The sequence below is a fragment of the Bacillus sp. REN16 genome (genome assembly GCF_020731355.1).
Classification (GTDB): Bacteria; Bacillota; Bacilli; order Bacillales; family Bacillaceae_L; genus Ferdinandcohnia.
In genome coordinates, this window is the sequence record NZ_JAJFZK010000005.1 from 288,357 (window position 1) to 346,027 (window position 57,671).

Here is a 57,671-nt window from a genome sequence, read left to right on the forward strand (position 1 = left end):
AGAAATCTCCGCAATCCTGCACATTCCAGTCGGAACGGTCAAATCCAAGCTGCATCGTGCTTTGAAAAAACTAAGACAAGAATTAGAGGTGAATGAGGATTGAATGAAGATCAATTTGAAAAAGAATTAAAAGAAAAGCTCGATCAATTCACCGTAGAAGTCCCAGACTTCCCAATGAAAAAATCAAGGGTAGGTCGCATGGCAAACTGGTTTTTTAATCCGGTGTCCATTCCGTTTCCAGAGATCGGCTATAAAAAGGCCGCGTTTCTATCGATTGCATGGCTGCCGGTATTTGTGGTGCCATTAACATTCGTGCTTTTTTTGTTGTAAAAAAGGGTAGAGGCCGTTCCGAAGTTGGCATATACCCGGCTGGTAATTAGACGGAAAAACTTCGCTTACTTTAGTTGGTTACTCGATTAAGGACAGGGAAGTGAATTTTAACGGGAATCTTTTAAATTGACTGATTCATGCGGGATAAATCAACAAATTGGAGTAAACGCTATAATTTGGATAACAAATTATAGGAGGTTTGTACGATGAAAGTTGTTGGTATTTCAGGTTCACTGATTGGTGCAAAAGTATCAAAAGCTGTTTATGAAGTGTTAGCTGCGATTAAATCACAGGATTTCTCTGTTCAAATCGAATTACTGGATTTAAAGGATTTCGAGCTGGAATTTGTGAATGGAAGCCCATTAAGCTATTACAATGACGATACAATTAAAGTGGTCAATAAAATATTGGAGGCAGACATGCTTGTCTTTGGATCACCGATATACCAGGCGTCCATTTCAGGGGCTCTTAAAAATTTGTTGGACTTTTTTCCGGTCGATTCCTTTAAAAATAAAGTAACCGGGATCATTACAACCGGTGGTACGGAAAAACACTTCCTAGTTTCAGAATTTCATCTAAAGCCGATTCTTTCATATTTAAAAGGGACGGTTCCGGTTCATCAAGTATTTATTCATAATGACAATTTTGATGATGACAATGAAATTACGAACAAAGGACTACTAAAACGAATCCATACCTTGGCTGAGGAAATGATTTCTCTGCAAAAAAGTATGAGGTAGTAAGGTGTGGTACGGTATGGGGAAAAATCAAAACGAAGGCATTACAGCAACAGGGTAATGCCTTTTCATAATTGGCTAATGCAGCAGGTGATTTACTTTGAAATCCTATCTCCATATTTACCATTTGATAAAATCTCCTCCGCAGATAATAGTGTCCAGTCTCTGACCGGGGTGGTGGTCCTTTTATTCTTGTTTGTAAAATAGATTAATATAATCGTAACTGCAAAGGTAAGGTTTAAAAAATCCCTTTCGATTCATGGAGTTATTTGTTATAATTAGTGTAATATTACACCGCGATAATCAATAACCTAGTGGTTGCTATGGGGGAGTCGACATTGAATAAAGGTCATATTTTTTTATGGATTTTAATGATTTTTGCTACGGCATTAGGCATATATGGCCAATCTTTTGCTTATTTTTTAGAAAACATAACAAATACCGGTAATGTTGTGTATTACCTGACTGCCATTACTGTTATTAGTATCCTCTTATACTTAGTGACCCCATTATTAGCATATTTAATGATCAAACTAGAAAAAATGGACTATCAATTTATGCTATTATACATATTTATTTTTGGAATTATTGGGGTATTTGTATCCCTATGGTCAGTATTTGTCTGTGTCATGTGGTGGGGCTAATTTTTTCTAAGTATAATTTCCCGTTCAAACCATTGATCCCAAAGCCGACTAATCGTTTCGTGTGCCCCGTAAAATGAAGTGAGAGAAGTGGATTCTAAAAGAGTCTACTTCTCTTTTTTTAGTCGTAGCGTGGCGGAATCTGGGACCTCAAAACCAGCCGGAAAAATAAACGTCCAAGGCATACTCGTTTCTGGTGGTATATATAAAGTGGGTAGTGTGAACTTTTGGTTAGCTAACAGGTTATCACCACTCCAAACTTCTATTAATGTATTTTCAAAAATGAGATTTTGCGTTGTTTTATTATGGATGATTGCAGTAACCAATTGTTCGTTTTTGTGGTTTGTAGCAATCCAAATAGTTGTGAACGTAACCCCAGCATCTAGATCCGCAACAGTCTCATAAAAAATATGTTCAATTTTTTCTCGGTCCTTCGGGGAAATTGTCCGATCCCACGCATCTTCAAATACTAGTATTTGCATGTGCTCACCTCTTATAGAGTTATTATATAGGATAATAAATTGGTTTGTCCGATATCTTCGGTGATTTGTCCGATATCCCATCACCAATGTCCGATAAAATTCCTGCAATGTCCGATATCTCACCGCGAATGTCCGATAAAATCAAATAATTGTCCGATATCCCCAAAACGATATATGATACTCTGCCTTCCGGGTGGACCGGAAGGCTTTTAATATGCTTTTTCCGTTAAAATCCCATTTCGGGTCGATAAATTCAGATTTCGAACCGATAAATCAAAAACTTATACCCAAATCTATCATCCCCGACCCATAAACACCCGCAAATTTGGTTATGCTAACTGTAATTTAGTTGGAATCAAAGGAGTTCTTGGATATGATAGCATTTTTTGAGCAATTTCATCCGGTGATGCAGGCGTTTCTGGCGACTTTGTTCACGTGGGGGATGACGGCACTGGGGGCAACCCTTGTCTTTGCAACAAAGACCATCAATCAGCGTCTTTTAGATAGTATGTTGGGATTTGCGGGGGGCGTGATGATTGCTGCCAGCTATTGGTCGCTTCTTGGGCCAGCGATTGAGATATCAAGCAACCACCCAATCGGCGCGTGGTTTCCCGCAGCATTCGGATTTTTGTTGGGCGGCGTTTTTTTATGGGGAATTGATAAGATTTTGCCTCATCTCCATCCGAATGCACCAATCAACGATGCGGAAGGACTTCATTCGCAAGGTCAAAAAAGAAGTACACTTCTCGTATTGGCGATAACGCTTCATAATATTCCAGAGGGATTGGCGGTTGGAATCGCATTTGGTGCCCTTGCAAATGGTGGAACTGAAAGCTCTTTAGCGGGTGCGTTGACATTGGCACTTGGAATTGGCATTCAAAACTTTCCCGAAGGAATAGCAGTTTCGATGCCATTACGAGGTGACGGCATGTCACGGAGAAAAAGCTTCTTTTACGGACAATTTTCAGGAATGGTTGAACCCATCGCTGCCGTTGTTGGCGCATTTGCCGTCTCTTTTATTGAGCCATTGCTGCCATATGCGCTGAGTTTTGCGGCTGGTGCGATGATCTTCGTTGTCGCAGAAGAGGTGATTCCAAGTTCGCAGGAAAAAGGAAATAAGGATCTCGCCTCGATGAGTTTGATGATTGGATTTGTTGTGATGATGATACTTGATGTGGCGTTGGGATAGTCATGAATTCCACCTCAAAACTTTGACAGGTCCTATGGACCTCGGATAGCATACTAAAACCGGGAAAAACTGCCCGGTTCTTTTTGGGTTAGGCTCTTTTCTAAAAGATTGTTGTTATTACCACAGGCGTGATTTCCGCTTCTGGCACTCGCTTTCCGCGGGCGATCCGTAAGCCTCCTCGCTTCGCTGTGGGGTCTCGCTTGGCTCGCTTTTCCCGCAGGAGTCTCGTACCATACGCTCCAATCACTAAAAATATCAACATTATTATGCATTTTACAAACAATAGAATTATCTTCTAAAAGCAACAAAGTTTACGAAAACAGCCTTGGTTTAAAATGCATGATTTTCCATAAAATGAAGCAAACTAAATCATCTTATTGTAGGTGGGTTTTGGATGTCATTTTTTAAAAAATATAAAAAGGAAATAATCGAGGAACAATCACAGCCCCAGGAAAATTTTGAACCCGAAGAGGAACTGATTCGTTCAGAATTAGATGAAAATCTCGCCAAGATCCAAAGCATTTTCACGAATACGCCTGATTTAGTTGTGACAAACCTTGTGATAAAACAAACAAACACGAACAGTGCGCTCGTCTATTTAAATGGGCTAACTGATAGTACAAAAATCAATGAGGATATCTTAAAACCTTTGTTATTTCAGTCTAATGCAGATACCCAGGATTCCATGCCAAAAGTAACAATCGGTCAGATTAAGGAAGCAAACACTTGGTCACAAATTACAGACGGAATTTTACAGGGGCAAAGTGTGTTAATTGTAGAAGGGTCCCAAGTGGCATTCCTTTTTGATACCGGAAAATGGCCGGAGCGTTCACTTGAGGATACACCGATTGAGTCTGCCATTTATGCAGAGCATATTGGATTCACTGAATTAGGAAGCACAAACATTGCACTCATACGGAAGCATATAAAAAATCAAAATTTAAAAATAAAAGAATATTCCGTTGGTGAAAGAGGGAAATCAAAGGTCTCTCTTTTATACCTCGACGACGTTGCGAATCCGGATTTACTTAAGGTCCTTGAAACCCGAATTAACAAGATTAAGGTTGATAGGATTTTAAATTGCGGGGTTTTAGAAGACTACATAGAAGATAATCCTTATTCCCCATTGCCGCAAATACTTATAACGGAGCGTAGCGATTTGGCCGCCTCGGAAATATTTGAAGGAAGAATCGTGATCGTGGTTGATGGGTCTCCTAATGTTTTAGTGGCTCCTGCAACGTTTTTTTCCTTTTTTAAAAGCATGGATGATTATACGTCACGATGGTTTGTTGCCTCCTTTTTGCGACTGCTAAGGTATGCAGGTTTTTTTATGGCGATTTTTCTTCCAGCAACCTATATTGCGGTTATTGCCTTTCACTTTGAAGTAATCCCATTAAAATTGCTGATGTCAATTGGGGTTTCAAGAGAGCGAGTTCCATTTCCGCCGTTCATCGAAGCGTTAATTATGGAAATCGCCTTAGAGATGCTGCGTGAGGCCGGAATTCGGCTCCCTGCAAAAATTGGACAAACTGTTGGAATCGTCGGTGGTATTGTCATTGGGCAGGCAGCAGTGCAGGCCGGTATCGTCAGCAATATTATGGTCATTGTTGTCGCCTTAACAGCAGTTGCCTCTTTTATCATCCCAAATTATCAAATGGGGGCCTCTATCCGGCTAATTCGATTTCCGATGATGATCACTGCCTCTTTATTTGGATTTGTGGGGTTGAGTGTTGGTTTCATGACATTAGTCGCACATCTTATCGAATTAAAATCACTTGGTATCTCCTATGCAAGTCCGATCTCGCCATTACGTATCCAAGACTGGAAAGATTTATTTATCCGATTCCCGCATTGGTCCATTTTCAGACGTCCGCTTAGTTCAATGCCCATTCAATTAAAAAGGGCCGGTACAAGCCGTCCAAAGGGTGACAAAAAATGATACAAGCCAAAGGAAAAGAAATTTCATTCGTACAATTCATTTTATTAATTCATGGTGTTCAAATGGGAGTTGGTGTACTTACCTTACCACGGGATTTAGCGGAAAAGGCGGGGACAGATGGGTGGATTTCGCTTATTATTGGGTGGTTCATTTCAGTAACAAGCAGTTTGATTATCATTCAAATTATGAAAAGACATCCAAATGGAACAATCCTAGATTTATTGACATTTTATTTTGGTAAATGGATAGGAAAAATAGGCGGCTTCATATTTGTTTTGTATTTTAGTATTCTGGCTTTTGTCACGTTTACGAGGGAGGCTGTGTTTATTCAAGCCTGGATTTTACCTCGAACGAAATTATACATGCTCATTTTATTGTTAGCAATCCCAACGTATTTACTTGCTCGAAATAATGTTCAAATCTTGGGAAGATATTCAGTCGTTGTCTTTTTTATGACGCTTTGGACGATTATCTTATATTTAATTCCTTTAAAGGATGCACGATGGCTATATCTCCTTCCTATTTTAAAGGAGGGATGGTATCCAGTCATTTCTGCTGTGAAAACAACCATTTTTACCTTTGTTGGCTTTGAAATAGCCTTTTTCTTATATCCGTTTTTACAAAATAAAAAATCGGCATCAATTGGAGTGATCATTGCGAATACGATTTCGATGTTTGCCTTTTTGATTATTACGATTGTGTCCTTTGCCTTTTTTAGTCCAGATGAAATTACACAATATAATGAACCCACCATTACCATCTTGAAGGTGATTGAATTTAGTTTTATTGAACGATTAGAGGTTGTCTTGTTCGCATTTTATTTGTTTGTGATGTCTTCAACAGTCGTCCCGCTTATTTTCATGTCCGTAGTTAGTACAAGCTGGCTATTGGGTAAAGAGGATCATACGAAACCATTATGTTGGTTCCTTGTATTCATGGTTATTTATGTTTTTTGCTTTCCTCCTTCGTTAAATATCGATGTGGAGTGGCAAAAGGGTGTACAGTATTTAGGTTTGATTTTTGCATATGCTATCCCAATTGGTTTATGGGCATTTGTCCTGATTCACGGCCTTTTTAAAAGGAGGGCTACATCATGAAACACGGGTTCCGCCTTTTTTTGATCGTTCCACTTTTAGTGCTGCTCACAAGCTGCGGGTACCAGGTTCCTTTAGAGGATTCGACGATTGTCTTTATCCTGGGGATTGATCTTGATGAAGATAATAATCTCATTTTTTACGAGTCCCATCCTGTTTTTAATAAGGACGCAAAATCGAAAACAGAGACATTTCAGGTAAAAGCGGAAACGATACGCGATTCCAGGAAGTATTTTGATGCGGAAACGGCTGGTGAGGTTTCCGGAGCAAAAATCCAGATCCTGCTACTGGGAAAACGTGTTGTTGAACACGAAGACTGGTTTCCAATCTTAGATACAATGTATCGGAACAGTAACTTTTCGATTAATACAAGAGTTGTCGTTGTGGACGGTGACGTTAAAGAAGTCATCAACTATGAACCCGAAAGCCATGCACAGCTTGTCCAGTACATGAAGAATGTCATTGATAAAAATTATAAAAGAACAAGGACGGAAAAAGGGACCCTCCAACAGCTCCATTCCTCGTTTTATGAGAAAGGAAAGACACCGGCTATATCCCTTGTTAAAAAGGAAGAAAAGCTTAAAGTTACGGGTACGGTGCTGCTTAATGATCGCGGAAAATATGTGGATTCTCTTGATTTACCTGAATCAACATTATTGCTTTTTATAAAGCATCCAAAAAAGCATCCCATCAGTTTCACGTCCATCACAATTCCCGTCGAGGAAAAGGGAGGAATCTTTCACAAGAATGATCTAAGTTTAGTTATAAATGATGTGAAGACCAAAATTAAGACAACCTATGACGTGGATAGGTTTAAATTCGATCTAAATATCAATATGTCAGTCACCATCCTCGAAAATTTATTGACTGCAGAAATGAAAACCGACGAAAAGAAACTCCAGAAAAAAATCGAAGAACGGTTGAAATCGCAGTATGAAAATTTATTTAAAGAAATTCAAAGTCATCATGTTGATCCGATTGGATTAGGAGTATACGCCCGGGCTTATCAATACGATCATTATAAAAAAGTAGAAGATAACTGGGGAGAAGCATTTTCAAAAGCAGATATTGATGTATCTGTTGAAGTAAAAATTACTGGCATGGGTGCCATCAACAAATAATGCAGGTAATCGGACTAAATTCACTGACAGGCTTTTATGGGATTTTATGGTATGATTTATACAGAGGGATAACCTGAAATACGAGGAAGCACCCTCCATAAAATAGTGGGACGCGGAACCCGTCCACATGACCCAGAAAGAAATGGTGGTAGTGTGTTTAAGATATTGTTGATTGAAGATGATGTGACATTGTTTGACGAGATTCGGGACCGGTTGTCGCAGTGGTCATATGAAGTGTATGGCATTCAGGATTTTAGCAATGTGATGAAAGAGTTTACGAGTATTCAGCCAGATTTGGTGATTATTGATATTCAATTGCCGAAGTTTGATGGCTTTCATTGGTGCCGGATGATCCGTACGCATTCGAAGGTCCCGATTATTTTTCTATCATCAAGGGACCATCCGACAGATATGGTGATGTCGATGCAGCTTGGAGCTGATGATTTTGTTCAAAAGCCGTTTCATTTTGATGTCCTGATTGCGAAGATTCAGGCTGTCCTTAGACGAGTCTACAACTACGCCCTTGAGCAGCAAATTCATCTAAAAATTTGGAACGGAGCTTCTGTTGACTATGTGAATAATACCGTTCAACATAAGGCAGGAACGATTGAGCTAACGAAAAATGAAATGTTTATTTTAAAAATATTACTTGAGCATTGCAACCAAATCGTGAGTCGTGAGGAATTAATTAAAAGTTTATGGGATGACGAGCGTTTTGTCAGTGACAACACACTGACAGTGAATGTTAACCGCTTAAGAAAAAGACTTGAGGAAATCGGGATTGGCCGGTATATCGAAACGAAAGTGGGACAAGGGTATATGGCACGGGAAGAGGATGGCGCTTAAATGAAGAAATTTCTCGTCGAAAGGCGAAGCTGGATTCTATTTTTCTGTTTCCTTCAGGTGTTAATCCTATTGGTTGGATATCTTGATCCATCCCTGTCATTTCTCTCGATGCTCTATATTGTTTTTGTCTTTTTCGTTATTTTTATCTTATTTCTTATCATTCGCTATAATCGAGAGATTGGTTTTTATAAAAATATCGAGGAATGGGATCCGACTGTCGGGGTTGACGGTCTCCAAGAAGGGAAGACCCCATTTGAAAAATTAGTAGAATCCTCGCTCAAACAGCAGCATCATTTTTATTTAAAAGAAATTAGCCATCGCGCAACCAGTATTGAACAGGAGAAGGATGAGTTATTATCCTGGATTCATGAAGTCAAGACCCCACTTACAACGATGAAATTAATGATTGAAAGAACCGAGGATCAGAAGTTAAAAAAACAACTCATGTCCGAATGGCTTCGGGTTCATCTTCTTCTCGACCAGCAATTGCATCAGCGCCGAATTCCTTTTATGGAAAATGACCTTTTTATTGAAAAGGTTGATTTGGAAAAACTACTTATTCCAGAAATACGCACCTTACAATCATGGTGCTTTCAAAAAGGAATCGGTTTTGATTTCTCGTTAGAGGTTTCAGGGGTGTACTCCGATGGAAAGTGGCTTCAATTTATTTTACGACAGCTTTTAACTAATGCCGTGAAATACAGTGAAAAGGCCGACATCGAGATCCGAAGCTATCGAAAAAATGACGCGGTCGTTCTAGAAATCCAGGATTACGGACGAGGCATCAAGGAGAAGGACCTGCCACGCATTTTTGAAAAAGGCTTCACGTCGACAAGTGATCATCGAGATCATGCTGCGACCGGCATGGGTCTTTACCTCGCGAAAAATGCAGCTAAGCCATTAAAGATCCGAATGGATGTCCATTCTTCATATGGAGAGGGAACGACATTTATTTTAACCTTTCCTAAAAAGAATGAGTTCCTCAAACTAACAAGCATGTGACAAAAGTGTCACATGCTTTCCTGTTTTGTTCGCTGATTCGAAGGATAAGGCACCGAAACCTGTTTATGATAGAGGTAAGGAGTTGATACGAATGAATATTTTAGAGGCTGCTAAAATTGTAAAAACATACGGAAACAAGTGGAATCGCCAAGAGGTTTTAAAAGGAATTGATATAGATGTAAAAAAGGGTGAATTTGTCGGAATCATGGGTCCGTCAGGCTCTGGTAAAACGACTTTGCTGAATGTTCTTTCATCGATTGACCGAGTAAGCTCGGGTTCTATCAAAGTCGAAGGCAAGGAATTCACGAGTATGAAGGATAAGGAACTAGCTGAGTTCCGAAAACGCCACCTCGGGTTTATTTTTCAAGAATACCATCTGCTCGATACTTTAACGGTAAAAGAAAACATTATGTTACCATTGACCGTTAACAAGATTTCCCCAAATGCTGCACAAATCATGTTTGAGGACGTAGCGAAGGAATTAGGAATATTTGAGGTCAAGGATAAATATCCAAATGAAATTTCAGGTGGTCAGAAACAGCGTACTTCAGCTGCGCGTGCTTTCGTTCATGAGCCAAGCATTATTTTTGCGGATGAACCAACGGGTGCACTTGATTCAAAATCCGCTTCAGATTTACTGAATAAATTAAGTGATTTAAATGAAAAACGGGAAGCGACGATTGTAATGGTCACCCATGATCCGCAAGCAGCAAGCTATTGCAGCCGTGTCATTTTTATCAAAGATGGGCAAATCTTCACGAAATTGAACCGTGGCGATGAGAGCAGACAGGCCTTCTTTAACGATATCATTAAGACGCAGGCTGTGTTAGGCGGGGTGAGAGCATGAGCTTTAAAAGCCTCATCTTTCGAAATCTGCTAAAGAACATTAAAAACTATTATTTATATGTGTTTGCACTAATTTTTAGTGTGTCATTGTATTTTGCTTTTGTGACGCTGCAGTTTGACCCAGCGATGGATGCAGCGGAGGGCTCGATTAAAGGAGCAGCCGCGATGAAAGCTGCGTCGGTCATGCTAATCGCAATCGTCATGGTTTTCCTTGTCTATGCCAACACCTTATTTATTAAGCGTCGCGGTAAGGAAATTGGGCTGTTCCAGTTGGTTGGAATCTCAAAAGGAAAAACGTTTTGGATTTTAAGTGTCGAAAACATGATTCTTTATTTCGGCTCGATGATCATAGGGATTTTTCTTGGCTTTGTTTCTTCAAAACTTGTCATGATGATTCTTATGAAAATCATTGGAATTGAAGAGGTTGCGAAGCTCCGATTTTCAATAGAAGCACTTGTCCAAACGGTGATTGTGTTTGCGGCCATTTATATTGTGATCATGGCATTGAATGCATTGTTTATTAAAAGACAGCAAATTTTATCATTGTTCCATACAACTTCAACATCTGAAGAGCGAAGAAGGAAAGTCTCTGCGCTCGAAGTCATCATGGGGATACTTGGCCTTGGGCTGATTATCTTTGGCTATTATTTATCAACCAAATTATTTGATGGCGACTTTACAATGATGGAGCAAATGTTTATGGTCATGCTGGTGATCCTAGCATCCGTGATTATTGGAACGTATTTCTTTTACAAGGGCTCGATCCGGTTTATTTTTAATTTGATTCGTAAAAAGGATAACGGATATCTGTCGGTTAATAAAGTGTTGTCTTTATCCTCAATTATGTTCCGGATGAGATCGAATTCGGTGTTGCTAACCGTAATCACAGCCGTGTCCGCATTGGCACTTGGACTGTTATCGCTCACCTACATTTCGTATTATTCTGCTGAAAAAGGGGCAGGGGAGACGGTGGTGAATGATTTTTCGATTCCGAATGTAGAGCATGCAAAACAATTTACGGATTTGTTAGATGCAAAGAAAATCGGCTATTCCAGAACTGAGATTGAATTGATGAGTGTAAATACAGATTTAGCGAATGTCTTAACGGTTGAGGAGGAGGAGTTAACTAAAACTCCAATGACAGTCGTGTCAGACCGTTTTGTCAAAGATATTGATGTACCTGAAAATGAATCTGTGTTCGTGAATAGCAACTCAGCCATGCAAGCATTTTTTACCTTTAAACCAGGCCCAATTACAATGTCAGGTAAGACCAAAATGTTCGAGTTAAATTTTATTAAATATGAAGATAAACGCTTGCTGCCATTGCGGCTAACCGGCGGAGGGTTTCCAGTTGCCATTGTCGATGATGCAGTGTATCAACAATTAGCGGCAGATATTGACCCGGAAGTGTTTAATGAGTTTTCCGTTTATGTCGGAATTGATATTGATAAAAGGTCAGAGCTAAAAGAAGCCAATCAAATTTTCAATGAACTCGATTTAGGACAATACGCAGGATATGAGTCACAGTTAGATGTATTTACAGCGCAAAAAATGAATATGGGCTTCATGATGTTTATCGTTGGCTTTCTCGGGTTAACCTTCTTAATTACATCCGGTTGCATCCTTTATTTCAAGCAAATGGATGAAGGTGAAGAGGAAAAAGGAAGCTACACCATTTTACGTAAATTAGGGTTCACAAAAACAGATTTATTAAATGGCATCAAGGCGAAGCAATTGTTTAACTTTGGCATCCCGTTAATCGTCGGCTTATGCCACAGCTACTTTGCGGTAAAATCAGGCTGGTTCTTCTTTGGAACCGAGCTATGGACGCCAATGATCATCGTTATGGTGTTCTATACATTGCTCTATTCCATCTTCGGAATTCTATCCGTGATGTACTATAAAAAGTTGATAAAAGAGGCGTTGTAATGTGGGGCCGATTTCCTTGATGTTGAAGGGAATCGGCTTTTTGGTGTTTCTTGGGGGGGTTAGATACTATGGGTACTGCTGTGTAAGCATGAAGACCAATTCGATCGAGAATTCGGTGTGGAAAGACCTTCATAAGCCCGATGAAGACCCTTTCGAGCGAAGATTACGTCCGGAACATCCTTCATAAGCCCGATGAAGACCATTCCGAGCGAAGATTACGTCCGGAACATCCTTCATAAGCCCGATGAAGACCGTTCCGAGTGAGAATCTGGCCCAAAGAGTCCTTCATAAGCCGGATGAAGACCATTCCGAGTGAGAATCCCGACCATAAAGTCCTTCATAAGCCCGATGAAGACCCTTTCGAGCGAGAGTCCGGCCCGAAAGTCGTTCATAAGCCCGATGAAGACCCTTTCGAGAGAGAATCCCGACCATAAAGTCCTTCATAAGCCCGATGAAGACCCTTTCGAGCGAGAGTCCGGCCCGAAAGTCGTTCATAAGCCCGATGAAGGCCCTTTCGAGCGAAGATTACGTCTGGAACGTCCTTCATAAGCCCGATGAAGACCCTTTCGAGCGAGAATCCCGACCATAACATCCTTCATAAGCCCGATGAAGACCCTTTCGAGCGAGAATCCCGACCATAAAGTCCTTCATAAGCCCGATGAAGACCATTCCGAGCGAGAATTCCGACCATAAAGTCCTTCATAAGCCCGATGAAGACCCTTTCGAGCGAGAATCCCGACCATAAAGTCCTTCATAAGCCCGATGAAGACCATTCCGAGCGAGAATTCCGACCATAAAGTCCTTCATAAGCCCGATGAAGACCCTTTCGAGCGAGAGTCCGACCCGAAAGTCCTTCATAAGCCAATGAAGATTATTCCGAGTAACGGCCCCGCACATTCACGCAGAATTATGAAAGCTGAATATCAGACTAGGCCGCCGATATATCGGGAAATCGGTAGCTTTTCGAATGAATTTTCGGAAACTGATGATTGACAAGGTCGTGTTGAAAAACTAGCATAGACAGAGGTCCATCATCCAACTTAGGGACAATGGGCCACTTCTATGAACTCCTACCTTTTTTAACGAAACTATAGGCTGTAATCCACGCAGTAATGGGAATGACAAGAGTAACACTAATTCCCGCGATTAGAATGGTGATCATTTCAGCACTAAAAATCTTCGAGTTTACGATTCCCCCCATTGTATAGGATAAATCCTTGAACCAAATGAATAAGGCAAGATACCCTCCGAAAAAGGCGAAAAATAAAGTGTTTGCGCTTGTTCCAAGGATATCCCTTCCAATACTTAATCCAGAAGAAAATAACTCCTTCCGAGTAAGTGTTGGATTATGGTAATGGATTTCTCGCATAGGCGATGAGATTGCAATTGCTGCATCCGTAATAGCGCCAATCGTACTCATAATGATGACCGAAGCCCCAATTTTTACAAAGTCTATCCCGATATAAAGCGAAAACATACCTAGTTCCTCGACTTCTTCCTCGCCAAACCCTTGTATCATCGCTTTTTGAGTCAGGACAATCATAAATACGAGTAAAATGACCGTGGTAATAATCGTAGAAATGAAGGCTGTCTTTGTTTTACTGTTTAGTTCATTTATATAAAATAAATTAATCGCACTAATTGCAACACATGCAAGCAAGGTCAAATAAATGGGATTCAGATTCGGGTCATTCATAAAAATGATCGTTACAATCAGCACGCCAAAGTTAAAGAATAAGGCTAAAAAGGAGCGTACTCCTTTTTTTCCGCCAATTAAGGTCATTAAGATAAATAAAATCGCGGCAAGTACAACTAATGTATTCATGATCTCGTCCTCTTTCTGTTAACAAAAAATAAGGTCGTGTATAGACCAATTGGAATCGTTAATGCAATCCCAATGCCTCCTGCTAGCGCGCGAGCCAACTCAAGGGAAAGATTCATGTCGAGTGTAAATCCAAGTGGCGATGCATTTTTAAAATATAGAATCAACAATGGAATAGAGCCACTTATGTAAGCAAAAAACAAAATATTGGTCATGGTTCCCATGATATCCCTGCCGACTTCCATCCCTGACTTAACAAGTGCTTTAACCGGGATACTGTTATTTTTTTCATACAATCCAAAGATGGTAGATGACATTGTAATCGCAACATCCATCACAGCCCCCAAGGAACCTATGAATAACCCGGCCATATATACTGTTTTATACGGGCGCGTAATGAATTGCAGTTCTTCATATCGAAGTCCTTTTCCCGCCGTTACCGTGATAACCAGATAAGCAACTGCCAAGGAAGCAAAAGTTCCAATCAGGGTTGCAATAATGGCGGAATATGTTTTTTCATTAAAACCGTTAACAAGTAACAAGGATATAACCGTAAACAGAACAATCCCGATACTGCAAATCAGCAATAAACTGCGGTCTGGTTTGTCCAAATAAAGATCCAATGCATACGATAAAATGACAGCGTTGATGATCAAACTGAATATGGAGAATAACCCTTGCTTTTTCCCAACTAAAAGTAAGATGAAAATAAACACCCAAGCGACAATCATGACGTATTTATCGCGTTTGACCTCGATGATTGTTCCGGTTAAATCGACATCATTATGGCTATTCGCATTAATGGTAACAAAGACTTCATTCCCTACTTTAAATTCAAAATCATATGCTTTCGATGCCGAGTATTCATTGACTAAATGAATCTGATTCCCTTTTTCCTCACCGTTTTTTATTTCCGCAATGATCTGTTGAGTGAACTGAGAATCCTTGTTCTGAAATCCATCTGCTAATTCTATCTTGTCCGTAAGTTTAACCTCAATGACTTTTGCTATCGGGCGATCGTAAAATGAATAATTGTTATAGACAAATGCAATGGATGCCAGAAAAGCAAGCACAACAAGCAAAAAGCCCACCTTATATTTAAGACGTACCTTCAAAAAAAGACCTCCAATTGGGACATTGAACAGATTGTCCTTGATTTGTGCTTCATCATAAGTATATAACAAAAATGATTTCCACAAAATGGTGGGACAAGGAACCTGTACCTGTGACCTGATTTTACTAAATTAAACCGTTTAATAATTCCTTTTTACCACTATAAAACACATTATTTATCTTTTTGCTAATCTCTTGTAAAACTTGTTAATCCTAGCCATTACAATAACTAATCCAAATTTAACGAAAATACATTTTAGTAAAAATAAAATAATAACGTTTACATTTAGTAAAATACAGAATATAATGAAGGTGTCATATAAAAAGGAGGCATACTATGAAGCTAGTAAAATTGAAATCTATATTCTTATTATTTGTTGCGGCCATGTTGCTTTTGGCAGGGTGTAGCTCAACAGCCGGTGATGAAGGCAAGAGTGATACTTCCAAAGATGGGAAAGTAAAACTTCGCTTCGCAACCTGGGATGTTGGAGATGATGTTGATTTACAGCAGGACATGATTGATAAGTTTAATGAATCTCACGAAAATATTGAGGTTGTTTTGGAAGCTTACGGAAGTGAATATGATACAAAAATTACAGCTGGTATGGGCGCAAAGGATGCTCCAGACATTATGTATATGTGGAACTATCCACAATACAAGGATGCATTAGAGCCACTTGATTCCTACCTTGATAAAGAAGGCGCAGAGTACAAAGATAATTTCTATGAAACTCTTTGGAATTATAACTCTGCAGATGGACAAATTCTAGGATTACCAGTTGGGTACACAACTCATGTTGTTTACTACAACAAGGCATTATTTGATGAAGCTGGTGTTGAATATCCGCAATCAGGCTGGACTTGGGAAGACCTTCAAGAAACAGCTAAGAAACTAACAAACAAAGATACGAAAGTATCTGGATTTGCATTTTCAGGAAAGCCTGATCCATATGATTTTGAAATGTTCCTATGGGGTAACAACGCAGCTTATGTGGATGATAAAGGCAGCTTAAAAGGAAACCTAGATTCAAAAGAATCAGTTGAAGTGTTTGATATGTTCCAAAACATGGTGAAGGATGGCTTGGCCATCACAACTGAGGGTTCTGGGGCAACAGAAATGAAATCAGGTAAGGTTGCCATGTTTGTGTACGGGGCATGGGGGTTAACACCTTTGAAAGAAGCTGGAATTGACTACGGTGTAGTCGAATTACCGAAGTTTAAAGATGGAAAAAGTGTAAGTATCTTAAGTTCTTCAGGTGTTTCAATCTCTAAAAACTCAAAACATAAAGAGGAAGCATTTGAATTTATCAAATTCTGGACAAACGAAGAAGCAAATAAAGAAAGAATTGGTTTCGAACTACCAGTCTTAAAATCTGTTGTTGAAAGCGAACAGCTTGAGCAGGATGAAGTTAAGAGTGTGTTCTATTCTATGCTTGAAAAGAGTGATGGTTATACTCCTTCATCCTTCATTGTAGAAGACTGGAGCCAAGTATCTGACAATCTAAACTATGTGTTCGAATCTATTTTTAACCCGAGCACATTAATGGATCCAAAAGAAGCATTAAAGAGTGCTGCTGAGTAAATCTATCATTTATCAATATGGTAAGGCACTTTTTAAATAAAGTGCTTTACCCTATTTTCATATTCTGATTTAAGGGGTCATCTTATGATAATGAAATCGAAGAAAGCGAATAGCTATCAGTTAGTAAGTAGGAAAGTGCCCTATTTATTTATCTCACCATGGATTATCGGATTTTTGGTGTTCACCCTAGGGCCACTGGCTTTCTCGTTGGTGATGAGCTTTTTTAATTGGCCGATTACAAGTGCGCCAACCTTTGTGGGAATTGAAAACTATAAAACAATGTTCACAGACGACCCACAATTCTATAAATCTTTAATCATAACGTTTAAATTTGCCGCGATTTTTGTACCGTTGAACCTAGTTATCGCACTAGTCCTAGCGCTCCTCATTACTCAACCATTAAAAGGGCTTAAAATTTTCCGTACCATTTTCTATTTACCTGCGGTTGTTTCCGGAGTTGCGATTTCAATTATTTGGGGCTGGATTTTCAACTCTGAATATGGAATTTTAAACTACTTATTATCATTAATTGGCATTGAAGGACCAAGATGGCTTATTGATCCAAAGTGGGCAATCCTTACAATTGTAATTGCAAGTGCCTGGGGTGTTGGAACGATGATGCTAATCTTTTATACAGATATAAAAGGAATCCCGCCAGAATTATACGAAGCAGCAGCGATTGATGGAGCTGGACCGTTTCGTCAGTTTTTTAGCATTACCATTCCAAGTATCACACCAACAATTCTATTCAACGTGATAACATCGGTAATCGGAGCCTTACAGCAGCTAGCATTAGTTTTACTTTTAACCGGTGGGGGGCCGCTAAAATCAACCTATTTTTATGGACTCTACGTGTATAACAACGCGTTTAAGCACCATCAATTAGGATATGCAAGTGCAAACGCATGGTTTATGTTCATCGTCATCTTGCTCTTAACGATGGTAATCTTTAAATCATCATCCACATGGGTATTTTACGAAAATGAAGTGAAAAAAGAAGGGAAGAAGAAAAAATGAAGATGCCAAAGAAATATAAAATCATAATGTACAGCCTTCTTGGATTATTTTCACTTTACTTCTTACTTCCTTTTGTGTGGGTAATCCTGTCAGCTTTAAAAACAGAGACTGAAGTGTTTAGCTTCCCACCCAAGATTTTCCCGGATGTACCACAGTGGGGGAACTTTATTGATGCATGGAACAGCCAACCATTTGGAACCTACTTTAAAAACTCAGTCCTTGTAACGGTGATGACAACTCTAGGTCAGCTGATCTCCTGTTCCTTAGTTGCATATGGATTTGCAAGATATGATTTCAAATATAGAAATGGTCTCTTCGTCTTGTTGCTTGCAACGATGATGATTCCCTGGGACGTAACGATGATTCCTTTATATATGGAGTTCAATATGTTCGGATGGATTAACACATTAAAGCCATTGATTGTCCCAGCGTTTTTTGGCTCGGCGTACTATATCTTTTTATTAAGACAGTTCCTAATGAATATACCGAAGGATCTTGAAAATGCAGCGAGAATTGATGGTGCGAATGAATTCCAGATTTTCTTTAAAATATTCCTGCCAATTATGAAGGCACCACTTATCCTAATCGCGGTATTAAATATTTTATCCGTTTGGAACGACTACCTAGGTCCATTAATTTACCTTCAGGACCAATCAAAATATACATTGGCACTGGGACTAGCAGCGTTTAAAGGAGTCCATGATCTTCAAATCTTACCGATTATGTCAATCACTTTAGTGATGATCATTCCACCAGTTCTTGTGTTCCTAGTTGCGCAAAAGTATATTGTCGAAGGAATCAGTGGTTCGATTAAGTAAGAAACTTAATGCTTCTGAATTGAGGAACAACGACTAACTGTCGCCACGTCCTGTGGCGGACGTCGAGCCGATGGCGCCTGAAGCTGGACAAAGTAAGAAAAATATCAACATAGATTTATGCGGAGGAAGATAAAATGAGACGAGAAATGAAAAGATGGGAGAACATTCATCTGACAGGAATTAACAGACTCCCTGCCCATACTGATTTTTACCGATACGAAACGCAAGAGAACGCGATTACATTTAATCGAGAAAAAAGTATTGGCTATACATTGCTTGATGGCGTGTGGAAATTCTTATTCGTAGATGCTCCAGAGCTTTCACCAAGCGGATTTGAAACGGAAGACTTCGAGATTGAAGGATTAGACGATATCGAGGTACCATCGAGCTGGCAAATCAAGGGCTATGGAAACATGCATTATACAGATGTGTTGTATCCATTTGCAATCAATCCACCATTTGTGCCACAGGAAAATCCAACCGGGATTTACTTTCGCGAATTAGAGGTTTCTGACCTGGCAGATGATGAAGCACTTATTTTAAAATTCAATGGTGTCGACTCTGCATTTGATCTATATGTGAACGGACAGCATGTCGGCTACAGCAAGGTTTCTCGGGTCCCTTCAGAATTCGATATCACTGAATATGTGAAACAAGGAAGCAACCGTCTAACCGTACGAGTCTATCAATTCTCCGATGGTACTTACTTAGAAGACCAAGATATGTGGTGGCTATCTGGAATTTTTAGAAGTGTGGAGCTCTTTACAATCAGCAAGAATACACTTGGTGATGTCTATGTAGAAACTCTGCCAGATGAAAACTATGAAAATTTTACGTTGAAAATAGCCGGAGAATTTCTAACTAACCAGCTAAAAGGTTTATTAGCAACTCTTTACTTTAAAGGTGAAAAAGTAGATAAGTTTGATATTGAAGTGGATGACGGCACATTCAAGACAAGTAGATTAGTAGAAAATCCACTTTTATGGAATGCCGAGGAGCCGAATCTTTATCATCTTGTTTTTGAATATGTATTACCAAATAGTGAAAAAGAAATCGTACCATTACGTCTTGGATTCCGTGCGATTGAGGTCATTGATAATGAAATTCGTGTTAACGGAAAACGCATTTTCTTTAACGGGGTGAACCGACACGATTCACATCCGAAAACGGGTAGAACGGTCAGTTATGAAGATATGCTTCAGGATATTAAACTGATGAAGCAGTATAACATCAACGCAGTACGTACAGCCCACTATCCGAATAACGATGTGTTCTATGATTTATGTGATGAATATGGTCTCTATGTGATTGATGAAGCAGACCTTGAGTGCCATGGCTTTGAAAACACCGGCAACTATAACTGGATTTCTGATAATGAACTATGGGAAAAACAATATGTAGACCGAGCTGTAAGAATGGTAAAAAGAGACCGCAACCACCCAAGTGTGATTATGTGGTCATTAGGAAATGAGTCAGGGGCAGGACGTAATTTCGCCGCGATGTACAACGCAATTAAAAAGATTGACTCAACTAGATTAGTACATTACGAGGGTGACAGAGTTGCGGCGTATAGTGATGTTTACACAACCATGTATACTCGCTTAAAGCCACTTGAAGAAATCGGTATAAATGCTGAAGGCAAGAAGCCTCATATTCTATGTGAGTACGGCCATGCAATGGGGAACGGTCCTGGTGGTTTAACCGAGTACCAAGAATTGATGAGAAAGTACCCTCGATTACAGGGTGGCTTCATTTGGGAATGGTGTGACCATGGAATTGAAACGACGAACGAAAATGGTGAGACCTACTATTTATACGGGGGTGATTACGGAGACTTTCCCACAAACGGAAACTTCTGTATTGACGGTCTAGTATTCCCAGATCGTACACCGTCACCAGGTCTTATCGAATTTAAAAAGGTCATCGAGCCAATTGTGACTGAGGAAGCAAACCTAGAAGAAGGGAAAATCCGGGTTAAGAACCTGTACGATTTTAGAAACTTAAGTGGAATCGCTCTTCACATTGAAATAAAATCCTTTGGTACTCTTATCGAGGAAAAAGAAATCAAATTACCAAGCATCCAAGCACATGAAGTGGCAGAGGTTGTTTTACCAGTAGACCTTAAAAAGGCGGCTCAGCATGATGATGTTCGCATTTACTTAAGCTACCGTGAAGCAGAAGATACGCTGTACGCAGAAAAAGGGCATGAGATTACTAAGGAAAGCTTCTTATTGGAAACGACTAAAGTTGAAAAAGAAGTTAATGCCGTCCCTTCAACTGGGTCTGATTTTATGATCGTGGACGAGGCAGCTCAGCTTACAATTAAAAACGATACGTTCAAGGTTGTTTTCTCAAACGTGTATGGAACACTTGAATCCTTCGAATCTGAAGGGGAAGAAATCATTAACAAAGGTCCTGAAGTAACCCTTTGGAGGGCTATAATTGATAATGATATGTATAAAAAGGATGACTGGATTAACAAGTACTTCCTGAAAAATACAAAAGAACAGCTAGGCGAGGTTTCTTATGAAGTAACGGAAGATCATGTAGATGTTGTAATTACAAAGTTTCTATCAACAGTGAACCAAGCATGGGGCTTCTATTTAACTTACAATTACTGCATCACAAGGAATGGCGCGCTAAACGTTGACTTAAAAGGTGAGAAGGTTCTGCGTGGCATCGAAATTCCGGAAATGCTGCCACGAATTGGAGTCACCATGAATCTAAACCAAGAGTACAATCAAGTTACTTGGTATGGCCGCGGTGATTCTGAATCCTATCAGGACACAAAACGGAGCCAGCCGATTGGGCTTTACAGCAAGAATGTTCAAGAAATGCATACAGATTATGTGTACCCGCAGGAAAATGGTTCGAGATGTGACACTTCTTTCCTAGCTGTATCAAAAGGAGAGAACACGTTCCTCATCAATTTTAAAGAGAAGCATGACTTCACGATTCATGATTATGAAACTAGTGCTCTTGAAGAAGCGAAGCACCGCGGTTCTATTCAAAAGTCACCTTTCCATGTGCTGACGATTGATTATAAGCAAAGCGGTGTCGGAAGTAATAGCTGTGGTGAGGAGCAGCTACCTCCATATCGTACAGTAATCGAGGACTTCCGCCTTCAATTTGAAATAAGAAAGATTGAAAAGGATAGCCTAGTAGAAGAAAGCAAATTCTTTACAGCACGTTAGGATCGGCAGGGGAGACCCTGCTTCTTCCATAAAGGAGAGGTATAGATGAAATTAGATATTCGGGAAACCCCTTTTTCACGATTTGGTTCCTATTTTTGTGTATCAAAGGAGAAGGATTCTGAGGAAATTTATATAAGAGACGTTCATGGTGGGGATGACGCACCATCAAAGCTTTTTAAATTTGATCTGTTACAGGATGGTGTGGAGAAAGAGTTTGACATTCTCGCAACATCAAACTCCTTGCGCTTCTACTTAGTTGAGGATTCAGGGAAATATGCGGAAATCATCCTTCCTGAAGAGGATGAGCTTCATATTGAGACAAGTGGAGTCGAGGTCCGCTTACAGGCTAGTAAAGTGAAGTACGACACTCTACATGAATATGAGGATGGGATGTTTGAATACCACATCTATCCGAAGGAATTAAAGCTAATGATTAGTAGGCTTTCTGGTGAGATGTCCGTTGAAGCGCCATGGAATGTGATTGGCAATGATTTTATTGATATTCGCATGAGCAATGGTCACTTTGTCATCGAAAGCTATCGCACAGTGTATACGCAAAAGGAATACGGCAACTTTGCAGCAGGCAAAGAAAAGGTAGAGAAACACTTTCAGGAGTGGGTAGAAAATCTCACTGAGAAAAATGAAGTCTACCAAGCATCCATTGACCGTGCAGCATATATCACCTGGTCAAGTATGGTTCATCCACATGGCCTCCTAAATGAATATGCGATGTATATGTCCAAGCTATGGATGTATAACATCTGGTCTTGGGACAATTGCTTTAATGCATTAAACTTAGGAGCTAAGTATCCTGAGCTTGCCTATTCACAATTAAAAATCTTCATTGATACACAGGATGAATCAGGGGCCTATCCTGACTTTGTGAATGATAAATTTGTATCTTATAACTGTATTAAACCGCCAATCTTCGCATATGTTTATGAAAAACTTATGGATATGAATGACTATTTTATAGAAGAAGGCCGTCTTAGAGAGATTTATGAATCGACGAAAAAAGTCACAAAGTACTTTGACTTATACCGAACATATGAAGGTAGACTTCCACATTATAAGCATGGCAATGACTCTGGCTGGGATAATGCGTCGTTATTCCATCGCGGCATGCCGGTTGAGGCACCAGATCTTGCAAGCTTTTTAATCAGAACGTACGATATTTTAACGAAGTTTGCTGGTATTCTTGGGGAAGAGGCGGAAGCGAAACAGTTCACTGAAAAAGCTGATGCAACATTTGCTCTGTTAATGGAGCGACTTCATGATGAAGATGGATTCTTTGGACGTGTCGGGAAGGATGCTGAAAAAATCGATATTCGCTCAAGCTTGATTTTACGCCTGCCTGTACTAATCGGGTACCGTCTCGATAAAAAAGTGATGGACCGTCTTGTAGATGATCTTGTGGAAAACTTCGAGATGAAATTTGGATTTGCAACCGAAATGCCAACTAGTCCACTTTATAAAGAAAATGGCTACTGGCTAGGACCAATTTGGGCACCTGTCACCTATCTTTTTGTTGATTCATTAGAAAACTTTGGATACAGTGAAATTGGAGAAAGAATCAGAAAGAAATATTTAGATCTTACACTTGTCGGTGGCATGGCAGAAAACTTCGACCCACAAAACGGAAAAGGACTCGTCGACACCTCCTTCACATGGACATCAAGCGTCTTTCTGCAATTCATGAAACAAGGGGACAGGTAAACTGTCCAACAAACATAAAAATTGGGAAGAGGGACCCGTCCCTCTGACCCATTTGGTGGAGGTTTAGATGCGGAAATATATTGGAGAACTAGGTTTAACAATTGTAGCCATTATTTGGGGAAGTGGGTTTGTAGCGAGTGCGATGGCGCTTGACCATTTTACGCCGTATCAAATCCTTGCAATCCGTTTTCTTATTGGAGTCATTTTGTTAAGTCTTGTTTTTTTTAAGAAACTAAAGCATATCAAAAAGAGTACGATCATCAAAGGTTCGATCATTGGAATCTTTTTATACTTGGCATTTGCTCTCCAAACAGTTGGATTGGTGTATACCACACCATCGAAGAATGCCTTTTTAACCGCGGTGAATGTGGTGATAGTGCCGATTATTGCGTTTTTCATCTTTAAGCGAAAAATGGATAAATTTGAGCTATTTGGTGCAGTACTTGCGATAACTGGTGTTGGTGTGTTATCACTGAAGCTTTCAGGTGGTGTCAATTTTGGGGATTTCCTTACATTATTATGTGCAGTTGGATTCGCATTCCATATTTTCTACACAGCACAGTTTGTAAAAGATGAAGATCCAGTTTTGTTAACGGTTGTTCAAATGGCAGCTGCCACGATCCTAGGATTTATCGTCGTTCTATTCAAGGGCGAAACGAATATTGAAGCTGGCTTAGAAGGGGTATCAGCAGTTTTATACTTAGGTGTGTTTTCAACAACGATTGCCTTTTTATTGCAGACCGTCGCACAAAAATTCACAACCGAAACGAATGCGGCTATCATTTTATCAACAGAAGCATTCTGGGGAATGGTATTCTCTGTCATCATTTTAAGTGAAGTGTTAACATTCAAAATGATCATCGGAGCAATCTTGATCCTGATAGCCATCATCATTTCCGAAACAAAGCTAAAATTTTTAAAGAAAAAAACATACAAAGAAGCAGTATAGCAAACTTTTTCCAGTAGTGACTTTTAGTGTAGTACAATAAGAGTATATCGAACAAAGTGGGTATGTAAAATGGCGACGATTAAAGATATAGCAGATTTAGCACAGGTTTCCATGGCAACGGTCTCTCGGGTATTAAACTACGACGAAACCTTAAATGTAGCACCAGAGACAAGAAAGCGGATTTTTGAAGCAGCAGAGGAATTAAATTATGTTATCACCCCGAAAAAGAAAAAGACGAAAAAGAAAGGGCTAGTGGGACTCTACTATTCGTATTCACTTGAAGAGGAATTGGTCGATACCTACTATCTTTCGATTCGAGTCGCGCTTGAAAAGAAGCTTGAAGGCATGGGGATGGAAATTGTAAAAATCACCAAAGACGATACAAAAAGAAGTCTCTCAAAAATGGACGGAATCATCTGCCTTGGAACTTTTAAAAAAGTAGATATTGAATTTATTAAGAGCCTGGAAAAGCCATCAGTCTTTGTGGATGCAAACCCCGATGAGGATCATTTCGATGCCGTGGTAATTGATTTTAACTCAGCAACGAAAAAAGCACTCAACTATTTGGCTGACTTAGGTCATCAAAACATAGGGTTTATTGGCGGTGTCGAAACCGATATGTACGGCAATCGCTTCAAGGACTTACGACAGGATGTTTTTGAATCCTATCTAAAGGACAAAGGTATTTTTAAAGAGGAGTTCGTTAAAATTGGCGGCTACAATCCAAAGGACGGCTACCAGATTCTTAAGGAAATGTTAAGCCAAAAAGAAAAGCCAACAGCCCTATTTGTAGCCAATGACTCAATTGCAGTCGGCTGTTACAAAGCGGCCTATGAACTAGGTGTCAACATTCCAAAGGACCTTAGTATCGTTGGCTTTAACGATGTATCCTCCGCGCAATACATGGTGCCACCGCTCACCACAGTTAAGCTATATACAGAGATTATGGGAGAATCCGCGGTCGACTTGCTGCTCGAGCGGATCGCAACCAAACGCGAAATCTGTAAAAAAATAACCATTCACACAAAGCTCATCGTCAGAGGCAGTGCTGCGAAGGTGAAGGAATAAAATCAAAAAAACCACGGGACTAATGTTTCGTGGTTTTTTTATCGTAAGTAGAATGTATTTTTTTAATTAATCCATCCTAATGATAAGGCGGTGACAGCGCCGAAATAAATCTGTAAAAAAGGTGTTTTATATATGTTGTTTTCTACTGAAGGAAGCTATACGACTGAGTACCATCTATGGATGGTGATTCTGTCAATATTGATTGGTATCTTTACCTCATATGTTGCACTTCATTTAATCAATCGGAATAAAAAAAGTACAAAAAGCGATAAGTTTTGGTTGATTTCAGCATCGCTCGTGATGGGCGGCGGTGTATGGGCCGTTCACTTCATCGGAATGCTAGCAGTACATATTAATGTGACGGTAACCTACAATATTTGGCTCGTTTTTGCTTCCTTATGTCTGATTGTAATATTCTCAATACTTGCTTTTTCACTTATCACAAATTCGCAAAAGAACAAAACGGTGGCCATAAGTAGCCTATTAATGGGTCTTGGTATTTTTAGCATGCATTATTTAAGCATGCGATCAATGCAGATGGAGGCGAATCTTACCTATGCTGCCTTATTGTTGTTGCTTTCACTCTTAGCGGCAATAGTAGGGGCTTGGGTGACATTTTGGTTATTTTCTAAATATCGTGAAGCAACATGGTTTGGATTTGTCGGCTCCATTATTTTTGGCAGTGGCATTGCTAGTATGCACTACATTGGAATGAGTGCAACAATCTTTGAAAAGGTAGATCTTCATCAACACGGTGAAAATCTTGGGGGATATGTTTTATCAGGGTATACAATTGCAACTGCAATAACAATTTTTATTATTACATTACTTGGACTTCTCCTTTTTCAAGCAAGCCGTGACGAGAAATTGCAAATTCGCTTAATTGTGAGTCAAGAGCATTACAAACGTTTGGTGGAACTTGCACCGGTCGGGATCATCATTCATAAATTTGGAATTGTCCAATATATTAATCCAACCGGTATTGAAATCTTAGGTGGCAAAAATACAGGGCAATTCGTTGGCATGCATTTTCTCAACCTCATCCATCCGGATTACCATCAAATTATTAAAAATAGATGGAAGACAATGCGCAATGATAAGCCTGTTGAAGCCATTGAGGAAGTCATGATTAGGGTGAATAAGCAGCCCATTCATGCAGAAGTTTCAGCTTTCCCTTATGAAATGGATGAGGAGACATATGTCCAAGTATTTTTTACTAACATTACTGAACGTAAGGAAGCTGAAAAAATGATGTACCAGCTTGCCTTCTACGATGGATTATCAGGACTTCCAAATCGGAGATACTTTACTCAGGAACTGGACAAAGCAATTGACATGGGGCAACCACTTTCGGTATTATTTCTTGATTTAGACGGGTTTAAGGTGGTTAATGATACATATGGTCATGATGTGGGTGACACTTTAATTCAACATATATCCTCGCGATTAAAGGAGCTAGTATCTGAAAAAGGTGTGCTGTCAAGGATGGCAGGGGATGAGTTTAATATCTTCCTTCCGGACACAACCCTCGAGGAGACAACGCGATTAGCCGAAACGATCATTCAATCTGTTCAGCAGGAGGTTATCATCGGTGACGTTACTGTTTTTGTGACTTCAAGTATAGGGATTGCCTTTTTCCCAGAACATGGAGAAAAAGGAGGGACCCTTATGAAACATGCGGACATGGCCATGTTTGAAGCAAAGCGAGATGGGAAAAACAAGTATCATTTTTATTAAGAAAAGAGTTTCCTGAATGTATGATTTATTACGATATAAGCCGAAGTACTTAAAGTGCTCTTAGGTGAAGAAGAAATTGCAATACCTATAAGATAAGGAATAAACGCTGAGCAAAGCTATTTGCTTAGCGTTTTTTATTACTTTAAAGGAGTGTTATACCTTTCCAAGTCCTTTTATTTTTGGTAACATATGGGCAATACCTAAATCGGAGGAGCTGCTTGTGAACAAAAAAATGGCGGGGATTTCAATTGCTGCAGGTGCATCATTATGGGGGATTATTGGCTTGTTTGTAAGCAATCTATACGCAATTGGTTTTACGCCATTACAGGTTGTGGCAGTAAGAGCAATCGCAGCTTCCATTTTTCTGATTACCTATACCTTATTAAAAAATCCAAAAGCATTCAAAATCAAAGGTTCGGACAGCAAATACTTTATTGGGACAGGTATTATTAGTATTGTCCTTTTTAATTGGTGTATGTTTGTTGCGATAGAGGAAACCTCGATTTCAGTTGCCGCGATTCTACTCTATACGGCACCCGCCTTTGTCACTATTTTTGCAAGACTGCTATTTAAAGAGAAGCTCACCATTCGAAAAATGCTGGCCCTTGCTGTAACGATTGTGGGCTGTGCCTTTGTTGTTGGGGTTTTTCCAAAGTTTTCAGGGACAATCTCACTCTTTGGGTTAGTGGTGGGAATCGGATCCGGCTTCTTTTACGCGCTTTATAGTATCTTTGGCAAGTTTGCTCTTGAAAAATATGATTCACTTACGGTCACAGTGTATACGTTCATTTTTGCTGCAGTTGCCGTAACCCCATTCAGCGGAATCTGGTCAGCGTTGAATCTGTTTACAGATATCAAATCCTGGCTATACATCATTGGACTGGGATTTCTATCAACGATGCTCGCATTTATCCTATATACCAAAGGATTACAGTATGTTGAATCAAGCAGAGCTTCTATTATTGCAACCATAGAACCAGTCGTTGCAGCCATCATTGGCTTTTTTGTATTCCAGGAAACATTGCAGATGTGGCAATACGTCGGGATTATGATGGTGATTGCCGCTGTAATTATCGTTCAGGAAACAAGCGAAAGACTTCCCAAAAAATCAATCTTAGAAAATGAGACAACTTTATAATCGAGGTGATCAAAAATGCAAGTTGCCATCATATTAGTTATCATACTAGGAGTTATGGCATTGATCGGCACAATGCTGATAGCGGGAAAAGGCGATGAAAACTACCGTGAAAAAACAAAGAGAAACAGCATCAACCTAACCGTAATCTATGTAGTGGTCATTCTGCTCTCATTGATTGCGGTAGCCATTTATATTTGGCGTTTTGCGTAAAGTGTCCAAAATGGGCGCTTTTTTTGATTTAAATTTATAGTTCGCAATAAAAAGGGAACAATAATCAATAATATTTTATTGTAAAACGATAAAAAATATGTTAAATTAAATTGACATTAAATAAATGAGGTGTTTTTTTTTATGAAACAAAGTTCAACACTTTTTTTAAAGTTTGCTGTAATTGTAATGGGAATTCCCATTTTAGCCCTATGCATATTCGGGTTACCTAAGATAGCGACTGTCGCAATTGGAGAAGTCGCAGATGGTTCAACATTGGGGTATATGGTACTTGGCATTCTAACACTTATGTATATTTCAGCCGTCCCGTATTATATTGCGTTGTTTCAAGCGTTTAAGCTTTTAAATTATATTGATAAGGGCATTGCGTTCTCAGACCAATCTGTCAGTGCATTAAAGAAAATTAGAAACTGTGCCATCACCATCAGTGTCTTGTATTTGGCTGGCCTGCCTTTCGTCTTTATCGTTGCGCAGTGGGATGATGCACCAGGCCTCGTCTTAATCGGAATGGTTGTTGTTGGTGCTTCAATGGTGATCGCCGTCTTTGCAGCAGTCCTCAAAAAACTTTTACAGGAAGCTATACGTATAAAAACAGAAAATGATTTAACGGTCTGAGGTGAAAAAAATGGCAATTATAATCAATGTTGATGTAATGTTAGCTAAACGGAAAATGAGCGTAACTGAACTCTCTGAAAGAGTCGGGATCACCATGGCGAACCTTTCTATTTTGAAAAACGGAAAGGCCAAAGCCATTCGACTATCTACATTAGAAGCAATCTGTAAAGCCCTAGACTGTCAACCAGGTGACCTATTAGAATACCGAAGTGATGAATAATGGGACATGGGGACAGGTACAATGTCCCATTGCATAACAAAATTTCGAGGGGATAAACAATGGCAATGAAAATTCCTTTTATCAATCATAAACAAACAAAAGAATCCTTCCATTGTCCGGAACACGAAACACCGGAGCATATAGCAATCGTGATGGATGGAAACGGACGCTGGGCCAGAAAGCGGGGCTTGCCCAGGGTTGCAGGTCATAAAGAAGGAGTATCTGCTGTCGTAAAAATGGTCAGGTCGGCGGTCAAATGTAAGGTGAAGATTCTAACTCTTTATACGTTTTCTACTGAAAATTGGAAACGCCCAAAACCTGAGGTAGACTCTATTTTGAGACTTCCTAAGGAATTTCTTCATATTTATCTTCCGGAGCTTATCTCCAACAATGTCCGTATTGAGGCAATCGGGGATATGAGAAATCTTCCGGAACATACACGTGAAGCCATACAATATGGGATCGACCGTACTCGTGATAATGATGGTCTTCAGTTGAATTTTGCGCTAAATTATGGGGGCAGAAGCGAGATATTAAATGCGATGAAAGACATGTTTACGGATATGAAAGAGTCAAAATTTTCGTTAGACGAACTGGATGAAGAGCATTTTTCCAAGTATTTGTATACAGCCGATCTACCAGACCCTGATTTGCTCATTCGCACAGGAGGGGAAAAACGATTAAGCAATTTTTTGCTCTGGCAATTAGCCTATACGGAGTTCTGGTTTACTGATGTACTATGGCCAGACTTCTCCGAAAAGGAATTCCTGCAAGCGCTGGAAGAATACCGCCAACGTAAGAGAAGGTATGGCGGGATATAAAAACATAGTAAAATGGAGTACGAATTGGTAAAATCATTTCGTACTCCATTTTTGATTTATTATAGATCAAAATTCAATAATGACAAAAGTTTCGTTGTGTCACCTGTAAATGTTAAGAAATAAGAATTGTTTTCATCATCAAATACCATTAAATAGGGATTTTCTTGCTTTGGAAAAATAATGGTTACTTCATCAACAAGGTCATCAAACCATTGGCTCCTCACCATAATATTTGGTTCTAAAGGAATTCTAATCATAAATCCTTGATTCGGGATCGGATTGTATTTAGCATATACACCTGATATACCCTCAAGAAATTTCTCAACTTCTTGTTGTAAATCAGTGGTTACTTCTACATATTTTATCACTTTACCTTGGCTTATATCGAATATTTGCACCTGCTGATTCGTTTCAGCGACAGCATGTGTTGAAATTAATTGTAAAACAAAGATACCTACCAAAACCTTTTTAATCATTTACATCACCTCAAAGGTATTGTTCCCAATAAATGAACTGGAAACGCACATAATACAGATAACAGTGAGTATAGGAGTGTTGAATATGGAAAATAACGTGTTTGAAGAACTGGCAAAAAGATATGATACAGAAGAAAGAATGGAATTAGCTAAAATAATACTGAAAGAAGTAAGACCGGAATTACAAAATAGTCAATCTAAATCATTAATTGACTATGGGAGTGGTACTGGTCTCATCAGTTTAGAATTATCGGATTTGGTTGATTCTATTTTGTTGGTAGATTCATCACAACAAATGCTAGAGGTTGCGAAAGCTAAAATTACTAACAAAGGAATGACCAACGCCAGAGTACTGTATTCAGATTTTACCCAAGATACACCTGAACTGAAGGCCGACATTGTTTTACTGTCACTCGTCCTTCTACATATTCCAGACACTAAAAAAATTTTACAAGAATTGTACACCATTTTAAATGATGGCGGCAAGCTTCTTATTGTAGATTTTGATATAAACGAAAACATATATCACCCGAAAGTTCATAACGGTTTTACACATGAAGAAATGAAAAAAGCATTATCAGACGTTGGTTTTACCTCAATTGAAATGAAGACATTCCATCATGGTAATCGAATTTTTATGAAACAAGATGCTTCAATGTTTATATCTAGTAGTATAAAGTGAGCGGCCATCATATTGATGGTCTTTTTATTATTTACAAGCGCTATTTTATAAAGTATTATTATGTTATCCGATATATCGCAACGCATAATATCGAGAGACATAATATCTCGAAAAACGAAAGTAGGGATGTAGGAAATGGCATATAATGGGGGACCGATGACCGAAGCGATGTATTATGTGCTACTGGCATTAATGCATCCGAACCATGGATATCAGCTTATGCAAGCAATTACAGATGTTTCGAAAGGCAGAGTCAAAATGGGTCCTGGGACACTATACGGTGTGCTCGCACGAATGCAAAAGGACGGTCTTATCTCATTAGCAGAGGATGATGGCAGGAGAAAGACCTATGAAATTACACAAGATGGTGAACAGGCATTAAGGGCTGAGTATGATCGACTCAAATCTATGATTCAAGACGGGAACATTTTAGAGGGGGGCGTTGAAAATGAGTAAGATCGTTCGAAAAATTCGTCCCAGTGATTATTGGCGAATTGGTGAGCATGAAAGCTGGTTTCAAGATATGGCTGCTGAAGGATTACATTTCAAAAAGATGGGTAAATTTTTTGCTCACTTTGTAAAAGCTGAACCAAAAAAAATGAGGTACAGAATCGAAATTTCAATGAAAAGAAAAATGAAACCTGAACAAATCGAGATGTATGAGGAAAGCGGCTGGGATTATGTGACGAAATATCAATATTTCCAAGTTTTTTCATCACCTGAAGAGCGTGATGCACCAGAGATACATACAGATCCTGCCGAGCAGTCTTATACGTTAAAGGAATTGGATAAAAAGTTAGTCTCAAATGCAGTTTTTGTTGTTTTCGCGATGCTTTTAATAATAGGCTTGATGTCTTCCGTTTGGTTTCTTGATGGGACACCAACCTATATTTTGATAGAAGGGTTAGTTATTACACAAACGATTTTGTCGCTTATCATCGGGTATCAGGCTTATAATTCACTGCTGGCGGCGATCTCCATTCGCGCTTTACGAAAAAATTTAATTGAAGGTAAACCGATAGACCATCATGCCCCATGGAAGAGGCACCACCGACTAAATTCAGTCATCGCTTTAATTTTTATGATTGTTTCTGGATTGACCACCATCGTTCCAATCACACAACTTGTAAAAATGGATACGAAAACATTGCCAGAAGGAAGTCTAAACTTACCGATTGTCAGATTAGCGGATGTAGAACAGAATCCTGCATTGGTTCGGGGCGAGTCTGAGTTTATAGATAATGTAGATTGGGGAAATAGCTATTCAACCAATTGGAGTCCGTTTGCACCTGTTCAATATGAATCAAGTGAAAATGGGTTGGTTCCAGGGGAGCTTTGGGCAGACGGGAGCGGTGAATATTCACCAAGTATTGAAACAAAATTTTATCAATTGAGTTTTCCTTATATGACAGATAACCTGATTTCAGATTTAATAAAAAGGTATAACTTTGATAATGAGAGTATGGAAGCTTATGTTGAAACAAAGAATCCACATTTCGATTCTTTAATCGTTCATGTGGATGAGGAGTTTAAAGAAGTTTTCGCTTCCAAAGGAAAAGATGTCATTTATGTTCGCTATTATGGCTATAAAGATATGAATTCGGTCGTAAAAGCGATCGAAGAGAAGTTGAACTGAATTCGGGACGATTCTATTAAACTATCGCGCTTTTGTTCCAAAAAATAGGTATATTTAGCCAGCAACACGCAAATCCTAAATGGGAATATTCTCCTTGAGGTGATTTGTCAGTGTTACAGAGTTTAGTAAGTGGTTTTGATTTAGAAATTCCTGTGCTTTTATCATGGGATGGGGCCATGGCTGTTGTCTTTTTCTTTACCATCTATTCTTTTTTAGGCTGGCTCTTAGAAAACAGTTATAACTTTGCCCGGAAACGAGTGTTTTTTAAGGATAATTTTTTCTTTGGACCTTTTAAACCAATGTACGGGTTCGCACCTCTATTACTCATCCTTTTGATTGGAAAGGATATGCATTGGCCCGTGGTGTTATTGCTTTGTTTTCTCATTCCAACAGTAGTGGAGTATTTTAGCGGATTTCTTCTAGAATGGTTTTTTGGCCGGAAATGGTGGGATTACTCAGGGCATAAGTGGCAGTTGCAAGGACATATTTGTTTTTCATATTCGGTTTGTTGGATTGCCTTATCACTAGTGTGTTTGCTCTTTGTTCATCCCGGTATAAACACATTATACAGTGCGGTCGGAGGCTATTGGGCGTGGATCTGGCCAACTGTCGCACTCTATTTTCTTGGAGAACTTCTATTTGCGATTAGAAGGCATATCCCGGAAAAAGTACGTGCAGGAAATCCAATACAATAATTCACTTTTTAAGATCAAATCATCGACGATTTGGTCTTTATTATTTTGAAAATTAAATCCTTAAAGTAAGTCTTTTGGTTGACAAGAATCTCCTTTTAAGATATTATTATCTCGAAGCTAAGATAAATACTTCTAAGATAAGTGAATTAAAGGTATTTTACAAAAATATCCTTTAATATAAGGAGAGAGGTCATGGGTTTATTAGATAAACTTTTTGGTAATCAACAAAAGGAGGAAGATACAATGTCAAACGAAAAATTAAACATTGGTATTATTTTAGGTAGTACTCGCCAAGGACGCGTAAGTCCTCAAGTTGGAGCATGGGTAAAGGAAATCGCTGATAAGCGTGGAGATGCAAACTACGAAATTGTAGATATCGCAGACTTCAAATTACCATTCCTAGGTGAAGCAGATGCACCTGGAATCGCTGCTTGGAATGAAAAATTAGCTAATCTTGATGGATTCGTATTCATCGTTCAAGAATATAACCACTCTATCACTGGTGCATTGAAAAATGCGTTAGACCTAGCTCGTGAAGCTTGGAACAACAAAGCTGCTGGTATCGTAAGCTACGGTTCAACTGGCGGTGCACGTGCTGCTGAACACCTACGTGGAATCATGGGTGAATTAATGATTGCTGACGTTCGTACACATCCAACACTTTCATTATTCACTGATTTCGAAAACGGTGCAGACTTCAAACCACAAGCTTTACACCTAGACAACGTAAACCTAATGTTAGACCAAGTAGTATCTTGGAGCGGAGCTTTAAAAACAGTTCGCTAATAAAAGAAAAAACAGGATGAGCCCTTTGTTGGGCCATCCTGTTTTTGTTTTATTGCGTCACGGTGACGAAATATGCGTCATTTTTAGGATATATGCATCGTCTCGACAAGATATGCGTCATTCCTGGGATATATGCATCGTCGCAGCGGTATATGCATCTTCGCATCGAGATATGCTTCTTCGCCGCTAGATATGCATCGTCGCAGCTGGATATGCATCGTCAGAACAAGATATGCATCTTCGCCGCGTGATATGCATCGTCACGACAAGATATGCGTCTTCGTAGATCCACTACACATGTGTCCTTCGCGCAAAATCCACAAACCTGAATTTGTCGGGTCTATGGCGGGACTCGGTGTATTGAAATAAACTGGCATTATCCAAATACACATAGTTTTTGATGACCACAACATTATGAAACCCGTCTAAATCAAGAAGCTCGCGGTCTTCATCAGTTGGCTCGACAACCGTGATTTCTTTCTTTGCAAAACTAATCGTTAACTCCAGCTCATTTTCCAAATACGCATAAATCGATTCCTCGGCTATTTCCTTAGTAAGCTCCGGGACATACTTACGCGAAATAAAGTCCTTGTCCAAAATAATTTTTTCTCCGCCCATTTCCCTGGAACGGACAATCTTCCATACTTGATCTTTACTTGAAAGCTGAAGTTGCTGCTTAATAAAAGTATCCGGTTTTCCAACCGTCAACTCGTGCACATTTGTTTTCGGCTTGTCTCCCATTTTCTCGGCGAGCTCTTTAAAACTGACAAGCCCCGAAACCGGGAAATCAAACTTATTGACATCAATGACAATGGATCCTTTGCCCTTCATCTTTTGAATGAACCCATTTTGCGAAAGCAGGTTCAGCGCTTTACGAATCGTTTCGCGAGAGGTCTTGTATGTGTCCTTTAACTCATTTTCAGAAGGTAAAAGGCTATTTGCCTTGATGTTTCCATTTTTAATTTCTTCTACTAAATCACTATAGATTGTTAGATACTTGTTATTCATAAAGAATCCCCAATCGATTAATAAATATTTATATATCATTTTACTGCATTAAAGCGAAAAAGGGGAGGGGAAATTTTATTCCCCTCCCGCCAAGTTTACTTTTTACCAAATGAAATTTTACCGACATTTGCTTTTGCGAAGATGACAGTTAAAATAAACGGAATGACAATCGCCACTACCATCGCAATTGCAAACATTAAATAATGTCCTGCTTGGATAGAAAGAATTCCAGGAATACCTCCAACCCCGATGGAGTTAGCCATTACGCCACTGCCGACTGAGATGATCGCTGCAACCATTGAGCCAAGCATCGCAGCTAGGAATGGGAAGCCGTATTTTAAGTTAATACCGAACATCGCAGGCTCTGTTACACCTAGGTAACAAGAAATACATGCTGGGATGGAAACTTGTTTTTCTTCTTCATTTTTACGATTAATATAAATCATAGCAAGAACTGCTGAACCTTGGGCAATATTGGATAATGCAATCATTGGCCAAAGGTTTGTTCCGTTAAACTCACTCATCAATTGGAGGTCAATCGCATTTGTCATATGGTGAAGACCAGTGATTACAAGTGGTGCATAAGCAAATCCAAAGACTGCTGCAAATAACCAGCCAAATGCTGAGGTTAAGCTTGAATATACTACACTAGAAATGCCAGAACCAATAGTCCAACCGATTGGTCCAAGAATGGTATGTGCAATTAATACAGTAGGAACTAGTGCAAAAAACGGAACAATAATCATCGAAATCGAGTTTGGTGAAATTTTACGGAAGAAACGCTCTAAATAAACAAGTACAAAACCTGCTAAAATAGCTGGAATAACCTGTGCTTGATAACCAATCATTTCGATCTGTGCAAAGCCGAAATCCCATACCGGAATTTCATCTGCATTTGCAACCCCATATGCGTTCAGCAATTGTGGAGATACAAGCGTAATCCCCAAAATAATACCAAGGATTTGTGAGGTTCCCATTTTACGTGTAATGGACCATGTAATGGCCACCGGCAGGAAGTGGAAAACCGCTTCACCAATTAACCAAAGGAACGCATGAACACCTGCCCAAAACTGTGAGACCTCAACAATTGTTTTGGTACCGTCTTCCATTAATTTAATGTCACCAATTACATTTCGGAAACCTAAAATCAGACCTCCGACAACAAGTGCTGGAATAATCGGTGTAAAAATATCAGCCAGATGCCCCATCATACGTTGCAGCCAGTTCATATTTTGCTTTGCAGCTACCTTTGCTTCTTCCTTGCTTGTACCTTCAACACCAGCGTGCTTTACGAACTCGTTATAAAAAGTAGAAACTTCATTTCCGATAATAACCTGGAATTGACCAGCCTGGGTGAACGTCCCTTTTACAAGCCCAATTCCTTCAATTTTTTCTATATCTGCATCTTTCGGATCATTTAAAACGAAGCGCATTCTAGTCGCACAATGTGTCACAGCTGCGATGTTTTCCTTACCACCAATGTGGGCAAGTAATTCCTTCGCAGGATCAGTGTACTTACTCATTGATTTTTCCCCCTTACTGTACAGGACGACCCTGTATATACAAGTTATGTTTACGTTTTCAGTTTAACCTGTATATACATGTCTGTCAATTATTTTTTATCGCCTTTATTTAACCTCTGCAAATAAAGGATTATTATGCCAAAACAGTTGAAGAATAACTTTCCATCCATCGCAAAAAATAACCAGAAACCAATACATGAATGGGGTGTAAATAATGAAGGCTGTCACGTACCAAAATCCATATAAGGTTGAAGTCAAAGAGGTAGAGGATCCAAAAATCATTAAAAGGGATGATGTGATCGTTCGCATCACCTCGACGGCGATTTGTGGCTCTGACCTCCATTTATATCAAGGAAATATCCCACTGCCAGATGGGTATGTGATTGGACATGAGCCGATGGGAATTGTCGAGGAGGCAGGTCCTGAAGTCACTCATGTGAAAAAAGGGGATCGGGTAGTTATCCCATTTAATGTAGCTTGCGGGAAATGCTATTATTGTAAACACGAACTGGAAAGCCAATGTGACAACTCAAATCCGCATTATGATTCAGGTGGCTATTTTGGCTATTCCGAAAAATATGGTGACCACCCAGGTGGCCAAGCAGAATACTTAAGGGTCCCTTTCGGAAACTTTACTCCTTTTAAGATTCCAGAGTCATGCGAGTTAGAAGATGAGGCATTGCTTTTTCTTAGTGATGTTCTTCCAACTGCCTATTGGAGTGTTGTAAATGCCGGAGTGAAGGAAGGAGACACCGTCATTATTCTTGGCTGTGGGCCGATCGGGTTAATGGCGCAAAAATTTGCGTGGATGAAAGGAGCAAAACGCGTCATCGCAGTCGACTACCTTGGTTACCGAATGGACCATGCCAAGGCAACCAATAAAGTAGAAGTGTTTGATTTTACAAAAAATGATGACATGGGTGAGCATTTAAAGGAAATTACAAGTGGCGGAGCCGATGTTGTCATTGATTGTGTCGGAATGGATGGTAAAAAATCACCACTTGAATTCATTGAGCAAAAGCTAAAGCTTCAAGGTGGAACACTTGGACCGATTCAAATTTCAACAAAGGCTGTTCGAAAAGGCGGCACGGTGCAGCTAACTGGGGTATACGGTGCAAACTATAATATGTTTCCACTAGGTGCGTTTTTCGCACGTAACATCACCTTAAAAATGGGCCAGGCTCCTGTAGTTCATTTTATGCCAGAGTTGTATAAAAAAATCATCAATAAAGAATTCGACCCAACTGATATCATCACCCACAAGCTGTCCCTTGACGAAGCAAGCCACGGCTACAAAATCTTCAACGGCCGTGATGATGATTGTATCAAGGTAGTCTTAAAACCATAAAATCATTTCTCGACAAGTCCTGTGCTTGTCGATTTTTTTATGATACCCCTTGTGACATAATTTAGTAAAATGGAATAAATAGGAGTGCTTGTAGTGGATAGACAGGAGGGTGATACAGATGTGGTCTTATTGGTTCACTCTTATTTTTTGCTTGGCAATTGTTTTAATGGCCATCATTATCATACCATGGATCGTCATTGCGTTAACAATTGAGGCCATTCGTGAACGAAAAACAAAGCCTAGGAAGAAGAGCAAAAAGGATGGGCTGTTTGAGAATTTTAAAAGTGTTATGAAATTAACAGGGGCTCTGCTTGCCTTTGTGCTTGTTACCGTATTTTTAGGATATGTGAGCGTACCGTATCTAAAAGATTTCCCAAACGTTATACAAAGAGACTATTCGTATGAAGAAGGATTCATTGACTATGTAGATGATCTAGGGAAAAGTTGGGACAATGAAGTTGAAGTAAACGGGGAATGGTTCAATTCAACAAAAATCAAACGTAAACATATGGGGCGTTATATGACCTTTGAATATTTACCAAATACGAAATTGATCGTTTCATATCAATTTAGGGAGTGAAGGAGATGTATCGTTGGAAGCGGGCAAGGTTTGCTGTGATTTTATTGTGTGTCATCACACTAACAGCATGTGCTCCAAAAAGCGGGAAGAAGAATATAGAAATAACATTAGGAGATTTAGAGCATGAATTTATGGAAGAATTTGAGTTCATTGAGGTAGTGGGAGTGAATAAGGAAGGCTATGATGTGTTGTTGGTAGCACCGAAATCCAATCCTGATATTCAATTTCATGCTTACCTTTTTCAAGGGGATGCCGGGGGACTGCCGGTGATTGGAATGAATAATAATTATATGGATGTTGCGTTTCTTCATTATGCACCTGAGCTTTATAAAAAACATTTTGGAATTTTAATAGATAAAGAAAAGGCAATAAATGATTATTATGCTTTTACCGAGGAATCCAATTTTTCGAACATCTGGGATTTCAACAAGTATTTAGAAACGACCAATTTTGTGATTAAAGATATCAATCAAGAAAATATGGAAGAAATGTCCGGAAAAATGGCTGGCGCATTAGTGGACTTCTTGAATATCCATCCGTTTAGTATGAGGAAAGTTGATGGGGGCAGCGCTTATGATGTATTTCGGGCGATGATTCCTTATGAGTTTACAGGGGAGAATTTTAATGAAGGAAATTTGTATAACTCCATATATACCTCAGCGGTTATTAATGAGACAAACCCTCAACAAGCCGTTTACGAGGTGCTTCTTTTACATAAGGAACGAAGAGAGGAACTTCGGAATAACGAAAGTGAGTAGTGAACAAAATCTTTTAAGGAACCGACAGGGGTGATTTCAGTGGATAAAAAAAATCTAGCATTGGCGATTCAGCTTCGTCATGAATTACATATGCATCCTGAATTGTCTTATCAGGAAGTGTGGACGAAACAGCATTTAATCAATTTCCTAAAAAAACATACTACTAACTTAGTAATCATCGACAAAGGAAAATATTTTTATGCGAAATATACAGCTGGTAAGGATAAACCCACTCTTGCATTTCGCGCGGATTTTGATGCTCTCCCAATCCCAGAAACAATTGAACTTCCGTGGAAATCGACGGTTCCGGGAGTTTCCCATAAATGTGGCCATGACGGTCATTCTGCCACACTTGCTGGGTTTGCGCTTGAAGTGGATCAAAAGGGCGCTGATCAAAATATCGTTTTCCTCTTCCAGCATGCAGAGGAGACTGGCCAAGGTGGTATCGAGTGTGCTGAAGTCATTCTGGAAGAAAAAATCGATGAAATTTTTGGCTATCATAACATGTCGGGAATTGAGTTCAATACGGTTCATGTAATTGATGGTACAGCCCATTGTGCCTCAAAAGGAATGTCCATTGAAATGATCGGTTCACCTGCCCATGCCAGTCAACCGGAAAATGGAATCAATCCTTCTTTTGCAATTGCTAGAATCATAGATAATCTTGTTGCGTTAACATCACCTGATAAATACGAGGGTCTCGTTCTATGTACTATTATTCAGGTCGATATTGGTTCGGAGAATTACGGGATTGCCGCCTATAATGGTACCCTACGATTAACAATCCGTGCTGAAAAAGAAGCGGAATTAAACATGCTTCAACAAAGCATTGAAGAACTTGCATTAAAGCTAGGAAAAGAACAGGGCATCACCGTTCATTTTCATTATCAGGATGAATTCCCAGAAACCGTCAATCATAAGGATTCAGTTGATAAAGTGCGCCAAGTAGCAGCCGGAATAGGATTTCCATTACGTGAGCTAACCACCCCATATCGTGCATCAGAAGACTATGGTCACTATTTAAAGCTTGTAAAAGGTGCCTATTTTTATATTGGAAACGGCGAAACCCATCCTCCCATCCACACCTACGAATATGATTTTCGCGATGAAATCATTGAAATCGGGGTAGAAATGTTTAAAGGGCTTGCTGGAATTAGAACATAAATTTATGAAAGTTGTTCTGATGGCATCTTTTTACATAGTAGAATCCAAGAAGGGAAATATTTCAGACTTGTAGAATTGCTAAAGAAAAGGGGTGCTTTTTTTTGAGAAAAATATTACTCGCCATTTATGATACTTTTTCTGAGTTCGAGATAACCGTGGCGACTGCAATGCTAAGAGGAACCCACCAGGTCGTAACAGTTGCGGATTCACTCAACACGATCACTGGTGAATCGGGGCTTCAATTTGTGCCGCATCTTATGTATCAGCAGGTCGACCCGACGGAATACGAGGCGATCATCATTCCAGGGGGAGACCTGATTCATGTCAAGGACACGAAAGAGCTATTTCAAATCACCCAGAACTTTTACCAACATAATAAACTAACTGCCGCCATTTGTAGTGGGGCATATGTGCTAGCAAGAGCGGGAGTACTCGAAGATAAACCATATACAGTCACTCTCCATCAAGAACAACGAAATTTCCTTGGTTGTTTTGATGAGGAAAAATTCCGATATGAACCAGTTGTGAAGAAAGGAAATGTAATTACAGCGCAAGGGCATGCCTATGTAGAATTTGCACTTGTCATTGCTGAACAGCTCGGTGCATTAAGCCATCCCGTGTTCACAAGAGAATTTTACAAGGGAGAGCGGAATCGGTTGATGGAAGGATGATGTGACGCGGTATCCGCATTTATTTTCTTCCAGTATAATAGAATGAAAGATAGAAAGGGGGAGTAGCCATGACAATCGAAATCAAGAATTTTTCAATTGGGCTCCCGAAAAAAATGACGTACGGAAAAAATGAGGAAATGGTGACAGGAATTCGAAAACAGGCTGTAGAAGAAGCATTTTTGACAAAAGACGGATTCAGTGGGGATGGAGTAGCCGATTTAAAGCATCATGGTGGTCCCGACCGCGCTGTTTGTGTATATCCATATGAACATTATTCATTGTGGCAGAATGAATTTTTAGTGCAGTTTCCTCTTCCGGCTTTTGGGGAAAATTTAACGCTGACGAATATGGAAGAAAAAGATGTGTGTATCGGTGATGTTTATCGGATCGGAGATGCTGTCATTCAAATCACCCAGGGTCGAGTTCCGTGCAGCACGATTACCAAAAGAACCAACAACCCTCATCTTTTAAAAATGATGGTCCAAACTGGCTTTACAGGATACTTGGCACGTGTTTTAAAAGAAGGAACAGTTCGAAAAGATTCTACTATTTCATTAGAGGAGAGAAATCCCAACCAAGTCTCCATTCTAGAGGCCAATGAAATCTATTTTAAAAGACCACGGGATATTGAGGGGATACAAAGGATTTTAGCGGTGGAAGAATTGGCCGATGAGTGGAAAGACATGTTAAAAGAACGGCTAACTAAACTGGCAGCCCGTCACTAATTTATCGAAACCTTTATTTGGTAAAACCGTATATAAGATAACAAGTTTAGCCTGGGAGTTGGAGTGATGAAAACCATTTATTGCGACAAATGTTCGGCAGAAATTACAGATAAAAGTGATCTTGTTATCACAGCGTATTTTATTAGCGTCAAGGCCTATCATGATCGTTGTTATTCAAAAACATTAAAGGGCTGGGAAACTGTATTTGGTGGGAATGAGCCAATTAACGGTACATCTGGAAAAGTTAAAGCAATTCTCGGATTTGTTTTGGCAATAATGTTATTTTTGGGAAGTAGTATATATTCGCTAATAGGGTTTGTTGCCTTATACCTTCCACTGATGCGGTTGTATGCCTGGTACTCGATTGAACGGAAATTAGAGTAACTTCGGGGTGTTGATCCTAGCAGGATTAACGCCCTTTTTGTTGAAGTTAATGTAAGGGGGGAAGTTGGATGAAGAATAAAAAGATGATCATCATTATAGGAATCGTGCTTATTGCTGGTTTCTTATTATTTAAGAAAGATTTGTGGGAGAAGAATGAGGAATTACTACGGGAACAAATTTTGTCCATTGGACAATCGGTTGAAACAATCGAACTTACGGATGTCACCCCTTTCGAATGGGATACGATCTATTCCTTTAGCCCATACACTCCGAAGGAACAAATCTATGAAATCGTGGGCTATAAATGGGACCGCATCAGTGAAACTATGAGTGAGGGCATGAATCAAATTGTGTTTCTCAAGGATGGAAAAGTAGTTTGCTATGTATATGGTTACCCGACTACCATCGGATATAGCATCTCTTATTTCGGGGAAACACTTGCAGAGAGTGCAACGGTTTTAAAAGTAAGCGATGATCTGACATTTCAAGTTCAACGAGAAGGGGAAGTTGTCCATTTAATAAAAGATTAATAGTTTGCTTAGAATGAAGAGGGAAATAGTTATTCGGATCAGGTGAAATCCTTTTCATAAGCAGGGTGAAGAGGAAAACGATCATCGGCGTAAGGCGAAATCCCGTTCATAGGCGGGATGAAGAGGAAAACAGCCAACCTGGTCGTGTGAAATCCTCTTCATAGGTAGGATAAAGACCTGAATTATTCTAAAAATAGTTTCATATTGTTAATGAAGACCCGTATGAGCTGCCCGGCCCGGGTGAAACGTCTTCATAAGCTCGATGAAGTCCCTAACGAGCTACTCGGCCATGGTGAAAGTACTTCATAAGGTAGATGAAGACCTGAACGAGCCGCCCTACCCGTGTAAAAGTTCTTCATAAGCCCGATGAAGACCCGAACGAGCTACTCGGCCCGGGTGAAAGTACTTCATAAGGTAGATGAAGACCCGAACGATCAGCCCTGCCCGCGAAAAAGGTCTTCATAAGGTAGATGAAGACCTGAACGATCAGCCCGGCCCGCGAAAAAGGTCTTCATAACGTTGATGAAGACCCGAACGAGTCGCCCGATCCGCGAGAAAGTACTTCATAAGCACGATGAAGTCCCGAACGATCAACCATATCCGCCAAATAGTCTTTCATCCAATCTAGTTTTCAAAGATCACATATGAAAAAGGTGCTCACATGCGAAAATTGCTAGAATCCCTTATATTTTTACCTACATCTTTAAACAAACAAAAGCTCGACTCCACACTTTCCGGCAAAACTATCCTCATCACCGGTGCGAGTTCGGGCATCGGCAAAGAAGTCGCCTATCAACTGGCAGACATCAATTGCCATCTAATTCTTGTCGCGAGAAGAGGTGAGTTGCTCGAAATCATCAAAAATGAAATCGAAATGCAAACCGCTAAAGTAAGTATTTTTCAAGCAGACCTTAGAAAAGAGGACGAGCTTAACAACTTTCTAGCTTTTTTACACAATCGGTCAACTTTAGATATCTTCATCAATAATGCCGGACTCTCCATAAGAAGGTCCATCTACGAATCTCTTGACCGACAACACGACTTCACACGGACGATGGCGATTAATTACTTTGTACCTGTAAAAATAGTATTATCTATTATTCCTTTGCTTCAGAAAAGCCAGGGGCAGATTATCAATGTATCGACCATCAACGCAAGGCTAGCACCTGTTCCATATTTCGCAGCCTATCAGGCATCGAAATTGGCGTTTGACGTGTGGCTAAGATCAGTTTCACCGGAATTAAAGAATGTGAAAATAACTTCAATTTATCTACCTTTAGTCCGGACACCGATGATAGAACCAACAGCTGGATATCTCGATGTGCCTGCAATGTCGCAACAGCATGCTGCAAAAGTCATCTGTAAATCAATGTACACTCGCAGAAAAAAATACCAACCATGGTGGCTAATCTTTGGACAACTAGTATCCATTTTCATAATGAATTTAGGGGATTTTTCAAAGAAGGGGAAACGCAATGAAATTAATTAAATTGTTCTATGTGTTATATAAAATAAAATTGCTTTCTCCAATTGCGTTGTACCATTTATTCAGAGCCGTTTCCACATGCGGAATCAATTTGATGACACTCTTACATTTTGCAGAAAAGAAATACAGCGATCGAATTGCAGTCGTGGATGATCACGAAACACTCACCTATAAACAGCTCCTAGATCAATCAACAAAACTAGCACATTCTTTAGTAGAAAAATCCCAACTCCGCAGTGGACAGAAAGTGGGTATTTTATGCAGAAATCATGCATCACTTGTAAAATCCATTTTTGCTGTATCTCGGGTGGGGGCTGACCTGTATCTATTAAACACAGAAATCAGCAAGCAACAGTTCGACGGTTTCGCCGAGCGACACAAGTTCGACCTCATTATCTATGATGACGAACTGAGCCCAACCATTCAAAACTTTGCCACCAAAAAGATTTTAAGCTATCATCCCGACTTACCAGCTATTAGTAATTTCCTGCATTCTAAGAATCAAGTAACACTAACGAGAACCACCAAAGGGAAACTCATCTTACAAACCAGCGGCACTACGGGGATGTCCAAAGACGCGGCACACAAACCATCTCTTTTTCATTATTTAAATCCATTTGTAGCTTTTATCAAGCGATTGAAGATTTTGGACTACGACAATGCATACATTGCAACCCCAATTTACCACGGGTATGGGATCGCCGTTTTGCTTTTATTTATGCCATTAGGGAAAAAGGTTGTGATTACAAGCGGGTTCAATGCCCAAAAGGCCCGCAACCTCATTCGTCAGCATACAATTGAGGTTGTCACCGTTGTCCCATTAATGCTCCAAAAAATGCTACAAACGAACACAGAAGATTTACAAACGCTCAAATGTATCGCATCAGGTGGGGCAAAACTCCCTACAAAGCTTGTCGAGGAGACGTTTCAAATACTGGGCCCAGTCCTATACAATCTGTACGGGACCTCAGAATCCGGCTTGAGCTTCATTGCCACCCCACAGGACTTAAGGTATTCGGCCACAACAATCGGAAAAAAGATATCTGGACTTAATATAAGAATCCTAGATCGGAACAAAAATGAAGTTCCTTCCAGCACCATCGGTCAACTTTGTATGAAAAATGATTGGTCTATTCTCAAAAAAACTTGGATTGAAACAGGCGATGCGGGATACCGTGACGAAAATGGATATTATTTTTTATGCGGGAGAATGGATGATATGGTCATTTCGGGTGGGGAAAATGTCTACCCCATCGAAGTAGAGCAAATTCTAATCCAACACCCACAGATCCATGACGTTGCGATTATTGGAACGGACGATGAACAATTCGTCCAACGCTTAAAAGCATATGTCGTCCCAGAAAAAAATGCATACATAACAGAGGGAGAATTACTAGAGTGGCTGCGCCCAAGGGTAGCCAGATTCCAGCTCCCAAAAGAAATTACAATTGTTGAACATCTGCCCTACACAACATTAGGTAAACTTGACAAAAAACAGCTATTTTAACGAGAAACAAGGTTCGCCATAATAACTGGACGAACCTTAAAGAGTTTTTATGAACGTAAAATTCTCAAGAAACTCGCTTTCAGATACGGTAATACTTTCCGTTAAATCCTTCGTTCTCAGTACGTACTCTTTAACCCCGATAAATTCCGATTCTGCAATTAAGTAAAAGGGTGTTCCTTTTTTAAATCCCCTAAACTGCTTTCTTAGTGTATATAGCTTCATAAATACCCTACCTGATTCCCAAAAACTTTTAGATAATTCCATTATATATTAATATGATGATACACTGCTTTAAATATATTTGAAAACGTAAGGTGATGGAAAATGAATATGGATGGCCCAAATATTCAAATAACAGGCGTCACAAATAAAAATATAACAAAACATGAATCAATCGAATTAGGACATAAATACCGGGAAGAATTATTGCATTACATTCGAAAAGGGGAGCAGCGATATATTCCCCAATATGCAGACGAATTTAAAGAGTTTCTAAGGCAGGATACCTTTGATATTATGAAAAGAATTCCAAGGAATCAATTACGTGCTTATAAGAACATTTTGTTATCGCATAATACGCTGTACAGCTATTCAGCAGAAAAAGGTGGCCTTAGTGCATGGCAATCTCATTTTTTATCTGAAAAATACGCCATTATGGTTGAGAATGCTAAGTCAATCTCGGAGCTGGAAGAGATTCATAAAAGAATGTTGGAGGAGTACTCAGATCCCTCTATTCGGTTTACACCACTTGAAAAAGCAACAATTGCAGAAAAAGTTGAGCATTTTATTCGAATGAATTTTTCAGAGGAAATCTCGATTGAAGAAATTTCGCAAAAGCTGCATGTACATCCTTCCCATTTAATGCGTGCTTTCAAAAAAGAAAGAGGAATGACAATCAGTCACTTTCGAAATTTGATTAGGATTAAGGAAGCAAAGGACCTCTTAACCAATTCTAATCTTTCATTAATCGAAATCACCCTAATTGTAGGTTTTAAAAATCAGCAATACTTTACTCGCGTTTTTAAAGAGGCAGAAGGCGTAACCCCAAAAGAGTATAAACGAAATAATGTAAGTGAAGGCTTTTAATCAATTTAAACTATGATTAAAAGCTTTTTCTATCGATTGCAATTATAGTGTAAAAGGATGCTATTATATTGCAAAAATAGTTAAAAATTATGCGTTAAAATTCTAGTATATTAATTAAAACGCTTTCAAAAACTTTACAATTGGGGGTTACAACATGGAGAAGAAACAGGTTAAAAAATTTGGTTTCCGTGACCAATTTGGATACATGCTTGGGGATGTTGGCGGAGGATTTGCAAACCTTTACATCGGTTCATTTTTCCTTTTATTCACTACATCTGTACTAGGTGTTAGCCCATATTTTATGGGTACATTGTTCTTAGTTGCACGGATATTTGATGCATTCACAGATGTTGTGATGGGGAGTATTCCGGATAGATGGAAAATCGGAAAAAGTGGCGACAAATTTCTGCCATATATTAATATTTCGAAATGGCTACTTGCAGCATCCATTTTAATTTCTTTTGCTGATGTTTCAAGTTGGTCGTCGACTGCTATTCATGTATGGGTTGTATTTGTTTATTTATTTTATGGAATCGCGTACACAGCTGATTCAATTCCTTATGGTTCATTAGCAGCTGTTATTACAGATGATCCAATTGAACGTACGAAATTATCTCGTGCTCGTGCTATTGGTGGAATGGTTGTTGGAATTGGATTTTTATCCTTTGTTCCTATGTTTATCTATGATAAATCTGGAAATCTAGTTCCTGAAATGTTTTTCTATATTTCGATCGTATTCAGTATTCTTTCTGTTCTAGCTTATACAGGGCTTGTTAAATTAACAACCGAACGTATCCGTGATGATCGGCCAGTGGGAACAAAACCTGATTATAAATTTACAGAAGCTTTAAAAGCTGCCTTAAAGAATCGTCAGTTATTAGGGATGATGGTAGCGAGTGTTGGTTCATTAATTATGATTAATGGTGTTACGCAATTAGCTGCTATTGTATTCTCGGAATACTACAAAAACCCAGGTGCCTTTGCGATTAACTCATTTTTACAAATGGGTGTAACCTTGGTATTGTTCATTTTTGTTCCTAGTCTAGTTAAAAAATTTGGTAAACGTAATATGGTTATTAGTACTGCAAGCTTCAGTTTAATTGCTTCTACATTGCTAACAATCTTTGTTATAGAAAATGTTTACGTATACATCGTGGCTTATAATATCGCAACAATCGCAAATATGGTGTTTGTGATGATCGTATGGGCACTCGTTACAGATTGTTTAGACTTCACAGAGCTTCAAACTGGTAAACGATATGATGGAACACTTTATTCCATTTATTCTTTCTCACGTAAAGTGGGGATGGGTGTTGGTTCTGCACTTGGCAGTTATGCGTTAGGCTGGGTAGGATTCGTTTCTGGACAAACTTCTCAAACTAAAGAAGTGGCAGAAGGTGTTTTACGAATGTATAACGGATTACCAATTTTATCGTTTCTCTTAATGATTATCGGGATTGCGTTAATTTTTAACTTAAACAATACGAAGGCCCAAGAAATGTATGCGACCTTAAAAGAAAGAAGAGCAGCAAACTAATCAAACATGACATTGAACGTAACTATTAAAATATTTTTTAAAAAGAATTAAAGGGGATGTTATTTTATGAGAACTCGGTTCCTATCAAAATGCACAAACGGTGAGGTTGAAGAATACCTGCAACATAATGATCTGATTTTTGTACCTGTTGGTGTAACTGAAACGCACGGAGCATTACCGCTTGATACAGAGACTGTGATTGCTGAGGCGCTCGCTTTAAAAATGGCCGAAGCAACAAATGGTCTCGTTCTTCACAACCTGCCTTATTTCTTCGCAGGTGGGACAGCGATGGCTCGCGGAACGGTTAATGTAAGTGTTAAAGAGGGAATGAGCTATTTAAACGCAATAGCAAAATCGCTTTTAAAACAAGGCTTCAGACGTCAAGTGTATGTAACCTGTCATGGTCCTGCTCACATCACACTAAGCGGAATGGTTCGTGACTTCTTTGAGGAAACAAAAGTACCAATTCTTTATATCGACATGGTAAAAGCAATTGATAGTGTGCAAGATTTGAGCTATTCGTTCATGGAAAAATTCAACGATATAAGCATTGGTGCTTACAAAATAGTAGACAGACTGGAAGACGTTCCAATGAATGTACCAGAATCTAACTCGGTAACCTATGATGTGGCAAGTATGATAAACGGCATGAATAAAAACCCGGGTAATGCACTTGGAAAATATGCATTGCAGTCAGGGGCAATTGGTTCATACTTTGATAAAGCGTCTGATCATCTAGTAACACCTCTTATTACATCTGAAGAACATCGCGAAAAATTAGCTCAATCAGGCGTTCTTGCTATCGAAGAATTTATTGAAAAAATGGATGTGCCAAACGTTGTTGAGATATTACGAAAAACAGATGAGTATACACAAAACAACAGCCTCCAAAAATACGGGGAATGGTTATAATGAAGGAAAAACGAGAATGAATTTTCTCGTTTTTTTATGGATAATAATTAGGCGGTAATCCAAGAAGGATTATCGCTTATTTTTGTTGAAGTTAGTAATATAAAAGATCGGGGTTTAGAAGAACGAAACGTCCACCCGAATCTGGGTGGAACCTGAAGAAGTTCCGCACGTAATGAATGACCATGAGCTTTCATTACTAGTCTTGAAAGAGGCAATCCAATTAAAGTAATGCGCCTTTTTGTAATAAGGCGGAACATAGTAGCGGGTAAATAAAATGAAGATGTAATGGGGGGGAAGTTTTGGTGGAAAAAGCGATCCTAAATTATGACGATTTATTAGAAATGCTGGATGATTTTTTAAGAGAGCCTAAGCCCTTTTGGGAGAACTTTTATGAGGACAGAACAAAGGAAATTCCGTTTTTTAAAATAAATGGACCAGATGAAAATTTAGTGGAGTATTTTAATCATGGATTTGCTCCTAAGAGGGTTTTGGAATTAGGATGCGGACCAGGAAGAAATGCTATTTATATGGCTAAAAAGGGTTGCAAAGTAGATGCACTAGATATTGCCGAAAATGCAATAGCATGGGGAAAGGAAAGGGCTGATGAGGAAGAGGTAGCTATAAATTTTCACTGCAAATCTCTTTTTGATTTTGAATACGAGCAACATTCTTACGATTTCATTTATGATTGTGGACTATTCCACCATTTAGCACCTCATAGACGTTTAACATACATAGAAATCATAAAAAGGGCTCTAAAAAAAGATGGACATTTTGCTATTGTTTGTTTTAATACAGATGGAGCATTAGCTACATCTGATTGGGATGTGTACAAAGAAAGAAGCTTAAATAGAGGAATAGGCTATACTGAGAAGAGACTAAAAGAAATATTTGAACAGGATTTTACAATTAAGGAATTTAGGAGAATGAAAAAGATTAGCCCGCCAGACAACATGTTGGGAGAAGACTTTCTATGGACGAGCTTAATGCAAATTAAAAAATAGTGTTGGAGTTGTTCAGACAAACAGTTTGTGATAACTCATATTGAAAAGATCGCCAATGCTATTAAAAAATCTATGATGAAATAGTATTCCAGTCACTAAAAACAAGAATGAATATCCCGTTTTTTTGTTTGGAAGTGATGATCATTTTTTATCTAATCATAGTTAAATTTAGCTCGATTGGGAAAAATAGGAATTACATCCTTGCATTACTAGTTATCAAGTAATGAAGGAAAATTAAGCTAGGATGAATTAATAGAAACATAACAAACGGTGCAGTTTAAGATAATTTATACAGAATAATGGAGGGATATTATGGCGACAATTGAGGACTTTTTAAAATTGGATATACGAATCGGTACTGTTGTTAAAGCAGAAATTTTTCCAGAGGCACGTGTACCCGCAATCAAATTAGAAATTGACTTTGGGGAGATTGGCAGTAAACAATCTTCTGCACAACTAACAAGAAGATATACACCTGAACAACTAATTGGTAGTCAAGTGGTGGCCGTAGTAAACTTTCCTCCAAGACGTATTGCAGGTTTTAAATCTGAGGTTTTAGTAATTGGCGGGGTCCCAGAAGCTGGAGACGTGGTACTGTTAAGACCTGATGAACCTATTAAAAATGGAACACCAATCGCATAGAAATTTTAAGATAATCCAAATTGCTAAAATAAAAAGGTGCGTTGTTCCAAGAAGACTAATGCATTCAAATAAAGGAAGTTTAGAGTAAGTATTAGAGCAATCAAAATTTGTGTATTAGATTCAGCGTAAAGTCAGAAAAAGACACATCTAGCATAATAACGCTAGATGTGCCTATTTCGTGCAAAACTTCGATTGTTTCTCCGTGGTCCAACTTCGTTAATGAATCTCTTGAATGACTTTTTCTAGGAATTCACCCATTCGCTTAACGGCGTTCTCTGAAAAATCAAAGCTGACCCCAGTTTCTTGATAAATAGCTGCGATGGATTGAGTGTAATCTGCACTTGCACCCTTTTTAAAGGATTCGATCGCTTGCTGAGGGTCTTTCTGATAATTCTCAAGTAATTGCAGAGCACCAAGCATCGAGATAGAGTATTCAATATTATAGAAAGGAACTTCGAAAAAGTGAAGGGTGCCTGCCCAACTCATCCCAATTTCTTCCTCCAGCCCAGTAGTATCGACAGGGTTTAAGCCATAACGTTTTGAGATTTCAAAGAATTTTTCATCACGTTCTTTGGCTGTGTGGTTAGGATTCGTATACATCCAATGCTGGAAGAGATCCCCTGATAACGGGCCATATAACATTGTAAATGCCCGTCTTAACTCTTCACGCTGTGCGCTCTTGAAATCTTCTTCGTCTGGATAAAAACGATCCAGCTTATCCAATAAGAGTAATTCCATCCCATGAGAATACAGTTCAGCAACTTCCATCCGCAGTTTGTAGTCTTCGATAGGACCGTGCTCGGAAAACTCAAGGTACCCATTCACCGCATGGCCCATTTCATGAATCAATGCGATCAAAGAGAAAAAGGATGGACTAAAGTTCGCAAAAACAAAGGTATCTCCTGAAACAGGTAAGGCAGTACAGAATCCACCCGGGCTTTTTCCTTTTCGATCCCCAAGGTCCAGTAACCCATGCTCTCTCATATAATCGAAACGGTCTGCAAAATATGGGTCGGTTTTCCCTAGAATCTCTGAAACGCCATCCATAAGATCAGACACCTCGGAGTATGGAGGGTTTTTCATCAATTTTGCAGTGTTATCCCAAGGGCGATATGTATCAACACCAAGCTTCGACTTAAAAACTTCAGCAAGCCGATTCCAAGCTGGAATAATATGTTTTTCTACATTTTCATGAAAGTCATAACAATCCTGAACACTATACTCACGATTTTTTACCACAAACATATAATCACGATAATTTTCAAAGCCTGCATTTAAAGCTATTTGATGGCGCAGCTGAACGAGCTCATCCATTATGGCATCCATATCAGTTTTAATTTGGCGGAAGGCAGAACCCATCTTGTGATATGCTTTTTCCCTTATTGTTCTGTCTAAGTTATCAAGTTGGGATTGAATAAACGGAAAAGGCTTTTCCACACCGTCCCATTCAACTGTTAACCCTCCCATAATTTCACTATACTTTGTAGAGAGCTCTTGTTCTTTTACCATTAATGGAATATTTTCTTCTCTGAACAGTTTAACTTTTGACTCGCGAACATTTCTCATTAAGCCGTACTGTTTTTCATCTAATTGATCTAAATAAGGAGACTGACAGAATTTCTCATTCAGTTTTGCATCATATTTCATTAATAGTGGCAGGATGGTCTGCTGATCGTGAAGATAAGTCGCCTTGATCTCTTCATCTTCAGTGTTCCGGTAGAAATCGACTTGGTGACCTGTCACGGCCTCCTCAATTTTAATCGTTAAATTCCTTTCATCTGTTAACCACTTTTCTAGGTCAGAAACGGATTCGATTGGAACATCAAGTAAACTTTGTAACTGGGATTCAACCCCTTCTACATCTTGTAAATCAATTAATTCTTGATAGTAATTATGACGTAAATCTTGAGACATGGATAACTCCCCTTCCCATTTTTATGTATATCTATCATTATATTATCGAATCTTCAGTCTTATATCTAGCTTTTTCAAGAAGGATAATCGCTTATTTTGTTGAAGTTATTCCACTAAACGAAATAAAAGGGGCATTAAAAGATGCAAGAGAAGAAGGTAAAGAAGCAGCTTATAATCGGATGTTTTTTGTTTGGTCTCTCAATTATATCGGGAAGTATACAAGTCATAGTTTCCCCATACAACTTTGTTAGAGTTGTGTCGTTAATTGCGGTTATTGCAGCTTCATTAAGTGTAGGTGCGTTTATTAGAGAATTTTTTATTCTGAAAGCAAAAAAAGATACTGATCAATAAATCATATTTTACTTGAACGGGGGGATTAAGGTTTTAATTTTATATGGTATCTTAATATCTTTCATTACCGTTATATTATTTTTGATTCTATTTGCAATGATAATCATTTCTTTCATCAAAAAGAAACCATTTCCCAAAAAAATGATGATTGCAACGTTGATTGGAGTTATTCTTGTTTCTTCAATTTATATATATGAAACTTCCTTTTTTACATTTAGTGAAATTGATAGGGAATTCATGCAAAAGGGACCAGGATCTGTAACATCACCCACTGAAAAATATACGGCTAATGCTTATTATGAACTATACGGTGGAGCAGCAGGCGGTGTTAACGTTTGGGTTGAGATTACATATAATCATGAGAAAAATAAAGTTCAAACTGTTTATTATAGTGATGCAAAAAATAATTTTTCTATGGAATGGTTGGATGAAGAAACACTGTACATCCAAAATGACGACCCTGAATATCCAAATTCAAATAGAAGCATCGAATTAAAAATTGGTAAAGAAATTTATCATGAAAATGGTTTGGCTTGCAAAAGTTTGTTAATGAAAGATGAATATGAGACTTGCTATCAAAACTAATAACTATCATTGTAACCATATTTAGAGATGGTTTGTCCACTAACTGTGCAGGATAGTGCAAGAAGGATGATATTCAATCTACATTGTCAGTTAAAGATTTACTATTAAAAAGGTGAGGTGGGGTTAGTGATCTTTGAAGCGTGGATTTTTTTCATTGTTTTTATTGTAGGGTTACTGCTGGCTGTTAAAAATAAAAGAATTACAAAATTGGATACATCACTATTCATTGTTACTATGCTCATGTATTACTTACTTGCTTATTTGTTTGATAATGAAATGCTAAGTCCATTTATCTTCACTAAGGATAGTTTCATGATTAGCTCTTTAGGAATTATTTTGTTAGTTGGTACTTTTCTTTTGTTAAGATATGTAATCAATAAATTCAAGGGAATTAGTAGTTAATATTTAAGTAACGGGCTGCGATGCTTCAATTTACGAAGAATCGCTTTTTACTTAAATGAGACGTGAATGATAGGGGGGAGAATTTGAGAAATAGGGGATCGGTTGTAATAGTTGAAAATGACAAAGTTGGTCTAATTCAAAGGATTAAAGATGGTTCTGTTTATTATGTTTTTCCAGGGGGCGGAATAGAGTATGGAGAAACACCTGAAGAAGCAGCAAAAAGAGAAGCGTTTGAAGAAGTGGGAGTAGATGTAAAGGTCAATGAGTGCATCGCAAAAGTTGATTTCAACGGAACTCAATACTTTTTCCTAACTGAAATAATTAATGGAACATTAGGAACTGGACAAGGTGAAGAGTACACAGACCAAAAGAGAGACAGAGGAACTTATTTACCAATATGGGTAGAAATAGAAAGATTATCAACAATCGATGTAAAACCGAAAGAAGTTGCTTTAAGAGTCCAATCCTTATTCAAATGACGAGGGGGGAAAATATGGCTGATTATACAAAAGAAATAAGAACTCTTATAGGAACTAGACCATTAATTTTGGTTGGTTCTACTATCATTGTTCAGAATGAAAAAAACGAAATTCTATTTCAACATCGTTCTGATACAAAAGAATGGGGTTTGCCAGGTGGGGCAATGGAAATTGGTGAAAGTTTAGAAGAAACCGCTGAACGAGAACTGTTTGAGGAAACGGGCTTAAAAGCAAAGGGATTTAAGTTTATAGATATTTTATCAGGGAAAGATCTTTACTTTAAATATCCTAACGGTGATGAAGTGTATAACGTTATTTGTGTTTACCTAGCACAAGAAACAAGTGGTGAATTAGCTATGAATGATGGTGAAAGTTTGGAGTTAAAATATTTCTCCGTAATGGAGTTACCCTCACAACTTGATGAAAGAGCGAAGATCATTATTGAAAAATATTTTATATAGGTTATTTTTTTCAAATAACAAGGAAAGTACCTTAAATAGGGGAGATTTTGATGGAGCATTCATTATTGGTAGAACATATTCTTAATCTTGAAAAGCGATTAATGAACTATAAATATAAAGATTTTGAGGAACTTCTTACAGATGATTTTTTAGAGTTCGGGAGTTCAGGAAAATCATATGATAAAAATGCACAACTTAATGCGGTTAAAGAAATTAATACAAACAATTCTATAAAATACACAGTAACAGATTTCAAGATAAAACTGCTAGCTCCAGATGTTTTATTGGCAACTTATCGATCATTCAGACATAACGATAGTAAATATGCTTTACGAAGCTCTATTTGGAAAAAAGACCAAGGTAAATGGCAAATGTCATTCCATCAGGGAACACCTACGTGGCAGGTAAATTGATAACATATTGTCACAACTTATAAAATTGGGGTGAAAAAATGAGATATAACATAAAAGGAATATGTAAAATTTTTCATGAAGAAGAGGGCTGGGGATGGATTTCGATTGAGGGAGAAGATGATGTTTGGGTTCACTTCAGTAGTATTCAAATGGATGGGTTTAGATCACTTACCACTGGTGAAGCTATATTATTTGATCTGGAGGAAAACCAAAGTTTAGAAGAACAATCACGGCGAGCTGTAAATGTTAGGAAAATTGTAAATAAGTTCACCTAACTGGGGCGTTTCTGTAATATGCAGAACGCTTTTTCACTTGCGAAAATAATCGGGTGCTATTGTTAAACAAGACAGTCTTTTCTTGTGCTAACAGGCAGTAGAGTTGAAAACGGATTATAAGATATCTTGATTTGAAACTAATAAAGGGGTAATTAGATGAAGAAGGTTGGATTTATACTAGGAATTGTAATTGTTATTATTGGTGTGTTCATATTTGTAAATAAATTATACTATCCCTTTCTTCCAATAGAGAATTTATCAGCAAAAGAAGCAATTGGTAAACTAAAAAAATCGGATAGTAAAATAGCTGAAATTGCAGTAGAAGGGGATTTTATTTGGTATATCACAAGAAGTGAAAATGAAGGTATTTCGATTGCTGATGAAAATATTAAACAAATGGTTGTCTCAAATGTATGGGAATTTAAAGAAAAAGATGGTGCTGGTCTGTTCTTTGAAAAAGACGGAAAAAGATTAATTGCCACCACTCAAATGTGGACTAAAAATTATGTTCTCGTTAAAATTCCGAGTAATTTTAAAAAATCTTGAGAGTTTATTTATTAAGTTAACGCGTGAGTATGTAAAGTAAAACAACAATGCGTAGAATAAGCTTGAACTTCAAACAGTTTTTTTAAGGGATGCAGTGTACCGAATTATTGTTTTAGGAATACATGTAATGCATTTTATCTTCAAGTTTATGGTAAAATTAGGTTATTACGATTCTTTTGGTAAAGAAGGTAACAGGGTGGAGTTCTTAACTGAAAAATTATTATTTATAGGTTTGTTTATTTTTATCATCCATTCGATAGAAACACTAGCTTATGCTGTGAGATTATCGGGTGCAAGAGTTAAAATGATAGCCTCAGCTTTATCGCTTTTTAACATAATGGTGATCGTTTCAAGATTGGCGAATATGATGCAACAACCATTCACTGGGAGTTTAATTGATAATGCTCCAAATGAGAACGCTTTGGAGTTTGTTGAAACTCAATTTCGTATTCTCATAGGTGCATCAACGGCTGGAACAATATTTGGGATCATTCTGCTTCCAACCTTTATCGCTTTATTTTCAAGAGCAATCATACATTTATCAGAGGAAAGAGGTTCTGTACCTTTATTATTGAAACGGATATTTTCTTTTCAGTACATAAAGCGTGCCATAACACATTTTAGTCTACCTAAGTTTACATATTTAAAGGATACAAGAGTTAAAGATATGCCCATTAGATTATTTTTTATCAATATGGTCATTACGGCCATCTATACAATAGGTGTTTTATCTGCACTATATGCTGCTTTATTGGCTCCGGAAAGAGCTTCAACCGCAATTATGGCATCAGGTTTAATAAATGGGATCGCAACAATACTTTTGGTTATCTTTATAGATCCCAAATTATCTGTAATCGCGGATGATGTTGTTAATCAACGGGGGAGTTACAATAAACTTAAAAGTATGTCGT

General features: G+C 38.7%; 62 protein-coding genes (2 of these 62 cut by a window edge). 54 read left to right on the forward strand and 8 right to left on the reverse strand.

What is annotated here, in order from left to right:
- From LKW28_RS08645 to LKW28_RS08660, 4 genes are all read left to right on the forward strand, one after another.
- A protein-coding gene (locus tag LKW28_RS08645; protein WP_229139948.1) for an RNA polymerase sigma factor crosses the window boundary here: on the forward strand, positions 1-103 show its 3' portion. 425 nt of this gene lie to the left of the window's left edge; the window shows 103 of its 528 coding nt (coding positions 426-528); the start codon falls outside the window, past its left edge; the stop codon is at positions 101-103.
- A complete protein-coding gene (locus LKW28_RS08650) occupies positions 100-330 on the forward strand; it encodes a hypothetical protein (RefSeq protein WP_229139949.1) in 231 nt (76 codons plus the stop codon). Before LKW28_RS08645 ends, LKW28_RS08650 begins: the two co-directional genes overlap by 4 nt.
- A gap of 206 nt (positions 331-536) precedes the next feature.
- Positions 537-1,070 (forward strand): NADPH-dependent FMN reductase, encoded by a 534-nt coding sequence (locus tag LKW28_RS08655; protein WP_229139950.1) that lies wholly within the window; start codon positions 537-539, stop codon positions 1,068-1,070.
- A gap of 335 nt (positions 1,071-1,405) precedes the next feature.
- Positions 1,406-1,711: a hypothetical protein gene (locus LKW28_RS08660; RefSeq protein WP_229139951.1), complete on the forward strand. Its 306-nt coding sequence runs from the start codon at positions 1,406-1,408 to the stop codon at positions 1,709-1,711.
- A gap of 104 nt (positions 1,712-1,815) precedes the next feature.
- Here LKW28_RS08660 and LKW28_RS08665 read toward each other — a convergent pair whose 3' ends face one another.
- Positions 1,816-2,190, reverse strand: a complete 375-nt coding sequence (locus tag LKW28_RS08665; protein WP_229139952.1) for an SLAP domain-containing protein — start codon at positions 2,188-2,190, stop codon at positions 1,816-1,818.
- 373 nt (positions 2,191-2,563) lie between these two features.
- Between LKW28_RS08665 and LKW28_RS08670 the strand changes: the two genes are divergently transcribed.
- The 8 genes from LKW28_RS08670 to LKW28_RS08705 all read left to right on the forward strand — a co-directional run bounded on the left by LKW28_RS08670 (position 2,564) and on the right by LKW28_RS08705 (position 12,156).
- Entirely contained in the window at positions 2,564-3,379 is an 816-nt protein-coding gene (locus LKW28_RS08670; protein ID WP_229139953.1) for a ZIP family metal transporter, read from the forward strand.
- 394 nt (positions 3,380-3,773) lie between these two features.
- Entirely contained in the window at positions 3,774-5,318 is a 1,545-nt protein-coding gene (locus LKW28_RS08675; protein ID WP_229139954.1) for a spore germination protein, read from the forward strand.
- Positions 5,315-6,415, forward strand: coding sequence for a GerAB/ArcD/ProY family transporter (locus tag LKW28_RS08680; RefSeq protein WP_229139955.1), 1,101 nt, complete (start codon positions 5,315-5,317; stop codon positions 6,413-6,415). The genes LKW28_RS08675 and LKW28_RS08680 overlap by 4 nt, the downstream gene beginning before the upstream one ends.
- A complete protein-coding gene (locus LKW28_RS08685) occupies positions 6,412-7,533 on the forward strand; it encodes a Ger(x)C family spore germination protein (protein ID WP_229139956.1) in 1,122 nt (373 codons plus the stop codon). The genes LKW28_RS08680 and LKW28_RS08685 overlap by 4 nt, the downstream gene beginning before the upstream one ends.
- A 153-nt stretch (positions 7,534-7,686) precedes the next feature.
- Entirely contained in the window at positions 7,687-8,379 is a 693-nt protein-coding gene (locus tag LKW28_RS08690; RefSeq protein ID WP_229139957.1) for a response regulator transcription factor, read from the forward strand.
- Positions 8,380-9,381, forward strand: a complete 1,002-nt coding sequence (locus tag LKW28_RS08695; protein ID WP_229139958.1) for a sensor histidine kinase — start codon at positions 8,380-8,382, stop codon at positions 9,379-9,381.
- Positions 9,382-9,472: 91 nt separating this feature from the next.
- Positions 9,473-10,228, forward strand: a complete 756-nt coding sequence (locus LKW28_RS08700; protein WP_229139959.1) for an ABC transporter ATP-binding protein — start codon at positions 9,473-9,475, stop codon at positions 10,226-10,228.
- Positions 10,225-12,156, forward strand: a complete 1,932-nt coding sequence (locus tag LKW28_RS08705) for an ABC transporter permease (protein ID WP_229139960.1) — start codon at positions 10,225-10,227, stop codon at positions 12,154-12,156. Before LKW28_RS08700 ends, LKW28_RS08705 begins: the two co-directional genes overlap by 4 nt.
- A 1,060-nt stretch (positions 12,157-13,216) precedes the next feature.
- Here LKW28_RS08705 and LKW28_RS08710 read toward each other — a convergent pair.
- A complete protein-coding gene (locus tag LKW28_RS08710; RefSeq protein ID WP_229139961.1) occupies positions 13,217-13,981 on the reverse strand; it encodes a YibE/F family protein in 765 nt (254 codons plus the stop codon).
- Positions 13,978-15,093 carry a YibE/F family protein gene (locus tag LKW28_RS08715; protein ID WP_229139962.1) on the reverse strand — a complete coding sequence of 372 codons (1,116 nt, stop codon included), beginning with the start codon at positions 15,091-15,093 and terminating at the stop codon, positions 13,978-13,980. The genes LKW28_RS08710 and LKW28_RS08715 overlap by 4 nt, the downstream gene beginning before the upstream one ends.
- Before the next feature lie 335 nt (positions 15,094-15,428).
- Here LKW28_RS08715 and LKW28_RS08720 point away from each other — a divergent pair, with 335 nt between their 5' ends.
- From LKW28_RS08720 to LKW28_RS08780, 13 genes are all read left to right on the forward strand, one after another.
- Positions 15,429-16,673: an ABC transporter substrate-binding protein gene (locus LKW28_RS08720; protein WP_229139963.1), complete on the forward strand. Its 1,245-nt coding sequence runs from the start codon at positions 15,429-15,431 to the stop codon at positions 16,671-16,673.
- A gap of 90 nt (positions 16,674-16,763) precedes the next feature.
- The gene (locus LKW28_RS08725) at positions 16,764-17,690 is read left to right on the forward strand and encodes a carbohydrate ABC transporter permease (RefSeq protein WP_229139964.1); all 927 of its coding nucleotides are present in this window, start codon (positions 16,764-16,766) and stop codon (positions 17,688-17,690) included.
- Positions 17,687-18,508, forward strand: a complete 822-nt coding sequence (locus LKW28_RS08730; RefSeq protein WP_229139965.1) for a carbohydrate ABC transporter permease — start codon at positions 17,687-17,689, stop codon at positions 18,506-18,508. Before LKW28_RS08725 ends, LKW28_RS08730 begins: the two co-directional genes overlap by 4 nt.
- 134 nt (positions 18,509-18,642) lie before the next feature.
- The gene (locus LKW28_RS08735; protein WP_229139966.1) at positions 18,643-21,702 is read left to right on the forward strand and encodes a glycoside hydrolase family 2 TIM barrel-domain containing protein; all 3,060 of its coding nucleotides are present in this window, start codon (positions 18,643-18,645) and stop codon (positions 21,700-21,702) included.
- Between the two features lie 45 nt (positions 21,703-21,747).
- Positions 21,748-23,418, forward strand: coding sequence for an amylo-alpha-1,6-glucosidase (locus LKW28_RS08740; RefSeq protein ID WP_229139967.1), 1,671 nt, complete (start codon positions 21,748-21,750; stop codon positions 23,416-23,418).
- A gap of 67 nt (positions 23,419-23,485) precedes the next feature.
- On the forward strand, positions 23,486-24,367 hold the full coding sequence (locus LKW28_RS08745) for a DMT family transporter (protein ID WP_229139968.1): 882 nt from the start codon (positions 23,486-23,488) through the stop codon (positions 24,365-24,367).
- A gap of 69 nt (positions 24,368-24,436) precedes the next feature.
- On the forward strand, positions 24,437-25,435 hold the full coding sequence (locus tag LKW28_RS08750; protein ID WP_229139969.1) for a LacI family DNA-binding transcriptional regulator: 999 nt from the start codon (positions 24,437-24,439) through the stop codon (positions 25,433-25,435).
- Positions 25,436-25,567: 132 nt separating this feature from the next.
- The gene (locus tag LKW28_RS08755; protein WP_229139970.1) at positions 25,568-27,172 is read left to right on the forward strand and encodes a bifunctional diguanylate cyclase/phosphodiesterase; all 1,605 of its coding nucleotides are present in this window, start codon (positions 25,568-25,570) and stop codon (positions 27,170-27,172) included.
- A gap of 220 nt (positions 27,173-27,392) precedes the next feature.
- Positions 27,393-28,310: a DMT family transporter gene (locus LKW28_RS08760; RefSeq protein ID WP_229139971.1), complete on the forward strand. Its 918-nt coding sequence runs from the start codon at positions 27,393-27,395 to the stop codon at positions 28,308-28,310.
- A 15-nt stretch (positions 28,311-28,325) separates the two neighbouring features.
- Complete coding sequence (locus tag LKW28_RS08765; RefSeq protein ID WP_229139972.1) at positions 28,326-28,520, forward strand: hypothetical protein; 195 nt, start codon at positions 28,326-28,328, stop codon at positions 28,518-28,520.
- 141 nt (positions 28,521-28,661) lie between these two features.
- Positions 28,662-29,153: a DUF2975 domain-containing protein gene (locus LKW28_RS08770; protein WP_229139973.1), complete on the forward strand. Its 492-nt coding sequence runs from the start codon at positions 28,662-28,664 to the stop codon at positions 29,151-29,153.
- Positions 29,154-29,163: 10 nt separating this feature from the next.
- Positions 29,164-29,373 (forward strand): helix-turn-helix domain-containing protein, encoded by a 210-nt coding sequence (locus LKW28_RS08775; protein WP_229139974.1) that lies wholly within the window; start codon positions 29,164-29,166, stop codon positions 29,371-29,373.
- Positions 29,374-29,432: 59 nt separating this feature from the next.
- On the forward strand, positions 29,433-30,194 hold the full coding sequence (locus tag LKW28_RS08780) for an isoprenyl transferase (RefSeq protein WP_229139975.1): 762 nt from the start codon (positions 29,433-29,435) through the stop codon (positions 30,192-30,194).
- A gap of 59 nt (positions 30,195-30,253) precedes the next feature.
- Here LKW28_RS08780 and LKW28_RS08785 read toward each other — a convergent pair whose 3' ends face one another.
- Positions 30,254-30,670: a hypothetical protein gene (locus tag LKW28_RS08785; RefSeq protein ID WP_229139976.1), complete on the reverse strand. Its 417-nt coding sequence runs from the start codon at positions 30,668-30,670 to the stop codon at positions 30,254-30,256.
- A gap of 85 nt (positions 30,671-30,755) precedes the next feature.
- Here LKW28_RS08785 and LKW28_RS08790 point away from each other — a divergent pair, with 85 nt between their 5' ends.
- The 5 genes from LKW28_RS08790 (at position 30,756) to LKW28_RS08810 (ending at position 34,469) form a co-directional block, all read left to right on the forward strand.
- Positions 30,756-31,352 (forward strand): class I SAM-dependent methyltransferase, encoded by a 597-nt coding sequence (locus tag LKW28_RS08790; protein WP_229139977.1) that lies wholly within the window; start codon positions 30,756-30,758, stop codon positions 31,350-31,352.
- Positions 31,353-31,487: 135 nt separating this feature from the next.
- Entirely contained in the window at positions 31,488-31,808 is a 321-nt protein-coding gene (locus LKW28_RS08795) for a PadR family transcriptional regulator (RefSeq protein WP_229139978.1), read from the forward strand.
- The gene (locus LKW28_RS08800; RefSeq protein ID WP_229139979.1) at positions 31,801-32,988 is read left to right on the forward strand and encodes a DUF2812 domain-containing protein; all 1,188 of its coding nucleotides are present in this window, start codon (positions 31,801-31,803) and stop codon (positions 32,986-32,988) included. Before LKW28_RS08795 ends, LKW28_RS08800 begins: the two co-directional genes overlap by 8 nt.
- Before the next feature lie 110 nt (positions 32,989-33,098).
- Positions 33,099-33,683, forward strand: a complete 585-nt coding sequence (locus LKW28_RS08805) for a putative ABC transporter permease (RefSeq protein WP_229139980.1) — start codon at positions 33,099-33,101, stop codon at positions 33,681-33,683.
- 192 nt (positions 33,684-33,875) lie between these two features.
- Positions 33,876-34,469, forward strand: a complete 594-nt coding sequence (locus LKW28_RS08810; protein ID WP_229139981.1) for an NADPH-dependent FMN reductase — start codon at positions 33,876-33,878, stop codon at positions 34,467-34,469.
- Between the two features lie 291 nt (positions 34,470-34,760).
- Here the strand turns inward: LKW28_RS08810 and treR are convergent, their stop codons facing one another.
- Positions 34,761-35,477 carry a trehalose operon repressor gene (treR, locus tag LKW28_RS08815; RefSeq protein ID WP_229139982.1) on the reverse strand — a complete coding sequence of 239 codons (717 nt, stop codon included), beginning with the start codon at positions 35,475-35,477 and terminating at the stop codon, positions 34,761-34,763.
- Positions 35,478-35,572: 95 nt separating this feature from the next.
- Entirely contained in the window at positions 35,573-37,000 is a 1,428-nt protein-coding gene (gene treP, locus LKW28_RS08820; protein WP_229139983.1) for a PTS system trehalose-specific EIIBC component, read from the reverse strand.
- 214 nt (positions 37,001-37,214) lie between these two features.
- On the opposite strand from treP, the gene LKW28_RS08825 reads away from it, so the two are divergent.
- The 10 genes from LKW28_RS08825 (at position 37,215) to LKW28_RS08870 (ending at position 46,153) form a co-directional block, all read left to right on the forward strand.
- Positions 37,215-38,348 (forward strand): zinc-dependent alcohol dehydrogenase, encoded by a 1,134-nt coding sequence (locus tag LKW28_RS08825; protein ID WP_229139984.1) that lies wholly within the window; start codon positions 37,215-37,217, stop codon positions 38,346-38,348.
- A gap of 118 nt (positions 38,349-38,466) precedes the next feature.
- The gene (locus LKW28_RS08830; protein ID WP_229139985.1) at positions 38,467-38,928 is read left to right on the forward strand and encodes a hypothetical protein; all 462 of its coding nucleotides are present in this window, start codon (positions 38,467-38,469) and stop codon (positions 38,926-38,928) included.
- A gap of 5 nt (positions 38,929-38,933) precedes the next feature.
- Positions 38,934-39,686: a hypothetical protein gene (locus LKW28_RS08835; RefSeq protein ID WP_229139986.1), complete on the forward strand. Its 753-nt coding sequence runs from the start codon at positions 38,934-38,936 to the stop codon at positions 39,684-39,686.
- A gap of 39 nt (positions 39,687-39,725) precedes the next feature.
- Entirely contained in the window at positions 39,726-40,850 is a 1,125-nt protein-coding gene (locus LKW28_RS08840) for a M20 metallopeptidase family protein (protein ID WP_229139987.1), read from the forward strand.
- 101 nt (positions 40,851-40,951) lie between these two features.
- Positions 40,952-41,521: a DJ-1/PfpI family protein gene (locus LKW28_RS08845; RefSeq protein ID WP_229139988.1), complete on the forward strand. Its 570-nt coding sequence runs from the start codon at positions 40,952-40,954 to the stop codon at positions 41,519-41,521.
- A 68-nt stretch (positions 41,522-41,589) separates the two neighbouring features.
- Positions 41,590-42,246, forward strand: a complete 657-nt coding sequence (locus LKW28_RS08850) for an MOSC domain-containing protein (protein WP_229139989.1) — start codon at positions 41,590-41,592, stop codon at positions 42,244-42,246.
- A 66-nt stretch (positions 42,247-42,312) separates the two neighbouring features.
- Positions 42,313-42,630, forward strand: coding sequence for a hypothetical protein (locus LKW28_RS08855; RefSeq protein WP_229139990.1), 318 nt, complete (start codon positions 42,313-42,315; stop codon positions 42,628-42,630).
- A 68-nt stretch (positions 42,631-42,698) separates the two neighbouring features.
- The gene (locus LKW28_RS08860; protein ID WP_229139991.1) at positions 42,699-43,160 is read left to right on the forward strand and encodes a hypothetical protein; all 462 of its coding nucleotides are present in this window, start codon (positions 42,699-42,701) and stop codon (positions 43,158-43,160) included.
- Between the two features lie 661 nt (positions 43,161-43,821).
- The gene (locus tag LKW28_RS08865) at positions 43,822-44,649 is read left to right on the forward strand and encodes an SDR family NAD(P)-dependent oxidoreductase (protein WP_229139992.1); all 828 of its coding nucleotides are present in this window, start codon (positions 43,822-43,824) and stop codon (positions 44,647-44,649) included.
- The gene (locus LKW28_RS08870; protein WP_229139993.1) at positions 44,636-46,153 is read left to right on the forward strand and encodes an AMP-binding protein; all 1,518 of its coding nucleotides are present in this window, start codon (positions 44,636-44,638) and stop codon (positions 46,151-46,153) included. The genes LKW28_RS08865 and LKW28_RS08870 overlap by 14 nt, the downstream gene beginning before the upstream one ends.
- A 36-nt stretch (positions 46,154-46,189) precedes the next feature.
- Here LKW28_RS08870 and LKW28_RS08875 read toward each other — a convergent pair whose 3' ends face one another.
- Positions 46,190-46,375 (reverse strand): hypothetical protein, encoded by a 186-nt coding sequence (locus tag LKW28_RS08875; RefSeq protein WP_229139994.1) that lies wholly within the window; start codon positions 46,373-46,375, stop codon positions 46,190-46,192.
- 102 nt (positions 46,376-46,477) lie between these two features.
- Between LKW28_RS08875 and LKW28_RS08880 the strand changes: the two genes are divergently transcribed.
- The 5 genes from LKW28_RS08880 to csaA all read left to right on the forward strand — a co-directional run bounded on the left by LKW28_RS08880 (position 46,478) and on the right by csaA (position 51,334).
- A complete protein-coding gene (locus LKW28_RS08880) occupies positions 46,478-47,239 on the forward strand; it encodes a response regulator transcription factor (RefSeq protein WP_229139995.1) in 762 nt (253 codons plus the stop codon).
- A 154-nt stretch (positions 47,240-47,393) separates the two neighbouring features.
- Positions 47,394-48,776 (forward strand): MFS transporter, encoded by a 1,383-nt coding sequence (locus LKW28_RS08885; RefSeq protein WP_229139996.1) that lies wholly within the window; start codon positions 47,394-47,396, stop codon positions 48,774-48,776.
- A gap of 66 nt (positions 48,777-48,842) precedes the next feature.
- The gene (locus tag LKW28_RS08890; protein WP_229139997.1) at positions 48,843-49,688 is read left to right on the forward strand and encodes a creatininase family protein; all 846 of its coding nucleotides are present in this window, start codon (positions 48,843-48,845) and stop codon (positions 49,686-49,688) included.
- 302 nt (positions 49,689-49,990) lie between these two features.
- Positions 49,991-50,692 carry a class I SAM-dependent methyltransferase gene (locus LKW28_RS08895; RefSeq protein WP_229139998.1) on the forward strand — a complete coding sequence of 234 codons (702 nt, stop codon included), beginning with the start codon at positions 49,991-49,993 and terminating at the stop codon, positions 50,690-50,692.
- Positions 50,693-51,004: 312 nt separating this feature from the next.
- A complete protein-coding gene (gene csaA / locus LKW28_RS08900) occupies positions 51,005-51,334 on the forward strand; it encodes a chaperone CsaA (RefSeq protein ID WP_229139999.1) in 330 nt (109 codons plus the stop codon).
- A gap of 216 nt (positions 51,335-51,550) precedes the next feature.
- Here the strand turns inward: csaA and LKW28_RS08905 are convergent, their stop codons facing one another.
- Positions 51,551-53,248: a M3 family oligoendopeptidase gene (locus LKW28_RS08905; RefSeq protein ID WP_229140000.1), complete on the reverse strand. Its 1,698-nt coding sequence runs from the start codon at positions 53,246-53,248 to the stop codon at positions 51,551-51,553.
- A 141-nt stretch (positions 53,249-53,389) separates the two neighbouring features.
- Here LKW28_RS08905 and LKW28_RS08910 point away from each other — a divergent pair, with 141 nt between their 5' ends.
- From LKW28_RS08910 to LKW28_RS08950, 9 genes are all read left to right on the forward strand, one after another.
- On the forward strand, positions 53,390-53,599 hold the full coding sequence (locus LKW28_RS08910) for a hypothetical protein (protein WP_229140001.1): 210 nt from the start codon (positions 53,390-53,392) through the stop codon (positions 53,597-53,599).
- 144 nt (positions 53,600-53,743) lie between these two features.
- Positions 53,744-54,184 carry a DUF5412 family protein gene (locus LKW28_RS08915; protein WP_267497954.1) on the forward strand — a complete coding sequence of 147 codons (441 nt, stop codon included), beginning with the start codon at positions 53,744-53,746 and terminating at the stop codon, positions 54,182-54,184.
- Positions 54,185-54,310: 126 nt separating this feature from the next.
- Complete coding sequence (locus LKW28_RS08920) at positions 54,311-54,586, forward strand: hypothetical protein (protein WP_229140003.1); 276 nt, start codon at positions 54,311-54,313, stop codon at positions 54,584-54,586.
- Positions 54,587-54,669: 83 nt separating this feature from the next.
- On the forward strand, positions 54,670-55,065 hold the full coding sequence (locus LKW28_RS08925; RefSeq protein ID WP_229140004.1) for an NUDIX hydrolase: 396 nt from the start codon (positions 54,670-54,672) through the stop codon (positions 55,063-55,065).
- Positions 55,066-55,079: 14 nt separating this feature from the next.
- Positions 55,080-55,526: an NUDIX hydrolase gene (locus tag LKW28_RS08930; RefSeq protein ID WP_229140005.1), complete on the forward strand. Its 447-nt coding sequence runs from the start codon at positions 55,080-55,082 to the stop codon at positions 55,524-55,526.
- Between the two features lie 50 nt (positions 55,527-55,576).
- Positions 55,577-55,939, forward strand: coding sequence for a DUF4440 domain-containing protein (locus LKW28_RS08935; protein WP_229140006.1), 363 nt, complete (start codon positions 55,577-55,579; stop codon positions 55,937-55,939).
- A 38-nt stretch (positions 55,940-55,977) separates the two neighbouring features.
- Positions 55,978-56,214 carry a cold shock domain-containing protein gene (locus LKW28_RS08940; protein ID WP_229140007.1) on the forward strand — a complete coding sequence of 79 codons (237 nt, stop codon included), beginning with the start codon at positions 55,978-55,980 and terminating at the stop codon, positions 56,212-56,214.
- A gap of 156 nt (positions 56,215-56,370) precedes the next feature.
- A complete protein-coding gene (locus tag LKW28_RS08945) occupies positions 56,371-56,760 on the forward strand; it encodes a hypothetical protein (RefSeq protein ID WP_229140008.1) in 390 nt (129 codons plus the stop codon).
- 196 nt (positions 56,761-56,956) lie between these two features.
- On the forward strand, positions 56,957-57,671 hold the 5' portion of the coding sequence (locus tag LKW28_RS08950; RefSeq protein ID WP_229140042.1) for a lipid II flippase Amj family protein. 101 nt of this gene lie beyond the right edge of the window; the window shows 715 of its 816 coding nt (coding positions 1-715); the start codon lies at positions 56,957-56,959; the stop codon falls past the right edge of the window.

Coding starts and splice junctions, on each gene's coding strand:
- LKW28_RS08655 (WP_229139950.1), top strand. CDS start 537: ATGAAAGTTGTTGGTATTTCAGGTTCACTGATTGGTGCAAAAGTATCA.
- LKW28_RS08665 (WP_229139952.1), bottom strand. CDS start 2,190: ATGCAAATACTAGTATTTGAAGATGCGTGGGATCGGACAATTTCCCCG.
- LKW28_RS08670 (WP_229139953.1), top strand. CDS start 2,564: ATGATAGCATTTTTTGAGCAATTTCATCCGGTGATGCAGGCGTTTCTG.
- LKW28_RS08675 (WP_229139954.1), top strand. CDS start 3,774: ATGTCATTTTTTAAAAAATATAAAAAGGAAATAATCGAGGAACAATCA.
- LKW28_RS08680 (WP_229139955.1), top strand. CDS start 5,315: ATGATACAAGCCAAAGGAAAAGAAATTTCATTCGTACAATTCATTTTA.
- LKW28_RS08685 (WP_229139956.1), top strand. CDS start 6,412: ATGAAACACGGGTTCCGCCTTTTTTTGATCGTTCCACTTTTAGTGCTG.
- LKW28_RS08695 (WP_229139958.1), top strand. CDS start 8,380: ATGAAGAAATTTCTCGTCGAAAGGCGAAGCTGGATTCTATTTTTCTGT.
- LKW28_RS08700 (WP_229139959.1), top strand. CDS start 9,473: ATGAATATTTTAGAGGCTGCTAAAATTGTAAAAACATACGGAAACAAG.
- LKW28_RS08705 (WP_229139960.1), top strand. CDS start 10,225: ATGAGCTTTAAAAGCCTCATCTTTCGAAATCTGCTAAAGAACATTAAA.
- LKW28_RS08710 (WP_229139961.1), bottom strand. CDS start 13,981: ATGAATACATTAGTTGTACTTGCCGCGATTTTATTTATCTTAATGACC.
- LKW28_RS08720 (WP_229139963.1), top strand. CDS start 15,429: ATGAAGCTAGTAAAATTGAAATCTATATTCTTATTATTTGTTGCGGCC.
- LKW28_RS08725 (WP_229139964.1), top strand. CDS start 16,764: ATGAAATCGAAGAAAGCGAATAGCTATCAGTTAGTAAGTAGGAAAGTG.
- LKW28_RS08730 (WP_229139965.1), top strand. CDS start 17,687: ATGAAGATGCCAAAGAAATATAAAATCATAATGTACAGCCTTCTTGGA.
- LKW28_RS08735 (WP_229139966.1), top strand. CDS start 18,643: ATGAGACGAGAAATGAAAAGATGGGAGAACATTCATCTGACAGGAATT.
- LKW28_RS08740 (WP_229139967.1), top strand. CDS start 21,748: ATGAAATTAGATATTCGGGAAACCCCTTTTTCACGATTTGGTTCCTAT.
- LKW28_RS08745 (WP_229139968.1), top strand. CDS start 23,486: ATGCGGAAATATATTGGAGAACTAGGTTTAACAATTGTAGCCATTATT.
- LKW28_RS08750 (WP_229139969.1), top strand. CDS start 24,437: ATGGCGACGATTAAAGATATAGCAGATTTAGCACAGGTTTCCATGGCA.
- LKW28_RS08755 (WP_229139970.1), top strand. CDS start 25,568: ATGTTGTTTTCTACTGAAGGAAGCTATACGACTGAGTACCATCTATGG.
- LKW28_RS08765 (WP_229139972.1), top strand. CDS start 28,326: ATGCAAGTTGCCATCATATTAGTTATCATACTAGGAGTTATGGCATTG.
- LKW28_RS08770 (WP_229139973.1), top strand. CDS start 28,662: ATGAAACAAAGTTCAACACTTTTTTTAAAGTTTGCTGTAATTGTAATG.
- LKW28_RS08775 (WP_229139974.1), top strand. CDS start 29,164: ATGGCAATTATAATCAATGTTGATGTAATGTTAGCTAAACGGAAAATG.
- LKW28_RS08780 (WP_229139975.1), top strand. CDS start 29,433: ATGGCAATGAAAATTCCTTTTATCAATCATAAACAAACAAAAGAATCC.
- LKW28_RS08785 (WP_229139976.1), bottom strand. CDS start 30,670: ATGATTAAAAAGGTTTTGGTAGGTATCTTTGTTTTACAATTAATTTCA.
- LKW28_RS08790 (WP_229139977.1), top strand. CDS start 30,756: ATGGAAAATAACGTGTTTGAAGAACTGGCAAAAAGATATGATACAGAA.
- LKW28_RS08795 (WP_229139978.1), top strand. CDS start 31,488: ATGGCATATAATGGGGGACCGATGACCGAAGCGATGTATTATGTGCTA.
- LKW28_RS08800 (WP_229139979.1), top strand. CDS start 31,801: ATGAGTAAGATCGTTCGAAAAATTCGTCCCAGTGATTATTGGCGAATT.
- LKW28_RS08810 (WP_229139981.1), top strand. CDS start 33,876: ATGGGTTTATTAGATAAACTTTTTGGTAATCAACAAAAGGAGGAAGAT.
- treR (WP_229139982.1), bottom strand. CDS start 35,477: ATGAATAACAAGTATCTAACAATCTATAGTGATTTAGTAGAAGAAATT.
- treP (WP_229139983.1), bottom strand. CDS start 37,000: ATGAGTAAGTACACTGATCCTGCGAAGGAATTACTTGCCCACATTGGT.
- LKW28_RS08825 (WP_229139984.1), top strand. CDS start 37,215: ATGAAGGCTGTCACGTACCAAAATCCATATAAGGTTGAAGTCAAAGAG.
- LKW28_RS08830 (WP_229139985.1), top strand. CDS start 38,467: ATGTGGTCTTATTGGTTCACTCTTATTTTTTGCTTGGCAATTGTTTTA.
- LKW28_RS08835 (WP_229139986.1), top strand. CDS start 38,934: ATGTATCGTTGGAAGCGGGCAAGGTTTGCTGTGATTTTATTGTGTGTC.
- LKW28_RS08850 (WP_229139989.1), top strand. CDS start 41,590: ATGACAATCGAAATCAAGAATTTTTCAATTGGGCTCCCGAAAAAAATG.
- LKW28_RS08855 (WP_229139990.1), top strand. CDS start 42,313: ATGAAAACCATTTATTGCGACAAATGTTCGGCAGAAATTACAGATAAA.
- LKW28_RS08860 (WP_229139991.1), top strand. CDS start 42,699: ATGAAGAATAAAAAGATGATCATCATTATAGGAATCGTGCTTATTGCT.
- LKW28_RS08865 (WP_229139992.1), top strand. CDS start 43,822: ATGCGAAAATTGCTAGAATCCCTTATATTTTTACCTACATCTTTAAAC.
- LKW28_RS08870 (WP_229139993.1), top strand. CDS start 44,636: ATGAAATTAATTAAATTGTTCTATGTGTTATATAAAATAAAATTGCTT.
- LKW28_RS08875 (WP_229139994.1), bottom strand. CDS start 46,375: ATGAAGCTATATACACTAAGAAAGCAGTTTAGGGGATTTAAAAAAGGA.
- LKW28_RS08880 (WP_229139995.1), top strand. CDS start 46,478: ATGAATATGGATGGCCCAAATATTCAAATAACAGGCGTCACAAATAAA.
- LKW28_RS08885 (WP_229139996.1), top strand. CDS start 47,394: ATGGAGAAGAAACAGGTTAAAAAATTTGGTTTCCGTGACCAATTTGGA.
- LKW28_RS08890 (WP_229139997.1), top strand. CDS start 48,843: ATGAGAACTCGGTTCCTATCAAAATGCACAAACGGTGAGGTTGAAGAA.
- csaA (WP_229139999.1), top strand. CDS start 51,005: ATGGCGACAATTGAGGACTTTTTAAAATTGGATATACGAATCGGTACT.
- LKW28_RS08905 (WP_229140000.1), bottom strand. CDS start 53,248: ATGTCTCAAGATTTACGTCATAATTACTATCAAGAATTAATTGATTTA.
- LKW28_RS08910 (WP_229140001.1), top strand. CDS start 53,390: ATGCAAGAGAAGAAGGTAAAGAAGCAGCTTATAATCGGATGTTTTTTG.
- LKW28_RS08915 (WP_267497954.1), top strand. CDS start 53,744: ATGATTGCAACGTTGATTGGAGTTATTCTTGTTTCTTCAATTTATATA.
- LKW28_RS08930 (WP_229140005.1), top strand. CDS start 55,080: ATGGCTGATTATACAAAAGAAATAAGAACTCTTATAGGAACTAGACCA.
- LKW28_RS08935 (WP_229140006.1), top strand. CDS start 55,577: ATGGAGCATTCATTATTGGTAGAACATATTCTTAATCTTGAAAAGCGA.
- LKW28_RS08940 (WP_229140007.1), top strand. CDS start 55,978: ATGAGATATAACATAAAAGGAATATGTAAAATTTTTCATGAAGAAGAG.
- LKW28_RS08945 (WP_229140008.1), top strand. CDS start 56,371: ATGAAGAAGGTTGGATTTATACTAGGAATTGTAATTGTTATTATTGGT.